Origin of the sequence: Actinomadura sp. SCN-SB (assembly GCF_043906805.1) — a bacterium.
GTDB lineage: Bacteria > Actinomycetota > Actinomycetes > Streptosporangiales > Streptosporangiaceae > Spirillospora.
This window is the reverse complement of record NZ_JBIMPP010000038.1, coordinates 1-55,632: the sequence shown is the minus strand read 5'-3', so window position 1 is coordinate 55,632 and position 55,632 is coordinate 1. Positions and strand designations below refer to the sequence as shown.

53 protein-coding genes and 1 pseudogene are annotated in these 55,632 nt (G+C 71.8%); 27 read left to right on the top strand and 27 right to left on the bottom strand.

All coding sequences use genetic code 11. The features are described from left to right. Window positions 1-17: 17 nt before the first annotated feature. The 4 genes from ACGWYJ_RS23480 to ACGWYJ_RS23465 all read left to right on the top strand — a co-directional run bounded on the left by ACGWYJ_RS23480 (window position 18) and on the right by ACGWYJ_RS23465 (window position 3,772). A complete protein-coding gene (locus tag ACGWYJ_RS23480) occupies window positions 18-869 on the top strand; it encodes a universal stress protein (RefSeq protein WP_395108432.1) in 852 nt (283 codons plus the stop codon). 93 nt (window positions 870-962) lie between these two features. After that, complete coding sequence (locus ACGWYJ_RS23475; protein ID WP_395108431.1) at window positions 963-1,817, top strand: universal stress protein; 855 nt, start codon at window positions 963-965, stop codon at window positions 1,815-1,817. Between the two features lie 188 nt (window positions 1,818-2,005). Further along, entirely contained in the window at window positions 2,006-2,488 is a 483-nt protein-coding gene (locus tag ACGWYJ_RS23470) for a cation:proton antiporter regulatory subunit (protein ID WP_395108456.1), read from the top strand. Between the two features lie 9 nt (window positions 2,489-2,497). Further along, complete coding sequence (locus ACGWYJ_RS23465) at window positions 2,498-3,772, top strand: cation:proton antiporter (protein ID WP_395108429.1); 1,275 nt, start codon at window positions 2,498-2,500, stop codon at window positions 3,770-3,772. Between the two features lie 76 nt (window positions 3,773-3,848). On the opposite strand, the gene ACGWYJ_RS23460 is transcribed toward ACGWYJ_RS23465, so the two are convergent. From ACGWYJ_RS23460 to ACGWYJ_RS23445, 4 genes are all read right to left on the bottom strand, one after another. Continuing rightward, complete coding sequence (locus tag ACGWYJ_RS23460) at window positions 3,849-4,286, bottom strand: DUF6199 family natural product biosynthesis protein (RefSeq protein ID WP_395108428.1); 438 nt, start codon at window positions 4,284-4,286, stop codon at window positions 3,849-3,851. A 49-nt stretch (window positions 4,287-4,335) separates the two neighbouring features. After that, complete coding sequence (locus tag ACGWYJ_RS23455) at window positions 4,336-5,622, bottom strand: SLC13 family permease (RefSeq protein WP_395108426.1); 1,287 nt, start codon at window positions 5,620-5,622, stop codon at window positions 4,336-4,338. A 49-nt stretch (window positions 5,623-5,671) separates the two neighbouring features. Then, window positions 5,672-6,130, bottom strand: a complete 459-nt coding sequence (locus ACGWYJ_RS23450; protein ID WP_395108425.1) for a CBS domain-containing protein — start codon at window positions 6,128-6,130, stop codon at window positions 5,672-5,674. Window positions 6,131-6,405: 275 nt separating this feature from the next. Then, entirely contained in the window at window positions 6,406-6,711 is a 306-nt protein-coding gene (locus ACGWYJ_RS23445) for a hypothetical protein (protein WP_395108423.1), read from the bottom strand. A gap of 306 nt (window positions 6,712-7,017) precedes the next feature. Between ACGWYJ_RS23445 and ACGWYJ_RS23440 the strand changes: the two genes are divergently transcribed. Both ACGWYJ_RS23440 and ACGWYJ_RS23435 read left to right on the top strand, forming a co-directional pair. Next, the gene (locus tag ACGWYJ_RS23440) at window positions 7,018-7,971 is read left to right on the top strand and encodes a HAMP domain-containing sensor histidine kinase (protein WP_395108421.1); all 954 of its coding nucleotides are present in this window, start codon (window positions 7,018-7,020) and stop codon (window positions 7,969-7,971) included. Further along, entirely contained in the window at window positions 7,968-8,642 is a 675-nt protein-coding gene (locus ACGWYJ_RS23435) for a response regulator (protein ID WP_395108420.1), read from the top strand. Before ACGWYJ_RS23440 ends, ACGWYJ_RS23435 begins: the two co-directional genes overlap by 4 nt. 16 nt (window positions 8,643-8,658) lie before the next feature. Here the strand turns inward: ACGWYJ_RS23435 and ACGWYJ_RS23430 are convergent, their stop codons facing one another. After that, window positions 8,659-9,156, bottom strand: a complete 498-nt coding sequence (locus tag ACGWYJ_RS23430; protein ID WP_395108418.1) for a cation:proton antiporter regulatory subunit — start codon at window positions 9,154-9,156, stop codon at window positions 8,659-8,661. Between the two features lie 175 nt (window positions 9,157-9,331). Between ACGWYJ_RS23430 and ACGWYJ_RS23425 the strand changes: the two genes are divergently transcribed. Continuing rightward, entirely contained in the window at window positions 9,332-10,036 is a 705-nt protein-coding gene (locus tag ACGWYJ_RS23425) for a class I SAM-dependent methyltransferase (RefSeq protein ID WP_395108417.1), read from the top strand. A 91-nt stretch (window positions 10,037-10,127) separates the two neighbouring features. Here the strand turns inward: ACGWYJ_RS23425 and ACGWYJ_RS23420 are convergent, their stop codons facing one another. The 5 genes from ACGWYJ_RS23420 to ACGWYJ_RS23400 form a co-directional block, all read right to left on the bottom strand. After that, window positions 10,128-10,868 carry a hypothetical protein gene (locus ACGWYJ_RS23420; RefSeq protein ID WP_395108416.1) on the bottom strand — a complete coding sequence of 247 codons (741 nt, stop codon included), beginning with the start codon at window positions 10,866-10,868 and terminating at the stop codon, window positions 10,128-10,130. 115 nt (window positions 10,869-10,983) lie between these two features. Beyond that, window positions 10,984-11,997 (bottom strand): SRPBCC family protein, encoded by a 1,014-nt coding sequence (locus ACGWYJ_RS23415; RefSeq protein ID WP_395108415.1) that lies wholly within the window; start codon window positions 11,995-11,997, stop codon window positions 10,984-10,986. Between the two features lie 214 nt (window positions 11,998-12,211). After that, window positions 12,212-13,396: a fumarylacetoacetase gene (fahA, locus tag ACGWYJ_RS23410; protein WP_395108414.1), complete on the bottom strand. Its 1,185-nt coding sequence runs from the start codon at window positions 13,394-13,396 to the stop codon at window positions 12,212-12,214. Next, a complete protein-coding gene (locus ACGWYJ_RS23405; protein WP_395108412.1) occupies window positions 13,393-14,271 on the bottom strand; it encodes a hypothetical protein in 879 nt (292 codons plus the stop codon). The genes fahA and ACGWYJ_RS23405 overlap by 4 nt, the downstream gene beginning before the upstream one ends. 136 nt (window positions 14,272-14,407) lie before the next feature. Next, entirely contained in the window at window positions 14,408-15,478 is a 1,071-nt protein-coding gene (locus ACGWYJ_RS23400) for a hypothetical protein (RefSeq protein WP_395108411.1), read from the bottom strand. Between the two features lie 375 nt (window positions 15,479-15,853). Here ACGWYJ_RS23400 and ACGWYJ_RS23395 point away from each other — a divergent pair, with 375 nt between their 5' ends. Continuing rightward, window positions 15,854-16,792, top strand: coding sequence for a glycoside hydrolase family 16 protein (locus ACGWYJ_RS23395; RefSeq protein WP_395108410.1), 939 nt, complete (start codon window positions 15,854-15,856; stop codon window positions 16,790-16,792). A gap of 11 nt (window positions 16,793-16,803) precedes the next feature. Here the strand turns inward: ACGWYJ_RS23395 and ACGWYJ_RS23390 are convergent, their stop codons facing one another. Together ACGWYJ_RS23390 and ACGWYJ_RS23385 are read right to left on the bottom strand one after the other, a co-directional pair. Next, window positions 16,804-17,106 (bottom strand): DUF1905 domain-containing protein, encoded by a 303-nt coding sequence (locus ACGWYJ_RS23390; protein WP_395108409.1) that lies wholly within the window; start codon window positions 17,104-17,106, stop codon window positions 16,804-16,806. Between the two features lie 48 nt (window positions 17,107-17,154). Continuing rightward, entirely contained in the window at window positions 17,155-17,820 is a 666-nt protein-coding gene (locus ACGWYJ_RS23385) for a helix-turn-helix domain-containing protein (protein ID WP_395108408.1), read from the bottom strand. A 311-nt stretch (window positions 17,821-18,131) separates the two neighbouring features. Between ACGWYJ_RS23385 and ACGWYJ_RS23380 the strand changes: the two are divergent. Together ACGWYJ_RS23380 and ACGWYJ_RS23375 are read left to right on the top strand one after the other, a co-directional pair. Continuing rightward, window positions 18,132-18,749, top strand: a pseudogene (locus ACGWYJ_RS23380) (DNA alkylation repair protein); the annotation flags it as partial. A 155-nt stretch (window positions 18,750-18,904) separates the two neighbouring features. Further along, window positions 18,905-19,480, top strand: coding sequence for a peptidoglycan-binding protein (locus ACGWYJ_RS23375; RefSeq protein ID WP_395108407.1), 576 nt, complete (start codon window positions 18,905-18,907; stop codon window positions 19,478-19,480). 82 nt (window positions 19,481-19,562) lie between these two features. Here ACGWYJ_RS23375 and ACGWYJ_RS23370 read toward each other — a convergent pair whose 3' ends face one another. Beyond that, window positions 19,563-20,501, bottom strand: a complete 939-nt coding sequence (locus ACGWYJ_RS23370) for an EamA family transporter (protein WP_395108405.1) — start codon at window positions 20,499-20,501, stop codon at window positions 19,563-19,565. Window positions 20,502-20,580: 79 nt separating this feature from the next. Between ACGWYJ_RS23370 and ACGWYJ_RS23365 the strand changes: the two genes are divergently transcribed. The 3 genes from ACGWYJ_RS23365 (at window position 20,581) to ACGWYJ_RS23355 (ending at window position 23,744) form a co-directional block, all read left to right on the top strand. Beyond that, window positions 20,581-21,465: a LysR substrate-binding domain-containing protein gene (locus ACGWYJ_RS23365; RefSeq protein ID WP_395108403.1), complete on the top strand. Its 885-nt coding sequence runs from the start codon at window positions 20,581-20,583 to the stop codon at window positions 21,463-21,465. 173 nt (window positions 21,466-21,638) lie between these two features. Then, window positions 21,639-22,616, top strand: coding sequence for a ribose-phosphate diphosphokinase (locus ACGWYJ_RS23360; RefSeq protein ID WP_395108402.1), 978 nt, complete (start codon window positions 21,639-21,641; stop codon window positions 22,614-22,616). A 48-nt stretch (window positions 22,617-22,664) separates the two neighbouring features. Beyond that, window positions 22,665-23,744 (top strand): type III polyketide synthase, encoded by a 1,080-nt coding sequence (locus ACGWYJ_RS23355; protein ID WP_395108401.1) that lies wholly within the window; start codon window positions 22,665-22,667, stop codon window positions 23,742-23,744. A gap of 21 nt (window positions 23,745-23,765) precedes the next feature. Here the strand turns inward: ACGWYJ_RS23355 and ACGWYJ_RS23350 are convergent, their stop codons facing one another. After that, the gene (locus ACGWYJ_RS23350) at window positions 23,766-24,338 is read right to left on the bottom strand and encodes a hemerythrin domain-containing protein (protein WP_395108400.1); all 573 of its coding nucleotides are present in this window, start codon (window positions 24,336-24,338) and stop codon (window positions 23,766-23,768) included. Window positions 24,339-24,536: 198 nt separating this feature from the next. Here ACGWYJ_RS23350 and ACGWYJ_RS23345 point away from each other — a divergent pair, with 198 nt between their 5' ends. Together ACGWYJ_RS23345 and ACGWYJ_RS23340 are read left to right on the top strand one after the other, a co-directional pair. Beyond that, window positions 24,537-25,748 (top strand): hypothetical protein, encoded by a 1,212-nt coding sequence (locus ACGWYJ_RS23345; RefSeq protein ID WP_395108399.1) that lies wholly within the window; start codon window positions 24,537-24,539, stop codon window positions 25,746-25,748. Then, complete coding sequence (locus ACGWYJ_RS23340; RefSeq protein WP_395108454.1) at window positions 25,745-26,191, top strand: archease; 447 nt, start codon at window positions 25,745-25,747, stop codon at window positions 26,189-26,191. The genes ACGWYJ_RS23345 and ACGWYJ_RS23340 overlap by 4 nt, the downstream gene beginning before the upstream one ends. Window positions 26,192-26,213: 22 nt before the next feature. Here the strand turns inward: ACGWYJ_RS23340 and ACGWYJ_RS23335 are convergent, their stop codons facing one another. Next, on the bottom strand, window positions 26,214-27,626 hold the full coding sequence (locus tag ACGWYJ_RS23335) for an RtcB family protein (protein ID WP_395108397.1): 1,413 nt from the start codon (window positions 27,624-27,626) through the stop codon (window positions 26,214-26,216). Window positions 27,627-27,742: 116 nt separating this feature from the next. On the opposite strand from ACGWYJ_RS23335, the gene ACGWYJ_RS23330 reads away from it, so the two are divergent. Further along, the gene (locus tag ACGWYJ_RS23330) at window positions 27,743-28,408 is read left to right on the top strand and encodes a dienelactone hydrolase family protein (RefSeq protein ID WP_285700400.1); all 666 of its coding nucleotides are present in this window, start codon (window positions 27,743-27,745) and stop codon (window positions 28,406-28,408) included. A gap of 19 nt (window positions 28,409-28,427) precedes the next feature. Here ACGWYJ_RS23330 and ACGWYJ_RS23325 read toward each other — a convergent pair whose 3' ends face one another. The 6 genes from ACGWYJ_RS23325 to ACGWYJ_RS23300 all read right to left on the bottom strand — a co-directional run bounded on the left by ACGWYJ_RS23325 (window position 28,428) and on the right by ACGWYJ_RS23300 (window position 35,209). Continuing rightward, window positions 28,428-29,252, bottom strand: coding sequence for an SAM-dependent methyltransferase (locus tag ACGWYJ_RS23325; protein ID WP_395108396.1), 825 nt, complete (start codon window positions 29,250-29,252; stop codon window positions 28,428-28,430). Between the two features lie 310 nt (window positions 29,253-29,562). After that, window positions 29,563-30,456 (bottom strand): MBL fold metallo-hydrolase, encoded by an 894-nt coding sequence (locus ACGWYJ_RS23320; protein ID WP_395108394.1) that lies wholly within the window; start codon window positions 30,454-30,456, stop codon window positions 29,563-29,565. Between the two features lie 9 nt (window positions 30,457-30,465). Continuing rightward, window positions 30,466-31,617 carry an acyl-CoA dehydrogenase family protein gene (locus ACGWYJ_RS23315; RefSeq protein ID WP_395108392.1) on the bottom strand — a complete coding sequence of 384 codons (1,152 nt, stop codon included), beginning with the start codon at window positions 31,615-31,617 and terminating at the stop codon, window positions 30,466-30,468. Further along, a complete protein-coding gene (locus ACGWYJ_RS23310; protein ID WP_395108390.1) occupies window positions 31,614-33,686 on the bottom strand; it encodes an acetate--CoA ligase family protein in 2,073 nt (690 codons plus the stop codon). The genes ACGWYJ_RS23315 and ACGWYJ_RS23310 overlap by 4 nt, the downstream gene beginning before the upstream one ends. 4 nt (window positions 33,687-33,690) lie before the next feature. Beyond that, a complete protein-coding gene (locus ACGWYJ_RS23305; protein WP_395108389.1) occupies window positions 33,691-34,449 on the bottom strand; it encodes an enoyl-CoA hydratase/isomerase family protein in 759 nt (252 codons plus the stop codon). 169 nt (window positions 34,450-34,618) lie between these two features. Further along, a complete protein-coding gene (locus ACGWYJ_RS23300; RefSeq protein ID WP_395108388.1) occupies window positions 34,619-35,209 on the bottom strand; it encodes a TetR/AcrR family transcriptional regulator in 591 nt (196 codons plus the stop codon). Between the two features lie 106 nt (window positions 35,210-35,315). Here ACGWYJ_RS23300 and ACGWYJ_RS23295 point away from each other — a divergent pair, with 106 nt between their 5' ends. From ACGWYJ_RS23295 to ACGWYJ_RS23270, 6 genes are read left to right on the top strand one after another with little or no spacing between them, the layout of a single operon-like run. Then, a complete protein-coding gene (locus ACGWYJ_RS23295) occupies window positions 35,316-36,608 on the top strand; it encodes an ABC transporter substrate-binding protein (RefSeq protein ID WP_395108386.1) in 1,293 nt (430 codons plus the stop codon). A 4-nt stretch (window positions 36,609-36,612) separates the two neighbouring features. Continuing rightward, window positions 36,613-39,300, top strand: a complete 2,688-nt coding sequence (locus tag ACGWYJ_RS23290; protein ID WP_395108385.1) for an ATP-binding cassette domain-containing protein — start codon at window positions 36,613-36,615, stop codon at window positions 39,298-39,300. Continuing rightward, a complete protein-coding gene (locus tag ACGWYJ_RS23285; protein WP_395108384.1) occupies window positions 39,297-40,079 on the top strand; it encodes an ABC transporter ATP-binding protein in 783 nt (260 codons plus the stop codon). The genes ACGWYJ_RS23290 and ACGWYJ_RS23285 overlap by 4 nt, the downstream gene beginning before the upstream one ends. A gap of 52 nt (window positions 40,080-40,131) precedes the next feature. Beyond that, window positions 40,132-41,181: a phosphotransferase family protein gene (locus ACGWYJ_RS23280; RefSeq protein WP_395108383.1), complete on the top strand. Its 1,050-nt coding sequence runs from the start codon at window positions 40,132-40,134 to the stop codon at window positions 41,179-41,181. Window positions 41,182-41,228: 47 nt separating this feature from the next. Beyond that, window positions 41,229-41,639, top strand: a complete 411-nt coding sequence (locus tag ACGWYJ_RS23275; protein WP_395108382.1) for a metal-sulfur cluster assembly factor — start codon at window positions 41,229-41,231, stop codon at window positions 41,637-41,639. After that, window positions 41,636-42,637, top strand: coding sequence for an amidohydrolase family protein (locus ACGWYJ_RS23270; RefSeq protein WP_395108380.1), 1,002 nt, complete (start codon window positions 41,636-41,638; stop codon window positions 42,635-42,637). The genes ACGWYJ_RS23275 and ACGWYJ_RS23270 overlap by 4 nt, the downstream gene beginning before the upstream one ends. Here ACGWYJ_RS23270 and ACGWYJ_RS23265 read toward each other — a convergent pair. Beyond that, window positions 42,634-44,133, bottom strand: coding sequence for a methionine--tRNA ligase (locus ACGWYJ_RS23265; RefSeq protein ID WP_395108378.1), 1,500 nt, complete (start codon window positions 44,131-44,133; stop codon window positions 42,634-42,636). The two genes, ACGWYJ_RS23270 and ACGWYJ_RS23265, sit on opposite strands and share 4 nt — an antisense overlap. A 220-nt stretch (window positions 44,134-44,353) precedes the next feature. Here ACGWYJ_RS23265 and ACGWYJ_RS23260 point away from each other — a divergent pair, with 220 nt between their 5' ends. After that, a complete protein-coding gene (locus tag ACGWYJ_RS23260; protein ID WP_395108377.1) occupies window positions 44,354-44,665 on the top strand; it encodes a YchJ family protein in 312 nt (103 codons plus the stop codon). Here ACGWYJ_RS23260 and ACGWYJ_RS23255 read toward each other — a convergent pair. The 3 genes from ACGWYJ_RS23255 to ACGWYJ_RS23245 all read right to left on the bottom strand — a co-directional run bounded on the left by ACGWYJ_RS23255 (window position 44,650) and on the right by ACGWYJ_RS23245 (window position 48,400). Next, window positions 44,650-45,585: an SRPBCC family protein gene (locus ACGWYJ_RS23255; RefSeq protein ID WP_395108376.1), complete on the bottom strand. Its 936-nt coding sequence runs from the start codon at window positions 45,583-45,585 to the stop codon at window positions 44,650-44,652. The genes ACGWYJ_RS23260 and ACGWYJ_RS23255 overlap by 16 nt on opposite strands. After that, entirely contained in the window at window positions 45,582-46,391 is an 810-nt protein-coding gene (locus ACGWYJ_RS23250; protein ID WP_395108375.1) for an SRPBCC family protein, read from the bottom strand. The genes ACGWYJ_RS23255 and ACGWYJ_RS23250 overlap by 4 nt, the downstream gene beginning before the upstream one ends. A 122-nt stretch (window positions 46,392-46,513) precedes the next feature. Continuing rightward, window positions 46,514-48,400: an ABC transporter ATP-binding protein gene (locus ACGWYJ_RS23245; RefSeq protein ID WP_395108374.1), complete on the bottom strand. Its 1,887-nt coding sequence runs from the start codon at window positions 48,398-48,400 to the stop codon at window positions 46,514-46,516. A 162-nt stretch (window positions 48,401-48,562) separates the two neighbouring features. Between ACGWYJ_RS23245 and ACGWYJ_RS23240 the strand changes: the two genes are divergently transcribed. Further along, window positions 48,563-49,726 (top strand): aminotransferase class V-fold PLP-dependent enzyme, encoded by a 1,164-nt coding sequence (locus ACGWYJ_RS23240; RefSeq protein ID WP_395108373.1) that lies wholly within the window; start codon window positions 48,563-48,565, stop codon window positions 49,724-49,726. Window positions 49,727-49,761: 35 nt separating this feature from the next. Here the strand turns inward: ACGWYJ_RS23240 and ACGWYJ_RS23235 are convergent, their stop codons facing one another. Further along, a complete protein-coding gene (locus ACGWYJ_RS23235; protein WP_395108372.1) occupies window positions 49,762-50,181 on the bottom strand; it encodes a CBS domain-containing protein in 420 nt (139 codons plus the stop codon). 263 nt (window positions 50,182-50,444) lie between these two features. Between ACGWYJ_RS23235 and ACGWYJ_RS23230 the strand changes: the two genes are divergently transcribed. From ACGWYJ_RS23230 to ACGWYJ_RS23220, 3 genes are all read left to right on the top strand, one after another. After that, window positions 50,445-52,838 (top strand): D-alanyl-D-alanine carboxypeptidase family protein, encoded by a 2,394-nt coding sequence (locus tag ACGWYJ_RS23230; protein WP_395108370.1) that lies wholly within the window; start codon window positions 50,445-50,447, stop codon window positions 52,836-52,838. Window positions 52,839-53,139: 301 nt separating this feature from the next. Further along, the gene (locus ACGWYJ_RS23225; RefSeq protein ID WP_395108368.1) at window positions 53,140-53,694 is read left to right on the top strand and encodes a hypothetical protein; all 555 of its coding nucleotides are present in this window, start codon (window positions 53,140-53,142) and stop codon (window positions 53,692-53,694) included. A gap of 151 nt (window positions 53,695-53,845) precedes the next feature. Next, complete coding sequence (locus ACGWYJ_RS23220) at window positions 53,846-54,748, top strand: ATP-binding cassette domain-containing protein (RefSeq protein WP_395108366.1); 903 nt, start codon at window positions 53,846-53,848, stop codon at window positions 54,746-54,748. Window positions 54,749-54,766: 18 nt separating this feature from the next. Here ACGWYJ_RS23220 and ACGWYJ_RS23215 read toward each other — a convergent pair whose 3' ends face one another. Continuing rightward, entirely contained in the window at window positions 54,767-55,396 is a 630-nt protein-coding gene (locus ACGWYJ_RS23215; protein WP_395108365.1) for a LysE family translocator, read from the bottom strand. Between the last annotated feature and the right edge of the window lie 236 nt (window positions 55,397-55,632).

Here is a 55,632-nt window from a genome sequence, read left to right as displayed (position 1 = left end):
CGAGGCGAGGGGGAGCGATGGCGAGCGGGTCGCTTGTGGTCGTGGGTTTCGACGGGTCCCCCGAGAGCGAGAACGCGATCCACTGGGCGGTGCGGGAGGCGGAGTTACGGCGTTGCACGCTGTGCGTCGTCCACGCCTGGCGGTGGCCCTATCCGGCCGACTACGTCGATGAAGAGGGCGCCGCGATCGTGCGGCGCACGGGTGAGAACCTGCTGGACCGCGGGGTGGAACTGGCGCGACGGCAGGCGCCGGACGTGCGGGTGGTCAAATGGCTGATGGACGGGCCCGCCCACGCGGCGCTGACACGTGAGGCCCAGGGCGCGGAGATGATCGTGGTCGGCTCGCATCACGTGGGCGAGCTGCCGGTCGGGTCCACGGCGCTGCGGCTCCCGGCGCGGGCGGATCGTCCCGTGGTGGTGGTCCGCACCACCGCGCCCCGGTTCGAGCAGATCGTGGTGGGAGTGGACGGGTCGGCCGCGGCCGACGCGGCGCTGGAGTTCGGGTTCGAGGAGGCGGACCTGCGCGGCTGGAAACTGCGCGCGGTCTACGGGTGCTGGGAACCGGCCGAGGCCCCCGAGCACGATCTCGCCCTGTTCGGCAACGAGGACAGGCTGCGGGAGGTGGCCGACGGGCGGCTGAAGCGCGCGGTGGAGCCCTGGCAGGCGCGTTACCCGGACGTGGACGCGTCCACCTTCCTGCGGCTGGGATCGCCGCGTGAGGCGATGTTCGAGGCGGCCGAGAGCGCGGATCTGGTGGTCGTCGGCAACCGCGGCACGGGTGGTCTGGAGCCGTTGTGGCTGGGAGCGACCAGCGGCGCGCTGTTGCAGCACGCCCCGTGCACGGTCGCGATCGTGCAGGCGCGGCGATAACCGGGGCCGACCCTGGGCAGAGGACGAGTGACGTTGGGCAGGTTCGCGGCGGCGTGAGGCGCCGTCGAAGAACCCGCCTCGGGGGGAGGAACCATGGCGCCGCAGACGAGCGTGGTCGTCGGCTATGACGGGACGGACGAGAGCGATCACGCCCTGCGCTGGGCGGTGGAGGAGGCCCGGATGCGGCAGCGCGACCTGGTCATCTGCCACTCCTGGCGCTGGCCCTATCCGATCAGTCATGTCGACCTCGATCTGGAGGAGACGGTGAAGCGGATGGGGCAGCACGTCCTGGAACGGGGAGTGAGCCGGGCACGGGACCTCACGCGGTCGGTGCGCATCCGGCCGAAGCTGATGGACGGTCCCGCCTATGCCGCTCTGCTGCACGAGTCCTACGACGCCGAAGTGCTGGTCGTCGGCTCCCACGAGCAGGAGGAACTCGCGATCGGGTCCACCGCCCTGCAACTGCCCGCCCGCGCCCAGCAACCCGTCATGGTCGTCCGCCGGTCCGACCACCACGAGCGCGTGGTCGTGGGCGTCGACGGGTCGGCGGGCGGTGACGCGGCGCTGGCGTTCGGCTTCCAGGAGGCGGCGCTGCGGGGGTGGCGGCTGAAGGCGGTCTACGGATGCTGGGAGCCGGGTGCCGTGGCCGGGACCGATCTGGCGCTGTTCGCCGACCGGGACGAACTGATGCGGTCGTGCGGCGCCCTGCTGGAACGCGTGGTCTCGCCGTGGCGGACCAAGTACCCGCGGGTACAGGCGGACACCTCGCTCGTCATGGAGGGGCCGCGTACCGCGCTGCTGGAGGCGGCCAAGCAGGCGGACCTCGTCGTGGTGGGTGATCGGGGCACGGGCTCCGTGGGCCCGCTGCTGCTCGGCTCGACCAGCACGGCGATGCTGCAACACGCGCCCTGCACCGTGGCCGTCGCGCACGCGATCACCGGCGGCTGACCCCGCCCAGCGTGCGCGGCTGAGTCGTGTGATGTCGCTGACGACTAGATTGTTCTGAAATCATGACCTGTGTACCGGATGCCCGTTGAGTCGGGAACGGTGGGACGCGATGCCCGGGCTCGCATCGCGTGCGGGTGGTGGTGCCGCGCCTCGTCAGGGCGCCGGCGCTGGACGACACAGGAGTGATCATGGACGTCGAGCGGACATCGTTGCCGGGGATCGGGCTGCGGCATGTGTTCACCACCAGGCGGGGCCGTCAGCTGGGTGTGGTCTCGCACCACACCGGCCGCAGAGACCTGGTGATCTACGACAAGGAGGACCCCGACACGTGCGTGGTATCAGTGGCGCTGAGCGATGAGGAGGCCAACGCGCTGGCCGAGCTGCTGGGCACAGGACGGGTGGTGGAACGGCTGAGCGAGCTGCACCGGCAGGTCGAAGGACTGGTCACCGATCAGATCCCCATCGCCCCCGGCTCCCCCTACGCCGGGCGCACGCTGGGGGACACCCAGACCCGGACGCGCACCGGCGCCTCGATCGTGGCGGTGGTCCGCGACGGGCAGGTGATCGCGAGCCCGCGTCCCGACTTCGTGTTCTCCGCCGACGACGTGGTGGTGGCGGTCGGCACCGACGAGGGCACGGCGGCCGTTGCCGACATCCTGGCCGGCGGGTGAGGCGGCCCTATGCATAGTGCGATACAACTGATCGAGCTCGGTGCGATCATCCTGGCGCTGGGACTGCTGGGCGCGGTGGCCAACCGGTTCTCCATCTCGGCGATCCCGCTGTACCTGATCGCGGGACTGGCGTTCGGATCCGGCGGGGTCCTGCCGCTGGGCGCCAGTGAGGAGTTCGTCGCCATCGGCGCCGAGGTCGGCGTCATCCTCCTGCTGTTCACCCTGGGCCTGGAATACACCGCCGGCGAACTGGTCGGCACGTTAAGGACCTCGGCGCCGTCGGGCCTGGCCGACCTGGTGCTCAACGCCGCGCCGGGCGTGATCGCCGCGTTCCTCCTCGGGTGGGGTCCGGTCGCGGCCGTGGCGATGGGCGGCGTCACCTACGTCACCTCGTCGGGCATCACCGCCAAGGTGATGGGCGACCTGGGCTGGCTGGGAAACCGCGAGACACCCGCCGTGCTGTCGATCCTGGTCTTCGAGGACCTGGCGATGGCCGCCTACCTGCCCATCCTGACCGCGCTGCTGGCCGGGGCCTCCCTCGCCGCCGGCGCCACCACGCTGGGGATCGCCGCCGCCACCATCGCGGTGATCCTGCTGATCGCCCTGCGGCACGGCGCGCTGGTCGAACGGTTCGTCGCCAGCCCCAGCGACGAGGTGCTGCTGCTGAAGGTGCTGGGACTGGTCGTGCTGGTCGCGGGGCTGGCGCAGCAGCTCCAGGTGTCGGCGGCGGTGGGGGCGTTCCTGGTCGGCATCGCCCTGTCCGGCCCCCTGGCGCACACCGCGCAGGAGCTGCTGTCCCCGCTGCGGGACCTGTTCGCGGCGGTGTTCTTCGTCTTCTTCGGCCTGCACACCGACCCCGGCGACCTGCCCCCCGTCCTGGGCGCCGCCGCGCTGCTGGCCGTGGCCGGGACCGCCACCAAGCTCGCCTCGGGCTGGATAGCCGCGCGGCGCGTCGGCGTGGGCACGACCGGCCGGATGCGCGCCGGGGCGGCGCTGGTCCCCCGGGGCGAGTTCAACATCGTCATCGCCGGCCTGGCGGTGGCCGCCGGGATCAACCCGCAGATCGGCCCGCTGGCCGCCGCCTACGTCCTGATCCTGGCCGTCGCCGGGCCGCTGCTGGCCCGCGCCGCCGTACCGGTGGCCCGGGTCCTGCAGAGGCGCGGCAAGCGCAGTGATCAGGCGGCGGACCAGGCTCAGACCGACGGCGACGCCGCGGCCGTGGACCCGCCCGACGAGGACGGCGTCCACGGCCACACGCTCCGTCACGCCGAGGAGATCCCCTAGCGCGGCGTTCCCGGCTCGGCGCCGGATGGGACACCGGCTCGGCCGCCACGCGGCCGAGCCGGTGTCACGCCGGGATCTAGACCTCGCAGTAGCCCTTCGAGCCGTTCGCCGGCACGCTCGCGAACGGCTCGCCGTCATCCGTGATCGTGAGCCCCCCGCTCGGACCGGGGCCGTCGCGGACCTCCAGGCCGAGCTCGCGCGCCCGCCGCTCGACCGCCGGCGCGCCGCCGGTCTCGGCGAGCTCCTCCAGCTCCGCCAGGACCCTCTCGCAACGGGCGACCGCGTAGTACCTCGGCCCTCCGTAGACGGCCAGCCCGACCAGGACGATCACGCCCAGGGCCCCGGAGACCCGGTACCACCAGACGACCAGGTCGGAGGGCTCGACCACGTCGGGGTTCTTGAACCGCCAGGACTTGAACAGGCCCCACATCCGGCGTGGGAAGAGCACGTTGAGCAGGCACAACGTCACCAGCACCACCAAGAGCGCGGTGAAGTACAGCACCTCGCCCCACATGTGCGCAAGCTACTCCATCGGCGGTCCGCCGTACATACGCGTCCACCGGCTACGTGAAGTACCGCAGCGTGACATAGGCCCAGGCCGCCAGGGTGGTGAGCGCCGTGGTGACGATGCCGTACCGGGTGAACTGCCAGAACGAGATCGGATGGCCCGTCCTGGCGGCGATGCCGATCGCCACCACGTTGGCGCTCGCGGCCACGGCCGTGCCGTTGCCGCTGAAGTCGGCGCCCAGCGCGAACGCCCACCACAGCGCCTCGCCGGTGCCGGAGTCGGGTGCCTGCGCGGCCAGTCCCTCGACGATGGGCGCCATGGTCGCGGTGTAGGGGATGTTGTCGAAGAACGCGCCCAGCACGGCCGATCCGAACAGCAGCCCGGTGGCCGCCATGTGGTAGTCGTCCCCGACCGTCTCCACGGCCCACTCGCCGATGTTCTCGATGACGCCGGTGTGGACGAGCCCGGAGACCATGACGAACAGTCCCGCGAAGAACACCAGCGTCGGCCATTCGACCTCGCCCATGACGTCGTGGACGTCGGAACGGGTCACCAGGATCATCACGCCGGCGCCGATCAACGCCACGATCGAGGGTTCCACGTGCAGCACCGAGTGCAGCCCGAAGCCGACGATGACCAGGCCGAGCACGATCAGGCAGCGTGCCAGCAGGCGGGGGTCGGTGATGGCGCGGCGTTCCTGGAGCGCCATGACCTCGTGCGCGTGCGGGGAGTCGTGGCCGAGCGCGTCGCGGAACATGACACGGGTCAGCAGCACGAACCCGATGAAGGTGAGCACGACGATCGGGGCCATGTGCGCCAGGAAGTCGTTGAACGACAGGCCCGCCCGGCTGCCGATGATGATGTTCGGCGGATCCCCGACCAGGGTGGCCGCCCCGCCGATGTTGGAGGCCAGCACCTCGGCGATCAGATAGGGCTGGGCCGGTATCCGCAGCCGGTCGCAGACCACCACCGTCACCGGCGCCACCAGCATGATCGTGGTGACGTTGTCGAGGAACGGCGACGCGATCGCGGTGATGGTCATCAGCATCACCATCAGCCGGTAGGGCCGGCCGCGGGACCTCTTGGCCGCCCAGATCGCCAGGAAGTCGAAGATCCCCGTCTGCTTGATGATCCCGACGATGATCATCATGCCGAGCAGCAGGAAGATGACGTTCCAGTCGATCCCCTCGTGCTCGGAGAAGAAGACCTCGGCGCCCGGGGCGAGGCCGAGCACCGTCATCACCCCGGCGGCGATCAGGACGACCTTGACCTTGTCGGCCCTCTCGGTGGCGATGAAGAAGAACGCCACGACGAACACGGCCAGCGCGGCGGCGGGGCTCACCGGCCCGCCCCCCGCCGCACGGCCGGTCCGGCGGCCGCCGGTCGTGGCCTCAGTCTCCGGGAGCGGCCAGTGCCAGGGCCGCCAGCAGCCGGTCCAGCAGGACCGCTCCGCTGAGGACGCCCGACCCGTTGATCACCGCCACCAGGGGGCTGCGCTGCCGGGCCATCAGCGCGGCCACCTCCAGCAGCGTGGCGTCGCCCCGCACGGTCACCGGCCGTCCCGTGGGCCTGGCCAGGCAGTCGCCGACCGTCATGGCGCCCGGTCCCCGCCAGAAGGCGTCGGCGTGCTCCTCGTCCACCGCCCGGGCCAGCGCCGGATCCTGCTGATAGGCGTTCGGCACCGCCAGCCGCAGCACCTGCGTTCCCGGCAGCACCACCCGGGGGCGCCGCCGCTCGTCCACCACGATCAGGCCCGGCAGCCGCGCGAGCGCCATCACCCGCACCGCCTCGGCGACCGGGTCGTCCGTCGTCACGGTCGGGACCTGGACCGCGATATCGCGTGCTTGCATGACGTCCCTTCGGGTTCGCGGCGCGGAATCCGGCGTCCATCACGGTCCGTGACGCTCGATGCCGGGCGGCCCTTGACGTTCCGTGCCGAACGGGTAAGGCGATCTCGTGCGTACCATGACAGCTCCTTCTTGACGTGGTCCCGTCAAGTCTTCGATCGGGAAGACCTGCCTCACCATCGGGAGCAGCACCCATGTGCACCGGGGGCCACCATGTAGCCGCAGCTCAGGCGCCTATGTACGGGAGGGTCCGGCCCGGGGCCGACCGGGCGGGCGCGTCACCCGCGCCGTTCGAGTTCGGCCAGGCGGCGTTCCAGCTCGGCGAGCCGGTCGGTGATCGGCTGGTCATGCAGCAACTGGGCGAGCTGGTCGGCCTCGTCGGCGTCCAGGACGATGCTCCGTCCCGGACTGTCCGGATCGATCGCCTCACCGGGCCCGGCGCCACCGCCGTCCGGAGGCAGGTCGTAGATGAACAGGACGCGTTCACCGTGCGCATGGAGCAGCACGCCCAGCCGCTGCCCGTGGCGGGTCCGCAGGTGGTGGAGCGTGCCGGCGCCGGGTACGGTCACCGGGTTGATCTGCATGGGTCGCCTCCGCTGGTGTCGTCGTGTCATCGAAGTGCGCCACGGCCCCCGCGCTTGGAGACCCCCGCCTCAAGCCTGATCCCGTTTCCCGCCGGGCCACCATCGGTGCCGACACCCATTCGCGCAGGTGGCGGACCCCACACCGCCGCCCACCACGTGGGTGGCGCGTCCCCTGGATGGGTGGCGGGACCGATGGACGCGGGCGACCCCGCGCGACCAGGCTGGCCTCGACGATCCGATCCCGGCGGGACGAAAAGCGCAGGTCGGACGGCATAGTGGAGACTGAGGCGATCTGGAGGTGATGCGGTGCCCCTGTTCTGGCGGATCTTCCTGCTCAACGCCGTGGTGCTCATCACGGCGACCGCGCTGCTGCTGGGGCCCGTCAGCGTGTCCACGCCCGTCCTGCTCACCGAGGCCGCCGTCCTGACCGTCGGCCTGGTCGCCATGCTGGTCGCCAACGCCGTCCTGCTCCGCGTCGCGCTGGCGCCGCTGCGGCGGCTGACCGGCACCATGACCACGATCGACCTGCTCCAGCCCCGGGAACGTCCCGCCGCGGCCGGGCAGGGCGAGATCGCGGAACTGATCGACACCTTCAACACCATGCTCGGACGCCTCGAACACGAACGCGCCACCAGCGCCGCCCGAGCCCTGTCCGCGCAGGAGGCCGAACGTCACCGCATCGCGCAGGAACTCCACGACGAGGTCGGCCAGACCCTGACGGCCGTCCTGCTGGACCTCAAACGGGTCGCCGACCACGCGCCGCCCGACATCGGCGACGAGCTCCACCAGGTCCAGGAGACCACCCGCGGCAGCCTGGAGGAGATCCGCCGCATCGCCCGCCGGCTGCGTCCCGGCGTTCTGGAGGAACTCGGCCTGACCAGTGCCCTCAAGGCCCTGACCACGGAGTTCCGCGCCCCCGGGCTCGCCGTCCGCCACCACGTCGACGACGACCTGCCGCCGCTGGACCGGGAGACCGAACTGGTCATCTACCGCGTGGCGCAGGAAGGACTGACCAACACCGCCCGCCACGCCGGCGCCCGGCACGCCGACCTCACGCTCCGCCGGACCCCGGCCGGAGTAGAGCTGCGCGTCCGCGACGATGGCCGCGGCATGGCGGATAGCCCCGAGGGCGCCGGTGTCCGGGGCATGCGGGAACGCGCCCTGCTCATCGGCGCCGACCTCGACCTCGGGCCCGCGCCCGGCGGCGGCACCCAAGTCCGCCTGACCGTTCCGACCCACCGAGGGAGCCGCCGCCCATGACCCAGCCGCCCACCACTCAGGCGACCACCACCCGCATCCTGCTCGCCGACGACCACGCCCTGGTCCGCCGGGGAGTCCGCCTCATCCTCGACAACGAGATCGGGCTGACCGTCGTCGCCGAGGCCAGCGACGGCGCCGAGGCCATCGCCCAGGCCCGCGCCCACGATCCCGACCTGGCCATCCTCGACATCGCCATGCCGCGCCTGACCGGCCTCCAGGCGGCCCGCGAGATCTCCGCCGCCCTGCCGCGGACGCGCATCCTCATCCTGACCATGTACGACAACGAGCAGTACTTCTTCGAGGCGCTCAAGGCCGGCGCCTCGGGGTACGTCCTGAAGTCCGTCGCCGACCGCGACCTGGTCGAAGCCTGCCACGCCGCCATGCGCGGCGAACCCTTCCTCTACCCCGGCGCGATCAACGCCCTCATCCGCAACTACCTGGACCGCGCCCGCGACGACCCGTCCATCCCGGAACGGCCCATCACCGACCGGGAAGAGGAGATCCTCAAACTCGTCGCCGAAGGCCACACCTCGCAGCAGATCGCCGACATCCTCGTCATCAGCGTCAAGACGGTGGAGCGCCACCGCGCCAACCTGCTGCAGAAACTCGGCCTCAAGGACAGGCTCGAACTCACCCGGTACGCCATCCGCGTCGGGCTGATCGAGCCGTGACCGCGGCCCCCGCCGGTCACCCGTTGGCGAGGATGCCGGCGACCGCCGCGGTGCCCTCGCCGGTGCCGACCACCACCACGACGTCATGGGCCTCGAACACGAAGTCCGGGCCGGGGCTGGCGATCACCTTGCCGCGCCGCACCACGGCCACGATCGAGGCGCCGGTGCGCGTACGCGCCCGCGTGTCGCCCAGCGGCCGCCCCACGTAGGGCGACCCGGCGGACACCGGGATCTTCTCGGTCACCAGGTCCTCGACCTGGCGGCGCTCGTCGTTCAACCGTTCCACCACGTGGACGGTCTCCAGCAGCTCGGCCAGCCCGTTGGCCTCCTCGCCGGTCAGCTCCACCGACACCACGCGCTTGCCGGGATCCTCCTTGCCGTAGATCACCAGATCGTGACGGCCGGTGCGATGGGAGATCACCCCCAATCGGCGGCCCTGCTTGGTGGTGAACTCATGACGCAGCCCGATCCCCGGCAACGATGTCCGCTCGACGTCCATGACCTCTCCGCTCACTTCGCCATGCCGGGAAACCTCGTCGTCCCCCGCTCAGGTGCCATGTCGCCCCCTGCCGGCCACCGGGGCGTCATGATCCCAGAACGGCACCGCCGTCCGCCAACCAGATACCCGTTTCGCCGGGCCACCGGCGAAACGGGGTTGACCACCGGCCCGGTGATGGGATCGTGAACCCGTGGCTCCTCCCCATCGAACCGGCCACCGCGACCACGCCGCGCCCGCCACCCGGCCACCCCCGTCCGCGGCCGGCCCGCCGGACCCGTTCGACCGGTGGGCCGCCACCTATGACACCAGCCTGCTCCAGTGTCTGCTCTACCAGCCGGTGCACCAAGCCGTACTGCGACACGCCCACCGGCACGCTCCCGACCCCGCCCGGATCCTGGACATCGGCTGCGGCACCGGGCGCCTCCTGCACGCCGCCGCCCATACGTATTCGCACGCGGCCATGATCGGGACGGACCCCTCCCCCTCGATGATCCGCAACGCCGCGGCCGGACCCACCGGCGGCACCACCGCCAGGATCCGCTTCGTCCGCGCCCGCGCCGAGGCCCTGCCCTTCGGCGACGCCACCTTCGACCTGGTACTGAGCACCCTGTCCCTCCGGCACTGGCACGATCGGTGGCGAGGGCTCGCCGAGATCGGCCGCGTCATCGCCGGAAGCGGCGTCGTCATCCTCGCCGACGTGCTCCAGCCGCGGCGCCGGTCCGACCCGGGACGCTGGCTGCCCTGGGCCTCGTCCCTGCCCGCCGGGGTCCACCGCGCCATCACCACCGCCGGGCTGAGCCCGGACCACGTCGAGACGGTCCCGCTCACCATCCCGATGACCACGACCACCCTGATCGTCGCCCGGCCCGCGCCCTCAGCCCTGCCGCGCTCCTGACGACCCCGCCGTCTCAGCGAACCGGGGACGCGACGCTCTCTTCGCGCCGCCGGCGGGCGGTGGGCGGCTTGAACCGGCGACCCGTCTCGGGTCAGACGAGATGGCGGGCCGGCGGGAACATCCGGAGAAGGGCCCGGCCGAGGTCGCGTACCGACTCCTCGGTCTGATTGAGGGCGTCCTGCATCGGCGAGGTCTCGGGCCGCTCCTGGCCGGCCGCCTCTTCGCCCTCGTCCTGCTTCTCCGCGGATTCCGGGGGCCGGCCGGTTTCCTCTTCGCCCTTCTCCTCGGCGCCCTTCTTCTCCTCCTCAGGGGCGCCCTTCTCCTCAGCGCCCTTCTCTTCAGGGGTGCCCTTCTCCTCACGGTGGCCTGTGTCCTCACAGGCGGCCTCGCCCTGATCCCGGGGAGGATTGGTGGAGACCCCGCTGAGGTTCTCCGACGCCTCATCGGTGCCCTTGCCCGCGGCCTGGGTGATGCCCTTGGTGGCCTCGCCGAGTTCGCCCGCGGCCTCGCCGAGATGCCGGACGATCTCCGGATTGCGGTCGAGCGTCGTCAGGGTCCGGTCGATGACGAAGGCCACGTTGTCGAGGCGGATCCGCAGTTGCGCCTGGGCCTCGACGCCCCTGATCTCCAGCTTGGTCTTTCCCATGCGCGCGTCCGCCCCGGCGTTCACCTTGACGAGGCCGACGACCTCGGCGATGAGCGCGACATACGCCCGGAGGTCGTCCACGTCGAGACAGAGCTGGTCCACCTTGAGCGAGGGAACGTCGAGATAGGCGTCCGGCTCCCCCTCGGCACCGGCACGCTGGTCCGGCGGTACGAGCTTGCCGGACACGCCTTCCTTCTCGCCTGATTCGTCGCGCTCTCGTCCAGGCTTCGGCTCGCTTGAGGTGTTGCCGTCCATCGCTGCTCCCGGGCTCGCTCCTCGGATGGTGGGCGCCGGTCGGATGTCACGCGGCGGCGCCCTCGGGCTTCTCCTCCTTCTCGCCCTCGGGCTTCTCCTCTCCCTGGGCCTTCTCCTCGCCCTCGGCCTCGCCCTTCTCGCGGTCTTCGCCGCCGTCGCCCTCGGAGCGCTCCCGCTCCTCCTTGAGGGCGTCCTCGTGGGTCTTGACGACCTTGCCGTCGCGTATCTCGCCGCGCCATCCCTGCGTCTCGCCCTGTTCCAGGAGCGTGTGCGTCATCATGTGGCGCTTGATGTGCTTGAAGTCCAGGCGCAGGCGGCGTCCCTGAGCCCGCCACAGGTTGGCCGTCTTCTCCAGGAAGCCGTCCGGGTGGTACTCGGCGACCAGCAGAACCCGCGTCAAGGTGGGCGCCAGCTCATGAAAGGTCACGGCCCCGTCGACCCAGCCCTTGGAGCCCTCGGACTTCCAGACGATCCGCTCGTCGGGGACCTGTTCGATGATGGTGGAGTCCCAGCTGCGCTCGGACAGGAAGATCTTGGCCCGCCAGCTGATCTTCTCGTCGGACTCCTGCTCGACGCTCTCCACCTTGCTGGTGAAGTCCGGGTAGTCGGCGAACTGGGTCCACTGGTCGTAGGTGGTCCGCCGCGGCAGTCCCACGTCGAACTCCTCGATGATGGTGACCACCTTGGGCTCGTCCTCGCCACCGCCACCGCCGCCGCCCTGGCCGTCCCCTTCGCCGTCGCCCTTGCCCATCACCCCCTTCACCTTCTCCTTGGCACCGGTCATGCCCGCGCTCAGGCCCGCCTTGGCCGGGGACTCCCCCTGGGCCAGCTTCTTGACGCCGGTGGCCGCCATCTTCGCGCCGGACCCGGCGCCATCGCCGGTGACCTCGTTCAGCCGCTGGGTGAGCCCTTTGATCGTGCCGTTGGCCCTCTTCAGCGCCTGCACCATCAGCGCCTGCACGAGCTCCTTCCCCGCCTGCTTGAGCTCGTCCACAGGCAGTTCCCGGATCGCGCCACCGCCGCGGTTTCCCTCGTCAGAGCCTGCTTCCGTCATCGTCATCACTTCGCTTCTTGGGATGGTGCCGCACTCATCGGGTGCGGGACGTGCGCGTGCTTGCCGAGTGGTCTCGGACGTCCGTGGCAAGGTGATCCTGAGGCCACGCACGGTAGTGGCATATCCGTAAAAGCCCATACGAAACAGCCGGAATGTCACCACCGGGAAGAAAACAGAGATCTACCGACGATGGCGCGTTCTTGGGCGAGGCCGGGGGTACTCAGACGGTGGCGGCTCGGGCGGGCAGGACGCGTCCGCGGACCTCGCCGAAGCCGAGCCTGCCGCCGTCGGTGGCCGGGGCGGTGGCGGTGATGGCCACCTCGTCGTGGTCCTGGAGGAAGGTGCGCCGCTCGCCCTTGACCGTGATCGGATTCCTGCCGCCCTCGGTCAGCTCGATGAACGCGCCCCGCTGGTGCCTTTCGGGTCCGGAAACGGTACCCGAGGCGTAGAGGTCGCCGGTACGGGCGCGGGCGCCGTTCACCGTCATATGCGCCAGCATCTGCGCGGGAGACCAGTACATCGTCCGGTACGGCGGTCGCGAGACCACTTCGCCGTTCCACTCCACGGCCAGATCGATGTCCAGGCCCCACGGCTCGTCCTCGCGCAGGTACGGGAGTGGCTCGGGGTCCTGGCCGGGCAGCGGCACCCGCGCGGCCTCCAATGCCGCGAGCGGGACCACCCACGGGGAGACGGAGGTGGCGAAGCTCTTGCCCAGGTTCGGGCCGAGCGGCACGTACTCCCAAGCCTGGATGTCCCGGGCGGACCAGTCGTTGACCAGCACGGCGCCGAACACGTGATCCGGGAACGCGGAAGTCGGCACCTGCCCGCCGAGCGGCGAGCCGACCCCGACGACGAAGCCGAGCTCGGCCTCGATGTCCAGGCGCTCGCTCTCCCCGAAGGCGGGGGCGCTCTGATCGGGCGCCTTCCGCTGCCCGCAGGGGCGGACGACGCCGGTCCCCGACACCACCACGGTGCCGGCACGGCCGTGGTAGCCGACCGGCAGGTGCTTCCAGTTCGGCATCAGCGGCTCGCCATCGGGACGGAACAGCCTGCCCAGGTTGGTCGCGTGATGCTCGGAGGCGTAGAAGTCGACGTAGTCGGCCACGTCCACCGGAAGGTGCAGGGTCACATCTGAGACCGGATGCACGGCATCGGATCGGACATCACCCGCGACCAGTTCCGTGACCTGGCGCCGTACCTGCTCCCAGCGCGACCGTCCCTGCGACATGAAGGCGTTGAGCGTGGGCAGAGCGAACACGGGATCACCCAACGCGACCGCCAGGTCCACCACCGAATCGGCGACGCGCACGCCGACCCGGGGTGAGGTGCCTGGAGTGGAGAAGACCCCATAGGGCAGGTTGGCGAGCCCGAACAGGGAGCCTTCTGGAATGTCGATCCTGGTCACGCGGTCGCCCCTTCTCCGTGCGCGATACTCCCGGGCGCGATGCTCGCGGGGACGAGGCCCATGTCCACCAGCTCGGCCAAAGGCTCGGTGATGCTACAGGTGCCGAAGGACACGAACATCCCGCGAACGGCCTCCGCCCGGTCCTCGCCAAGCCCGCGCACAGTTTCGGCGACGGTGTCCTTGTCGCGCTCGGCGAGCAGGCCCACCAGGTCCGCCTCCGCCGCGCCGTCGAGAGCGGCGGCGGTGGCGACAAGCAGGTTGAGGAACCCGTGCTGCTCGAATCCCGTCCGGGCGTCGGTGTTGCGGACCGCGTGGTGCAGGCCCGCCGTCGCCTTGAACGGCACGTGCGCTTGGGCGACCGCCACGATCGCGGCGGCCAGTTCTCGCTCGTCCGGGTACAGCTCGGCCTTCACCCCCCCGGTACGGAACTTGGCCCTGTGCCCGCTCGCCTTCAGCTCGGCGATGACCTCGCCACGGCGCTCGTCCCGCGGCACCTCCACGTACACCGTGGTCGCGGGCGCGGCGGCGCACGCGCGATCCAGTGCGGTGACGAACTCCGGCACCTCCATCCCGGCGGGAACGGCCACCTCCACGGCGGCCAGCTCGACCGGCAGCCTCCGCGCCGACTCGGCCGCCGACGCCATCTGCCCCGGCCCGTGCGGAGCCGTCACCGCCAGTTCCAGCCGATGCGGGACGGTCAGCAGCGGGCCCAGTTCGGCGAGCGCGGGCTCGGCGATCACGAGCGGGCCCACCAGGTCGCCGTACGGGCCGGCGCGATGGGCCGCATGCGCCGGGACGGCCTCGGCGAGCGGAGCCAGCCCAGGCGGGAACACCGCCGCGTCATCGCACAACCTCCGGGCGAAGACCGGCACCATGGTTGTGACCTCCTACCGCGACCGAGCCCATGCGTAGCCGGGGCCCTCACAAGCCGGGCCAGTAGTGAAACCCTAAACCACCTGGCTGATTTCACTCATCGCAGTTCTTCTGAAGCGCCGTTGATCGGCTCGGTGGTCACTTCTCGCAGTCGCCCGTCGTCCAGGGCCAGTTGGCGACCGGGGTGTCGTGCGTCAGGGCGCAGATGACGATGTCGCCCTTCCCGCCATATCGCGCCTTGATCTCGTCGCGCATCGCCGCCCACTGGCGGCGGGTGTCCCTGATCGCCCACAGGACGGCGCGTTCCTGGTTGTCGGCGATCCGCCCGCGGGCGCTGGTCCCGTCCCTGGTGACCGCGCCGGTGACCGGGTCGATCTCGGCGACGTCCTTGTTGAGCTCCTCGTCGTGGCGGATCCGCCCGGCGCACTCGTCCGACGGGTAGCAGCCGGTGGCGAGCCGTTCCGGGACGTCGGACGGCGACGCGAGCGGCAGCCGGAAGCTCATCAGCGGGAACACCCCGTTCCTGTGCATGCCGGGCGGGTTGGCCACACCGGTCGGCCGCCCGGGATCGGCGGAGTCGACCCAGTTGGAGTGCGAGTAGAAGTCCTGGACGCCGTGCAGCGCGCGCCCGAACAGGTCCACGAAACGGCACTTGGCACGGGTCCTGTCACCGGGCGCGCCGTAGTCGGCGCAGGCGGACCGCGTGTCCCAGTGGGACAGTGTGCCGTCGTCGTCGAAGACCGTCCCGGCCTGGCGGGCGGCGCTGTGGAAGCGGTCGCGCAGGTGCCGCAGGCAGGCGATCAGTTGGTCGGACGCCTGTGCGCGGGTGCGCGCGTACGGCCTCCCGCCGTTGTCCTCGGCACGGATGTAGTCGGCGTTGTCGCAGTGGGCGTTCGGGTTGGACAGTTCGCCGCCGTAGAACCACGAGTCCGGTGCGTTGACCCCGCCGAGGTAGCCGCGGTAGCCCGCCAGCACGTCGATCGAGTCCTCCTCGAAGCAGGTGCCGTCGGACGGCTTGTCCTCCGGGCACGCCAGCGCCGCCCGCGTGATCTTCTCGTGCTCCCCGTGCCCCTGCGAGAACCAGTAGTACGTGGCGAACGCCTCCGCCTCCGGCGCCCGGACGATCTGGGCGCCGACGGCGAGCCCGAGCAGCGCGGCCAGCGCCGCCGGGACGGCCGGCCCGCGTCGGATCCGATGTCCCCGTAGCACGTCATGCCCCTTCCGTTCGCCGGGGCACACGGAATGACACTCCATGCGGCACACCCCCGAAGCCGAAACCTCGCGGCGACCCGCCGATGACGGTGTTATCTCCGGGTTCGCCTCGACACCGGATGAGCGTAGGACGCGCGTCGCTATTCTCGCGCGGTCGTGGCCGCAATGGTGAAATCGCTGATCGTCACCGAGGTCTTCCGCCAAGGCCAGGTGTCGCCCCAGCAAGATCATCTATTGGCTTCTCAGATCCCCTTCAGAAAAGGGAAACCGGTCTACTTGACAGCGGCCTTCCCATGGGTGAGATTGACCGGCACCTGTCGGTGCCGACCCACCGGATACCCACTCCCGCTCCCCCAGTGGAAGGCCCCCGCCATGGCACACGCACGCTCCTGGAAACTCCGCCTCCCTGCGCTCGCCGGGCTCCTCGCGCTCGTCCTCACCGCCGCGCCCGCGCCGGCGTCCGCTTCGGTGCCGCCTCCTCCGCCAGGCTGGAGCCTGGTGTGGAGCGACGACTTCGACGGCCCCGCCGGGTCCCCGCCCTCGTCCGGGAACTGGCTGATCAGCACCGGGCACGGTTACCCGGGAGGGCCGCCCGACTGGGGCACCGGCGAGATCCAGCGGTACACCGCCGACCCCGCGAACGTCGCCCTGGACGGCTCCGGCAACCTGCGGATCACGCCGATCAGGAGCGCGTCCGGAGAATGGACCTCGTCCCGGATCGAGACGGTGCGCACCGACTTCAAGCCCGCCGAGGGCCGGATGCTGCGCATCGAAGGGCGCCTCCGGATGCCGGACGTCGGCGGCGCGCAGGCCCTCGGCTACTGGCCCGCGTTCTGGGCGCTCGGTTCCCCGTACCGGGGGAACCACCAGAACTGGCCGGCGGTCGGCGAGTTCGACATCATGGAGAACGTCAACGGGATCGACTCGGTCTGGGGCGTCCTGCACTGCGGCACCAACCCCGGCGGCCCGTGCAACGAGAGCAACGGGCTCGGCAACAGCCGCGCCTGCCCCGGCTCACCCTGCCAGGCGGGCATGCACGCCTACACCTTCGAGTGGGACCGCAGCGTCTCCCCCGAGCAGTTGCGCTGGTACGTGGACGGCGAGCAGTACCACAGCGTGTCCGAGAGCCGGCTGGACGCGACGACGTGGGCCAACATGACCGGCCACGGCGGCTACTTCCTGCTGCTGAACGTGGCGATGGGCGGCGCGTTCCCGAACGGCGTCGCCGGGCGGGGCACCCCGACCCCCGACACCGTCTCAGGCCGCCCCATGGTCGTCGACTACGTTGCCGTCTGGCAGAGCGGCACCTGACCGGCACCCACTCAATCGTCGAGGAGCTCGACGGTCACGGTCGCGGTGTCCCCCGCTTCGAGGCCCTCCTTCGTGCGGACGGCGCGCTTGATGGGCAGCACGTAGGCGCCGCGCGCGGCGTCCGGGAAGATCGAGGTCGTCCACGTGCTGCCGCCGATCGTGACCCGTACCCGCAGCGAACCGAACCCGCGGCGCCGCCCGCCGGTCAGGTCTCGGATCTCCTCCGACGCGTCGGCGGGCAGGGTGACGAAGGTCCAGGTGCCGGCACGCCTGGCATCCCAGATCCACAGCTCGGCATCGAAAACGATCAGCACACGCCCAGCATCACACGGGCCACCGACAGGACCGCCCGGACGCCGCCTCTAGACGGCCGCCTCCGGACGGCGCGGCGCCCTCCCGGCCAGGCGGCCGGGAGGGTGCGACGGCCATGGCGGTTGGAGGCCCAGCGCGGCGGCGATGCGGTTCGCCACGGGCGTCCGGGGATCGACGCCTCCGGCCTCGCACCGTGCGATGACCTCGCCGGTGGTGTCGGCGGCCGTGGCCAGCCCCTCGACGCTCAGCCCGCCGCGCAGGCGGCTGCGCCGAACCCGCTGCCCGAAGCCGACCGCCAGCGCGGTGTCGGCGTAGAACGCGGCTGCGCCCGGTTCGCGCATCCTCCTGTCGCGGAGGCTCGCCCACGACTCGTGTCGCTCCGGCTCGTGCGGTGCGCACGCCTCCAATGCCCTGCGGGCCCGTTCCCGTTCGCAGGACTCGGGAAGCCTGGCCGTTCGCCACACGGTCAGCACCACCGTGCGGCTCGGGGCCGTACACCAGTACGTCAGCCCGACGGGCACGAACCCGAGGTAGAACTGCACCACCTGCAAGCGCCGCACCCGTCCGGACAATCGCCGTGTGAACGGCGGGACCTCCAGCGCACCGTAGACGCCCAGCAGCCCCAGGAAGAACGCCGCCACGGCGAAGTCCGCGGTGTAGAGCTGCTCCAGCCAATCCGCGGCCTCAAGCTCCAACTCGACGACGCGCCGATACATAAGCCGCACAATAGACCTAAGTCAACATAACGTCATGGCACCGTCACGGTAAGTCGTCCATACCTGGACAGCGTGTAGCCCCCGACGCGAGGGTCAGCTCCCACCCCGGCGGCGAGGCCGCGGGCGCCGATGAATTTTCGCGGCGCTCCGGGTCGGTATGGGTGGAAGTCGGCAGGGGTGGAAGGGGTGGTGGCCCGTGGCTGGACGCAATGGGCCCGCTGAGATGAGCGCCGAGGCGTTCGTGGAGGCGTTGAAGGAGCAGGCGCCGAAGGAACGCACGCAGGTGGACGTGGAGAGGAACCGGCGCTTTCTTCCGTACCGGCAACGACTTCCTGGGCGTGCGAATGGGCCAGGTCTTCGCGCTGGCCAAGGAGTACGCCGCGCTGCCGCCCGGCGAGATCGACAAGCTGCTCGACAGCACGATCCACGAGGTGCGGGTCGGCGCCGTGAGCATCATGGGTCACCAGGCGGTGGCCAAGCGGACGTCCGCGGACCGGCGACGGGAGCTGTACGAGCTGTACCTGCGCCGCATCGACCGGATCGACACCTGGGACCTGGTGGACGTCAGCGCGCACAAGGTCATCGGCGGCCATCTGATGGACGGGCCGCGCGACGTCCTGTACACCCTGGCCCGCTCGCCGAAGTGGTGGGAGCGCCGGGTGGCGATGTTCTCCACGCTGTGGTTCATCCGGAAAGGCCAGGTGGACGACGCCTTCGCGCTCGCCGAGCTCCTCGTCGCCGATGACCACGACCTCGTGCACAAGGTCGTCGGAGGCGTGCTGCGCGAGGCGGGCAAGAAGGACCCCGGGCGGCTGACCGGTTTCCTCGACCGGCACGCGGCCACGATGCCGCGCGTCATGCTGCGGACCGCGATCGAACGCCTCGGCCCCGAGACCCGCAAACATTACCTGTCACTCAAAGACGCCTAGCGGCCTAGTAAATCGGTAAACCTCCCAACAAGATCGGATGTCGGCGCGTCCCGAGGTCAATTTTCGGTAGATTATCAAGGCATTCCCATGAACTCTCCGAGGTGAGAGGGCGTCCCCTTTCTGAGTACGCAGGGCAACTCGGAAAAGGAGGATGCATGAAGATCGCACTGCGCCTTGCCGCGATTCTGGTCGCGGCCGTGCTGGGCGCCGGGACGATGGGAGCCGCGCACGCGGACGGCCCCAGGACCGACCGGCGGGTCGTGTCGGCCATCGAGGCCCAGCCGTGGGTCGTGCTCCAGCAGGGCGACACCGGCTACCGGGTCACGTCGGCCCGGTGCTTCCTGACCCAGTTCGGCTTCTTCGACGACTGCGGCACCGATGCCGACGCCTTCGACGCGGAGCCGGCCGCCGCCGTCGGCAGGTACCAGGACGCCCGGGACCTTCCGAAGACGGGGAGGATCGACGCGGAGACCTGGCTCGCGATGCGCTACGACCACGGTGTCGCCGGTCCGGGAGACCGCCGTTCCCACCTGGTCAGGGGCCTTCAGCACGCGCTGAACATCCTGGGCGACGCCATCCCGGTGGACGGGATCTACGGCAGCCGCACCACGACGGCCGTCAGGAACTTCCAGACGCGCAAGTCCATCGACAGTGACGGCCTGGTGGGGCCCATCACCTTCCGCGCCATGTTCGCCGAGGGCGCCGAGGCCGCCCGCACGTCCGGCCTGTAGACCGCTTCAGGGACGTCGTCTCCTGTGAGCGGCCCCGAACGTCCCCTCCCGGTCGCCCCTCCGGCCGGGAGGCCCCGCGAACTTATGGCCGTCGCACGTTCAACGAGGGGTTGAACTGGCCCGCGACCAGGGCGGACAGCGCCAGGACGAATCCGGCGACCTGGAGGGGCGTGAAGACCTCGCCCAGCAGCACCATGCCCACAAGCGCGGCGACCAGCGGGGACAGCAGGCCGAGGAGCGCGGTCGCGGTGACCGGCAGGCGCCCGATGCCCCGGAACCAGAGCACGTAGGCGACCAGGCCCCCGATGGTGGCGAGCCAGAGATAGCCCGCGACGGCCGGTGCGCCGATCTGGGCGGGCACGCCCTCGAAGAGCAGCACCAGAGGGAGAAGGAACAACCCGCCGCTGGAGAGCAGCCAGGCGGTGAGCGTCAGCGGGCCCACCCCCGCCGGTCGTCCCCAGCGTTTGGTGAGCGTCACGCCGGTCGCCATGGCGGCGGCTCCGCCGAGCCCCGCGAGGACGCCCGTCGCGTCGAGTCCCGCGCCGGGACCGATCACGACGAGGCCGACCCCGACGACTCCGGCCGTCCCCCATGCGAACCGCCAGGACGAGGGCGGCTCCCGCAGCACGGCGACGGCCAGCCCCGCCACGATCAGCGGCTGTGCCGCGCCCAGGGTCGCCGCGACACCGCCGGGCAGCCGCTCGGCCGCGAGGAAGAGCAGCGGGAAGAACGCGCCGATGTTGAGGACGCCGAGCACCGGGGCCTTCCACCACCAGTCGCCGCGTGGCAGCGTCCGGGAGAGCGCGACGGCGAGCAGGCCGAGGGGCAGCGCGCGCATCAGCGACGCGAAGAGCGGATGGCCTGGAGGCAGCAGTTCGGTGGTCACCGAGTAGGTGGTGCCCCACGCCGTCGGGGCCAGGGCGGTCACGGCGACGAGCGCGGCGTGGCGGCCGGGACGGCCTCGGCCGTTCCCGCCCACGGGCCGCGCCCGCCGCTGGGCGGGTGCCGTGATGGTGGTCATGCACGGAAGTCTCGGCCGCTCCCGACCATCTGTCCAACATATGGTTCTTATCGCATCCATCGGTTTCTAAGATGAATAGATGGATCTTCAGCAGTTGCGGTACGTCGTCGCGGTGGCGGAGACCCGCAACTTCACCCGTGCCGCCGAGCGGTGTTTCATCGCGCAGTCCGCGCTGAGCCAGCGGGTCGCGAACCTCGAACGCGAGCTCGGCGTGAAGCTGTTCGCGCGCACCAGCCGCCGGGTCGAGATCACCCCCGCCGGGGAGGCGTTCCTCCCGTCGGCGCGGCAGGCGCTCGAAGCGGCGGAGCGCGCCGTGGCCGAGGCCGCCGCCGCGGTGGGCCTGGTACGAGGCAGGCTCGCGGTCGGCGTCATCCCCACCGTCGCGGCCATCGACATGCCCGCCGTGCTCCAGCATTTCCGCGCACGGCATCCCGAGGTGCGGATCAGCCTGCGCGTGGGCGGCAGCGACCGGCTCACCGCGCAGGTGGCGTCCGGCGAGCTGGACGTCGCGGCGCTCGGGCTGCCGGAGGGCGACCGGCCCCGGGGCGTGCGGGTGCGGCGGCTCGCCGTCGACCGGCTCGTCGCCGTCGTCCCGGCCACGCATCCGCTGGCGGGCGAGGCCGGGGTCGGTCTCCGGCGGCTCGCCGAGGAGACCTTCGTGGACTTCCCGGCCCACTCCCCCGGCCGCGCCCAGAGCGACCGTGCCTTCGCGGCGGCCGGCCTCGTGCGCGACGTCGCCTTCGAGGTCACGGCGCCGGACCTGCTCGTCCGGATCGTGCGCCAGGGGCTGGCGATCGCGCTGCTGCCCTCGGCCATCACCGGGAACTACCCGGGCCTGGCGACGGTCCCGGTCATCGACGGGCCCTCCCGGGTCGAGTACCTGGTCTGGAGCGCGTTCAACCCCAGCCCCGCGACCCAGGCGTTCCTCCGGTCGCTGGACGAGGTCGCCAAGCGCGCGGACTAGCTCGGCGGCCGAGCCCGGCACCATGCCGCGGGACCGGCGACGGGGCCGCGCGGTGTTATGGGCGGTCACCCGGGTAGGAGGCTGCGTGACGTGATCGCAGACCAGCGCCGAGCAGACCATCGTTCAAGGGAGGGCAATGGCCGGCCCGAACGGACGCCGAGCGGAGCATCCGGATGACTGGGATCAAGGCGACCGGTGAGCGGAAGCTGATGCTGTTCTCCGGCCGCGGGCATCGGGAACTCGCCGAGGACGTGGCCGGGCGGCTCGGCACCGGGGTGACCCCGGCGGAGCTGAAGGACTTCGCCAACGGCGAGATCTACGCGCGGTACGAGGAGTCGGTCCGCGGCTGCGACGCGTTCGTGCTCCAGGCCCACACCGCGCCGATCAACCACCGGATCATGGAACAGCTGATCATGGTGGACGCGCTGAAACGCGCGTCGGCCGAGCGGATCACGGTGGTGGCGCCGTTCTTCGGGTACGCGCGGCAGGACAAGAAGCACCGGGGCCGGGAGCCGGTGTCGGCCCGGCTGATGGCCGACCTGTTCACGGCGGCGGGGGCCGACAGGCTCATGGTCGTCGATCTGCACACCGCCCAGATCCAGGGGTTCTTCGACGGCCCGGTGGACCATCTGCACGCGATGCCGCTGCTGGCCGACCATGTCGCGCGGCTGGTCGGGTCGTCCGAGCTGACGATCGTGGCGCCGGACGCGGGACGGGTGCGCGTGGCCGAGCGGTGGACCGACCGGGCCGGCTGCGCGCTGGCGATCATCCACAAGCGCCGGGATCCGTCCCGTCCCAGCGAGATCAGCGTGCAGGACGTGGTCGGCGAGATCGCCGGGCGCACCTGCGTCATCGTCGACGACATGATCGACACGGGCGGCACCATCGTGCGGGCGGCCGAGGCGCTCGCGGCCCGCGGCGCCGCCGAGATCATCGCCGCGGCGACGCACGGGGTGTTCTCCGGGGACGCCGCCGAGCGGCTGGCCGCGTCCGCCGTCTCCCGTCTGATCATCACCGACACGCTGCCGCTCCCCCCGGGCTTCCACTTCGACGACCTCACCGTGCTGTCGATCTCGCCGCTGGTCGCCCGCGCCATCCGGGAGGTCTTCACCGACGGGTCGGTGACCACGCTCTTCGAAGGCGAGAGCTGACACGGGCCGGACGACCAGTAATCGAGCGCGGGAACTCGGGGGGAATGCATGCGTGTGGCAGCCGTAGAGACCGTCCTACCGGAACATCACTACGACCAGCACCAGATCACCGAGGCGGTCGCGGCGTGGGCGGAGGCCGACGAGCGCCTGCTGCGGCGCTTCCACGAGGCCGCGCGGGTGTCGGGTCGGAACCTGGCCCTGCCGATCGAGGAGTACGAGAAGCTCAAGGGCTTCACCGCCGCCAACGACCTCTACATCGGCACCGCGCTGCGGCTGGGAGAGCAGGCCGTCCGCGGCGCGCTGGAGGCGTCCGGGATCGCGCCCGGACAGGTCGACCAGCTGGTCTTCTGCTCGTCCACCGGGGTGGCCACTCCCTCGCTGGACGCCGCCCTGGCACAGCGGGTCGGGCTGCGCGAGGACGTCAAGCGGGTGCCGATCTTCGGGCTGGGCTGCGCCGCCGGGGCCGCCGGGCTGTCCCGCCTGCACGACTACCTGCGCGCCTGGCCGGACCAGGTGGCGGTGCTGGTCTGCGTGGAGCTGTGCTCGCTGACCGTCCAGCAGGACGACCACTCGGTGGCGAACCTGGTGGCCAGCGGCCTGTTCGGGGACGGCGCGGCGGCCGCGGTGGCGATCGGCGGGCGGCGCGAGGAGGCGGAGGCGGCCGGGCGGGGCGGGTCGGCCGAGGCCCGCCGGGGTCCACGGGTGGTGGCGACCCGCAGCAGGCTCTATCCCGAGACCGAACGGCTGATGGGCTGGGACGTCGGCGAGCACGGCTTCCGGATCGTGCTGGCGGCCGACCTGGTCGACCAGGTCGAGGCGTGCCTGGCCGACGACGTCTCCTCCTTCCTGGGCGAGCACGGGCTGTCGCCGGACCAGGTGTCCTCCTGGGTGTGCCATCCCGGCGGGCCGAAGGTCATCGAGAAGATCGCGGAGGTGCTCGCGCTCGACGACGGCGAGCTGGACCTGACCTGGGACTCGCTGCAGCGGATCGGCAACCTCTCCTCGGTGTCGGTGCTGAACGTGCTCCAGGAGACGATCGCGCGGCGGCGCCCGCCGGCGGACGAGCCCGGCCTGCTGATGGCCCTGGGCCCCGGCTTCTCGGCCGAACTCGTCCTGCTGCGCTGGTGAGACCCCGGTCGCCGGCCGGGGCTAACCGCCGTCGCGGGCCGCGCGGATGAAGTCGCGGACGCGGTCGGCCATCGCCACCGCCGGTCCGGCGAGAAGGTTCTTGGTGGCGCTCTCCGTCCCCGGATGCGGGCGGGTCGGCGCGATGGACTCGGCCGCCCGCACCGCCGCCGCCATACCGCGGCGCTGGGCGTCGGTGAACTCATCCCCGAGCCGGTCGAACTCGTAGCGCTCCTCCGCGCGGGCGTGCGTCAGGACCTCGATGCGGAGCCGGTCCAGCTTGTCCAGGAAGGCCGGGTCGGCGGTGTCCATGCCGTCCAGCTCGGCCAGCATCTCCTTGGCCCGGCGCTCCTCCTCCAGCCGGTCGTTCACGATGCCCTCGCCGCCGGGCAGGGCGCGCCGCGCCGTGGGGTGCACGATCTCCTCCTCGGCGGTCTCGTGGACGGCCAGCAGCCGGACCAGGTCCTGGAAGGCGTCCTCGCGGGCCTGCCCGGACGAGCGGAGCGTCAGGTCGAACAGGTCCCGGATGCGGCCGTGCTGCTCACGCAGCAGCCCGACGATGTCGTCGGTCTGCGGGACCGCGGGTGTCGTGGTCATCGGTGCTCCCTTGCACGTTGATCGGCCGGTGGATGGTGCGTGCCCCGTACCCGCGGAAGGGGCGCCCCCGTCCGGCGGCCCTGCAAACACTCCGCAAAGCGCGGCGGCGGGCGCGTGAGGAAGGACGAGCCGGGGGTACGGGCGCGCATGCATCGGCCTCCGGACGGCACACCGTCCCGGCGAAGAAAGGTGAATCCGTTGGCGTTCAACCCGCTCGAACACCGGGGCATCCCGCTCGACCGGCAGATCCGCAACTGGAGCGAGCTCAACGTGGCGCCCGTCGACCCGGACCGGGCCGACCCGTACACCAAGTGCCGCATCATCACGATGAACGGCATCGAGGTGGAGGCGATCATGTTCAGCCACCACTTCAACCGGATCTGCCCGGACCCGGAGGTCAAGCGGCAACTCGCCGAGGTGCGCTACATCGAGCAACAGCAGCAGAAGGCGGTCAACTGGCTGCTGCCCGGCCAAGCCTCGGTCCTGGAGACCACCATCGCCTACGAGCAGGTCGCGGTGGACCTCACCGGCTGGGTCGCGCGCATGGAACCCGACCCGTACCTCAGGCAGGCGTACGAGTTCGGGGTGCTGGAGGACTTCGACCACCTGTACCGGTACGCCAACCTGTACGAGATGATCGAGCACCGCAAGGCCGAGAAGGTCATCGGCGACCTGACCGAGATGATCCCCGGGCGGCCCACCGCCCGGCACCACCGCGACCCGGCCGACAACGTTCGCGACCCCTACGACCGGAACACCACGGAGCCGATCTCCAAGCTGCACGCGCTGACCATCATGTCGGCCGAGCAGCAGACGATGAACTTCTACATGAACGTCGGCCCGATGTACATGGAGCCGATCGCGCGCCAGCTCTACCAGGAGATCGGGCTGGTGGAGGAGGAGCACGTCACCCACTACGAGTCCCTGGTGGACCCGGGCGAGACCTGGTGGGAGCGGCTGGTCAACCACGAGTACAACGAGTGCTACCTGTACCACTCGTTCATGGAGACCGAGACCGACCCGGGCGTGAAGGGGATCTGGGAGCTGCACCTGAACATGGAGCTGGAGCACCTGCGGATCGCCTGCGACCTGATGCGCCGCCACGACGGCCGCGACCCGGAGAGCGTGCTGGCGGACGAGCTGCCCGCCCCGGTCACCTTCGAGCCGAACAAGGAGTTCGTGCGGAACCTGCTGGCCACCCAGATCGACCTGACCACCCTGGGCGCCGGGTACGTCCACGAGGCGCACGAGCGGTTCGAGAGGATGCAGCGGGAGATCAACGGGGACGGCAGGCCGCCGAGCGAGCGCGTGATCGACCAGCACCGGCAGATGTACGGCGCCGAGTACCGGCTGTCCACCGAGGGCGAGCACCCGGTCGCCGAGCTGCGCGAGACGGGGAGCCGCCGCTGAGCCCCGCCGGTCGCGGTGGTCAGGGCGGCGAGGCCGGGCACCGCGCCGTCCCGCACACCGCGGACGTCCGCATCGAGGCATGGGGGCCGTCCAGGGAGTCCTGCGTCGCCGAAGCGGTGCGGGGCCTGGTGGAGTGCTTCGCCGACACCGCCGAGGTCCGCCCGCGACGCCGCGTGCCGCTGGACGTCCCGCCGGGGCCGGACGCGGACCTGCTCGTGACCGTCCTGGACGAGGTGATCTACCTGCTGGAGGTCGCGGGTGAGATCGTCCTGGAGGGCCGGTTCGAGCCGGCGCCGGACGGCGGGCTCACGGGCGGGCTGACGGTCGGCGACGCCGCGCAGGCCCGGCCGGTCGGCGCGGTGCCCAAGGCGGTGTCGCTGCACGACCTGCGCTTCGGCCGGAACGACGGCGGCTGGTCCTGCGCGGTCACCATCGACGTCTGACGAGCCGGGACAGGCGCGCCCGTCAGCCCTTGACGACGCCGACCGGGGCCAGGCGCGCGACCTTGCGGCACAGGCCCGCGCCCTCGCTGGCCTCGACGACCGCGGACACGTCCTTGTACGCCGCCGGGCCCTCCTCGGCCAGGCCGCGCCATGACGACGGCCGCACCGCGATGCCGTCGGCCTCCATCGTCGCCCGCAGCTGCTTGCCGCTGACCCCGCGGGCGGCCTTGTGGCGGCTCTGGACGCGCCCGGCGCCATGGCAGGTCGAGGCGAACGCGGGCGCGCCCGGCACGCCGACCAGGACGTACGACGAGGTGCCCATCGTCCCGGGGATCAGCACCGGCTGCCCCACCGTGCCGAGATCGGCGGGCAGGTCGGGGTGGCCCGGCGGGAGCGCCCGCGTGGCGCCCTTGCGGTGGACGCACAGCCGCCGCCGCTCCCCGTCGACCTGATGCTCCTCCAGCTTGGCGAGGTTGTGCGAGACGTCGTACACCAGGTCGAGCCGCGCACCGGCGATCCGCTTGAACACCTCCCGCGCCGCCTGGGCCAGGTACTGCCGGTTCGCGCGGCCGTAGTTCGCCGCCGCGGCCATGGCGCCCAGGTAGGCGCGGCCCTCGTCGGACTCGACGGGGGCGCAGGCGAGCTGCCGATCGGGCACCTGGATGCCGTGCGCGGGCATCCGCCTCTCCATCGCCCGGACGTGGTCGGTGCAGATCTGGTGGCCGAGACCGCGCGACCCGCAGTGGATCATGACGCAGATCTGGTTCAGGCTCAGCCCGAACGCCTCGGCGACCGCCGGGTCGTACACCTCCGCGACCCGCTGGAGTTCGAGGAAGTGGTTGCCCGAGCCGAGGCTGCCGACCTGCTGGGCGCCCCGTTCCAGCGCCCGCCGGCCGACCTGGCCGGGGTCGGCGTCGGCGACCGCCCCGGAGTCCTCGCAGCGCAGCAGGTCGCGCTCGTCGCCCTCGCCCCGCTCCACCACGTACCGGGAGCCGCCGGTGAGGATGCCGGTCAGCTCCTCGCTGCCGGACAGCCGCCGTACGGCCCCACGTCCCATGCCGCGCGGGATGGCCGGGTCGAGCCCGTCCATGACCCGATCCAGCACCGATGCGAGGCCGGAGAAGTCCAGGTCGGCGGCCAGCAGCCGGACCCCGCACGAGATGTCGAAGCCGACGCCGCCGGGCGACACCACGCCGCCCTCCCGCGGATCGGTGGCGGCCACGCCCCCGATGGCGAAACCGTACCCCCAGTGGATGTCCGGCATGGCGTACGAGGCGCCGACCACCCCCGGCAGCGTCGCGACGTTGGCCACCTGGTCGAGGGCCTGACCCGCGGAGCGCAGCAGCTCCCGCGACGCGAACACCACACCGGGGACCCGCATCGCGCCGGACGGCTCGATCCTGAACCGGTACGGCGCCTCCTCGGCGATGTCCATATCGCGTGGCTACCCCCCGTCCCTCCATGCATGCACGCTCCTGATCGTCCGGTCGGGCACGTCTCCGCAGGTGGGACGCGCGGCATGGGCCATGGGTGGAGGGGTAGCCCCGAGGTATGAACATCGCCGACGTGACCATTGATCTCGAGGACGCCGCGCTGCCGGGCGATCTGGCCCTGCCCGACCAGCCGCTCGGCGTGGTGCTCTTCGCGCACGGCAGCGGCAGCTCCCGGCACAGCCCGCGGAACCGCGCCGTCGCGGAGGGGCTCAACCAGGCGAGGATCGGCACCCTCCTGATCGACCTGCTCACCGCGGAGGAGGAGGAGATCGACCGCGGGACGGGCGAGCTGCGCTTCGACATCGGCCTGCTGACCCGGCGGCTGGTCGGGGCGATCGACTGGCTGGTGGACGCGCCGCCGACGGCCGGGTTCCCGATCGGGCTGTTCGGCGCCAGCACCGGTGCGGCGGGCGCGCTGGCCGCCGCCGCCGAGCGTGCCGAGCACGTCGCCGCCGTGGTGTCGCGCGGCGGCCGTCCCGACCTGGCCGGGCCCGCGCTGGAACGGGTGAGCGCGCCGGTGCTGCTGATCGTCGGTGCCCGCGATCCCCAGGTGCTGAGGCTCAACGACGACGCGGCCGGGCGCATGCACAACGCCATGCACCGGCTGGAGGTGGTACCGGGGGCGTCGCACCTGTTCGAGGAGCCCGGCACGCTGGACGTGGTGACGGGCCTGGCGGTCCGCTGGTTCGAGCGTTATCTGACCCAGCGCGTCCCGGTGGCCTGAGGGCTCAGGGCCACAGGGCTCAGGGCTTGCGGGCGACGCCGCCCGCCACGTCCACGCGCGGGCCGGTGAACGGGGAGGGGTCGGGCCGCCAGTCGGGGACGTGCACCACCCCCGGAGGCACCAGGTCCAGGCCGCGGAAGAAGCCCTCGATCTTCTCGATCGGGCGGGGGTGGTAGGGGAGCGTGCCGCTCTCCTCGTAGAGCCGCTCGGCGTTCCTGACCCCCTCGCTGGTGTCGGTGAAGTCGTAGATCCCGAGGTGGCTGCCCGGCGCCAGGCGGTCCATGAGGCGCGGGATGATCGACAGGGCCTCGTCGTCGTCGATGTGGCCGAGGATGCCCATCAGCATGAGGGCGGTGGGCCGGTCGAAGTCGAGAGTGCGCCCGGCCTGCTCCAGGATCGTCTCGGGCTGATGCAGGTCGGCGTCGATGTAGACGGTGACGCCCTCGGCCGAGCCGGTCAGCAGGGCGCGGGCGTGCGCCAGCACCAGGGGGTCGTTGTCCACGTACACGATCTTGGCCTCGGGGGCGACGCGCTGCGCGATCTCGTGGGTGTTGTCGACCGTCGGCAGCCCGGTCCCGATGTCGAGGAACTGGCGTATTCCGGCCTCCCCCGCCAGGTACCGGACGACGCGGACGATGAAGTGCCGGGCGGCGCGGGCCGCGTCCGGCATCTCCGGGTAGACCCGCAACACCTGGTCGCCGGCCGCCCGGTCGACGGCGTAGTTGTCCTTGCCGCCCAGCCAGTAGTTCCAGATGCGGGCCGACTGCGGGACGCTGGTGTCGATGTCCTCCATCGGATCCTTCTCCGGCCTGTCCGATGGACGCGAAGACTCGTCGCTGCTCATGACAAACCTCCCACGCGCGAGGGGGACGGCAGGCCGGCCGCACCAGCATCCGTACCACCGCGGGCCCTGGCTGTACTGGTCAGAGAATGCTGGCGGTCCCGCTATTCCGATGGCACGCCCGCGGAACCCGAGGGGGTGACCCGGGGGCGGTCGATGGGCCGACCGATGGGCATCGTAGGCGACCGATCGCGGCCGTCGCGTTCCTTTGAGCCGGTTATCGGGCGTCCGCCCGGCCCAGGTCGGCGACACCATCACCGTCGCCGTCGAGGGGCCTGGGCGAGGTCACCAACACGGTGGTGGCCGACACCCCCTAGCCGGAGAGGACGAACCCGTACAACTCCCCCCGGCGGGTGATCCTGCCGCCTCTGGGGGCGTTGAAATGGGCCGGGAACACGCGCACGTCGGTGCCGGCGAAGCGTGCCAGGAAGGCGGTCCTGGTGGCCAGTGCCTCCGCTGGGTCGTGCTCGGAGACGATCCGCCAATGCGGGCGCGGGAACTGGTAGGCGGTGTGGAACAGGTCGCCGCTGAACACCGCCTCCTGCCCGCCCGAGGTGACGTGGAGTCCGCAGTGGCCGGGGGTGTGGCCGGTCAGCGGGACGATCCGCACGGTGTCGTCGATCGCGAAGCCCGGGTCGACGAAGCGGTGCCGTCCGGCCTTCACCACCGGCATGACGCTGTCGGCGAACGAGTCGTGCCCGTACTGCCCTGACGGCACCGTCGTCCAGTGCTCGTACTCGGACCGGACGAACAGGTACGTGGCGTTGGGGAAGGTCGGTTCCCACGCGTCGCCCGTCCACCGCGTGTTCCAGCCGACGTGGTCCTGGTGCAGGTGGGTGTTGAAGACGTAGTCCACGTCGGCCGGATCGACGCCCGCCGCGGCGAGCGCGGTGAGGTAGCCGGTGTCGAGCATGTGCGCGTACGGGTCCAGCCGGCGTTCCTTGCCGTTCCCCCAGCAGGTGTCGACGACGATCAGGCTGTGCGGGGTGCGCAGGACGTGGCTGCGGAAGACCATCAGCGGCGTCCCCTGCTCGTCGAACAGGGACGGCGGCAGGTCCTCGCGCAGCGTGCCGAGCGCGTCCTCCTCCCCGTCCAGGCCGACGAACGCCTGGGTCATCGGGAAGGCCATCGTGGTCTCCACGATGCCGATCACCGTCACGTCTCCGATGCCGCTCCGCTCGGCCGGTCCTTCGTCACGGTCGGTCATGATGCCTCCTCAGGCGCGGGGGAGCCCGATCTCCTTGGCGATGACGTTCCGCATGACCTCGGACGAGCCGGCGCCGATGGTGCCCAGCCGGGCGTTGCGGAAGTGCAGTTGCATGTCGCTGTCCATGGTGTAGCCGGTGCCGCCCATCACCTGCATGCCCGTGTACGCGGCGCGGTTGAACATCTCGGTGCAGAACAGCTTGGCGACCGACGCCTCGAACACGCAGCGCTCCCCCCGCGCGATCCTGTGCGCGACGTCGTGGGTGAGCAGCCGCCCGATGTAGATGTCGGCGGCCACGTCGGCGAGCTGGTGCGCGACCGCCTGGAAGGCGCCGATCGGCCTGCCGAACTGCTCGCGCGTCCGCGCGTGCTCCAGGGCCTGCTCCAAGGCGGCGGCACTGGCCCCGACGCTGATCGGCGCGCTGCTCAGCCGCTCGCGCTCCAGGTTGACCATCAGCAGCCGCCAGCCCTCGCCCTCCTCCCCCAGCAGGTTGGACGCGGGCACCCGCACGTCGTCGTAGAAGACCATGTTGGTGCCGTTGGCGCGGTCGCCCAGCGTCGGGATCGGCTCGATCGTGATCCCCGGGCTCTTCAGATCGACGACGAACAGGCTGATGCCCTCGTGCCTGCGCGCCCCGTCGGACGTGCGGGTCGCCAGGATCACGTAGTCGCTGTAGTGGGCGCCGGTCGAGAACTGCTTCTGGCCGTTGATGACGTAGGAGTCGCCGTCCCGCTCGGCGCGCAGCCTGATCGCGGCGGCGTCCGATCCGGCCTGCGGCTCCGACAGGCTGAAGCAGAACAGCAGCCGGCCGGACGCGATCCCCGGCAGGTAGCGCTTGCGCTGCTCCTCGGTCCCGTAGGTGAGCAGGCCCTGCCCGGCGTGGATGGGGCTGCGGTACACGAGGCTGGCGAAGGACTGCATGGCCCTCGCCAGTTCCTCCAGGACGATGGTGATCTCGACGATGTCGCCGCCGGCGCCGCCGTACTCCTCCGGGATCCCGATGCCGAGGAACCCGGCGTCGGCGAAGCGCCGGTAGACGTCGAGGGGCGGCCGCCCGCGCTCGTCGCATTCCCGCGCGAAGCCCGGCGGCAGTTCTCTCCGGGCGAAGTCGCGGACGGCGGCGCGCAGCGCCTCCTGCTCCTCGGTGTAGTGCACTCTCATCTCCCCTTGGTGGCCAGGACGTCGACGGCGATGGCGCCGCGGCCGCCGACGATCAGCGGGTTGATCTCCAGGGACGACGCCCGCGCGCCGGTCATCGCGGCACCGAGCCCGGCGAGGGACACCAGCACGTCGGCGACCGCGCCGACGTCGGCCTTCCCGGTGTTGCGGACGCCGTTCAGCAGGGCGGCACCGCGCATCCGGCCGATCGCCTCCAGGGCGTGGTCGCGGTCGAACGGCGGGGCGATCAGGACGGTGTCCCGGAGCACCTCGGTGTAGACGCCGCCCGTCCCGACCAGCACGTACGGTCCGGACTCGGGTTCGTGGCGCACGGCCGCGATCAGCTCGTGCCCGGCGGCGGCCATCTTCTGCACCACGACGGTCCCCGCGGGCGCCAGCTCGTCATGCGCGCGCTCCACGGCCTCGGGGCCGTCGAGTCCCAGGCGGACCAGCCCCTCGTCCGTGCGGTGCGCGACCTCGCCGACCTTGAGGGCGACCGGATACCCGAGCCTGCCGGCGACCTCGCGGGCGTGTGCCGCATCGGTGACGGGATGCTCGCGCGCCGCCGGTATCCCGTACAGCTCCAGGAGCCGCCACGCCGCGTCCCCCGGCATCCGCCCGCCGGGCGGCACGGCGGACCAGAGCGCGCGGGCCTCCTCGGCGGCGGCCGGGTCGTGCGGCACCGGCCGCGCCGGACGGGGCTCCGGGGCGGTCACCTTGGCCAGGGACGAGAACAGGGCCGGGGCGTTGTCGATGACCGGGATCCCGGCGCCCGCCAGGATGGGCTCCCGGTCGGCGGTCGTGCCGGTCGCCGTGTACGCGATGACGTCGGCGCCGGACGCGGCCACGGCCTCCAGGTCCCGCTTCATCCGGTCCTGGATCGCCTGCGGGCCATGCAGGACGCCGAACACCAGATGGTCCACGCCGGGGTCGTCCGCGACGGCCGCCAGCACCCGCCTGGTCAGCTCCACGTCCCCGACGACCTGGTCGGTCAGGTCGAGCGGGTTGCGCGGGGTGCTGCGCGCGAGCAGGCCCGACAGCCGGCCGGCGGTCGCGTCCGCGAGCGGCGGCACCTCGACACCGGCCCGTCTCGCCTCGTCCGCCAGGATCACCCCGACGCCGCCCGACCCGGACACGATCCCGACCCGTCCGCCGCCGCGGCGCGACCGTCCCCGCAGCAGCGCGGCGAGCGCCGCGATCTCCTCCACCGAGTCGGCGAGGACGATGCCGTGGCGCTCGCACACCGCGGCGAAGGCGTCGTAGGGCCCGGCGAGCACCCCGGTGTGCCCGGCCGCCGCGGCGCCGCCCTCGGCCGAACGCCCGGCCTTGAACACGATCACCGGCTTTCCGGCGGCGATCGCGGCGTCCGCCCCGGCGAGGAACCCGTCCCGGTCGGCGACGCCCTCGGCATAGACGACGATCACCTTGGTGCGCTCGTCGGCCGCGAGCAGCCGCAGGTAGTCGCCGACGCCGAGGACGACGGCGTTGCCGACCGCGATCGAGCAGGTCAGCCCGAGTCCCGCCGCGGTCAGCCGCAGCACCAGCGAGCTGATCAGCGCGCCGCTCTGCGAGACCAGGGCGATGTCGCCGGCCGGGAGGCGGTCGCTGAGCTGCGCGTACGGGGCGAGGCCGCAGACGATCCCGTCGGTGACGTTGACGATCCCGTTGGTGTTGGGCCCGCAGACCGCCATGGACGAGCGACCGGCGAACGCGCGGACCCGGTCGTCCAGTGTCGGCGGCGGCTCCCCCGCGGGTCCCGCCCCGTACACGACCGCCGCCGGGACGCCGCGTTCCTCCGCCGTCTCCAGGACGTCCATCACCGCCCCGGCCGGGACGACGACCAGCGCGAGATCGGGCGTCACGGGAAGTTCGCGCAGCGAGGGGTAGGCGCGCAGCCCGTCGATCTCCTCGTACCGCGGGTTCACGGGGTAGATGTCCACCGGCGACCGGTGCCGCAGCAGCCCGCGCAGCGGCCAGGAGCTGAGCTTGCCGGACGCGACGGGCGAGCAGCCCACGATCGCGACCGACGAGGGCCGCAGCAGGAGACGCATGTTGGCGTCGCGCCCGGTCACGGCGTCACCGTCCCGTCCATCGCGGTGGACGCCCCTCGGCGAACGCGCGCGGTCCCTCCCGCGCGTCCTCGCTGGCGAAGACGGGCGCGAACACCTCCTCGGCGACGGCCCGCAGCTCCTTGGCGGGCCCGTTGATGGCCGCCGCGACCATGGCCTTGGCCGCGCGGACGCTCAGCGGCGCGTTGCCCGCGATCACCCGCGCCATCGCGAGCGCGCCCTCCCGCAGTCCCTCGGCCGGGAAGACCCGGTTGACCAGGCCGATCTGGTGTGCCCGCTCCGCGTCGATGGGCTCGGCGGTGAGGAACAGCTCCATCGCGACGCGCGGCGGGATCATCGGCAGCAGCGGGGCGTTGCCGACCATCGTGCGTCCCCAGCGGGCCTCGGCGACGGCGAAGCGGGCGTGGTCGGCTGCCACGCACAGGTCGCACATCTGCGCCAGGACGAAGCCGCCCCCGTAGGCGACGCCGTTGACCGCGGCGATGACCGGTTTCGCGACGTGGATGTTGGTCCCGAGCACGGGGTAGTCGGGCATCTCCTCCCGGCCGCCGAGCGTGCGCAGCTCCCGCAGGTCGGCGCCGGCGCAGAAGGCGTCGCCCGCGCCGGTGAGGACCATGACCTTCGCGTCGTCGTCCGCGTCGAACCTGTGCAGCGCCTCCCACAGCCCGTCCAGGACGGCCCGGTTGAGGGCGTTGCGCGCGTGCGGGCGGTTGAGCGTGATGACGGCGACGCCGTCCTCGCGGGCGTAGGTGACGGCCAAGGACACTGGTGATCTCCCAACATCGCTTCATATGCCGCGAGGGTTCGGGGTTCGCGGCGTGCAATGCGTTGACCAGGACGGTAGGACGGTCGCCCAGAAAAAACAAGCTCTTGCTCGGTCACGGAGACTGAGGTACGGTCCTGGAAAATAAACCAATGACCATGGTAAATCTACGCTAGCCGTTGGAAGCCGGCCAGCGGCCCGCCGCGAACGCATCGGAGAACAGGCTCACCAGGTAGTCGAACGTCCCCTCCGCGCTCGGCGGAGCCGTGAAGGCGTGGTCCGCGGCCTGGATGAACCCGATCAGCGCGGAGGTGTACGCGCGGGCGGCGTGCCGCAGCGCGATCCCCTCCAGACCGAAGGAGGAGATGACGGCGTGAATGGCCCGCAGTCCTCCGTCCGCGGCGTCCTGGACCTCCTCCCAGCGGCACCACAGGTGCCAGCTCGTGGCAGCGCGGAACCGCCCCGGACGCTCGGCGGCGTAGGCGCGGTAGGCGTCGGCGATCGCCCGCATCCCGGCGGCGCCGCCGCGTCCCAGCACCGCGTCCCGCAGCCGCTCGCTGAGCTCGGCCAGCGCGGCGACCGTGACGCTCTTGCGCAGCCCCTCCAGTCCGTCCACGTGGTTGTAGAGGGACGAGGAGTGCAGGCCGAGCTCGGCCGCCACCGACGCCAGGGTGAGCCCGTCCATCCCGTCGCGGTCGGTGACGCGGCAGGCGGCCTCCAGCACCGCCGCGCGATCGGCTCGTGGCTTTCCCGTCCCGGCCATGGAACTCCTCGACACTCGCTCCGACTAGGCGTGGCCAACATACCAATGGCATTGGTAAAGCACCGTGCCTCCACCACCCCGTGCTGCGAACAACGGAGAACCCACCATGAAGAGAGCGGCCGTCCTCGCCACCTGCCTGACGCTGCCCCTGGCAAGCCTCGCGGCCTGTAGTGACGCGGGCAACCGCGCGTCCACGGGCCCGTCGGCCAAGCTTGACTGCGACCCCTCGCGCAACAGCGAGGGCGCGCGGGGCGTCACCAAGACCAGCGTGAAGGTCCGCGGTCTGCTCCTGAAGACCAGCCCCGCCGGGGTCAGCTTCGCCGGCAACGACATCGGCGCCAAGGCCCGGTTCGACCGCGCCAACCGCGAGGGCGGCGTCCACTGCCGGCTGATCGACTACGGCGGCGCCGAGGACGACGGCAACGACCCGGGACGCAACCTGGCGGGCGCCCGCAAGCTGACCACCCAGGACAAGGTGTTCGCCGTCGTGCCGGCCTACTCCACGACCTTCAGCGGCGCCGCGTACCTCGTGCAGAACAAGGTCCCGTTCATCGGGCACGCGGTGAGCCCGCCGTTCTGCGGCAACGCCTGGGGCATGGGCATGGGCGGCTGCTACACCGCGCCGCCCAACGGCATGACCCAGACCGCGTGGGAGCGGATGCTCGCCAAGGTCATCGGCGGCGCGGACGGCAAGACGGCCGCGGTGATCGCGCACGACAGCGTCGGCGGCAAGGCGGGCGTCGCCCCGATCCGGCAGGCGGCGATCGCCGCCGGGTTCCGCGTCGTGTACGCCGAGGCGCCGCTTCCGGCCACGTCCGTCCCGTCGGACTGGACGCCATGGGTGCGGCGGCTGATGACCGCGAACGGCGGCAAGCCCGTCGACGTGGTGTTCTCCGCCACGCAGACCCCGAACAACGCGGGCCTGTACGGCGCGCTGAAGGCCGCCGGGTTCAAGGGCGCCTTCACCAACGCGACCGACTACCAGGCCAAGCTGCTCAAGAACCCCGAGCTGGTGCGCGCCCTGGACGGCGCCTACGTCAACGTGCCGTTCGTCCCGTTCGAGTCGGGCTCCGCGGCGGCCAGGCAGCTCAGGGACGACGTGGCCAAGTCCTCGCCGGGCGCCGAACTCGACACCTCCGTGGGTCAGGGCTACTGGTCCGCCGACCTCTTCCTGCGCATCCTGCAGCAGACCGGGCCCGAGCTCACCCCCGAGACGTTCTCGGCCGCCGCCGACCGGCTCACCGGCAACAGTCCCGGCGTCGGCGCGCTGAACGGCAAGGCGATGCGCCTGGCCCCGACCGGGTGCAGCGCGCTCGTCCAGATCAAGGACGGCGCGTACCGTGTCGCCAGCGAGCTGACCTGCCACCCGAACGTCCCGGTGACCCCGGCGGGGAACTGACCCGATGCCGGAGCTGATCGGCTACATCCTCAGCGGGCTGGTGTCCGGCGCCCTGTACGCGCTGCTCGCGTCGGGTCTCGTGCTGGCCTACTCCGCCTCAGGGGTCTTCAACTTCGGTCACGGCGCGGTCGCGTTCCTCGGCGCCTTCGTCCTGTTCCAGCTCGTGGCCAGCCTGCACTGGCCGGTGTGGCTGTCGGCGGTGACCGTGGTCGCCACGGTCGGCGTCCTGCTGGGCTGGGCGCTGGCCCGGCTGATGTTCCACCGCCTGGCCGAGGCCGACGAGACCGGGCGGGTCGTGGGCACCATCAGCCTGCTGATCGCCCTGCCCGCGCTGGGCCTGTGGGGCGTCGAACGGCTGGTGGTCGACCTGGGACTCGACCTGGAGTCCGGGCACGACGTGGCCCGCGCCCCCGGGCTCGGCCCCTCCCCCACCCGGCACTGGACGCTGATGGACGGTGTCGTCATCGACTCCAACCAGGTCGTGATCCTGGTCCTGGCCGCGGTGACCGCGATGGCGCTGTGGCTCGTCCTGCACGGCACCCGGCTGGGCCTGTCGATGCGCGCCACCGTGGACCGCCGCGAGCTGGCGTCCCTGCGCGGCGTCGACACCGACCGGACCACCACCACCGCCTGGATGCTGAGCGGCACCATCGCGGCGGTCGCGGGCATGGCGGCGGCGCCGGTCCTCGGGCTCAGCGCCCGCGACTTCATCATGATCACGATGGTGTCGGCGACGGCGGCGATCCTGGGCGGGCTGCGCTCGATCCCGCTGGCGTTCGGCTGCGGGCTCGCCCTCGGCGTCGTGCAGAACCTCGTCGCCGGGTACGCGACCTTCGCCCGGGACGTGCTGGGGTTCCGCACGGCCGTCCCGTTCTTCCTGCTGTTCGCGCTGCTGTTCGTCATCAAGCCGGCGGGACGGGTCGCGGGGACCCGTGCCGAGGACGCTCCGCCGCCCGACCCGCTGGCGCACCTGGCCGGCTGGCGCCGCGCCCTGCCGTGGGCCGTGGCCGCCGCCCTGCTCGCCGCCTACATCGCCCTCGCCGCCGGCGACTACGCCGCCGGCCTGATCGTCCAGGGCCTGGCCATGGCGATCGTCTTCATGTCGTTCACGATCGTCACCGGCATCGGCGGCATGGCCAACCTGGCGACGGCGGCGTTCGTGTCGGTGGCCGGCTGCACGGCGGGCCTTCTCCTGCACCACGGCTGGCCCCTGGCGCTCGCGCTGCTCGCCGCGGTCGCGGTGGCCACGGCGACGGGACTGCTGGTCGCGCTGCCCGCGCTGCGGCTCGGCGGGCTGGTCCTCGCGCTGGCGACGCTGGCGCTCGCGCTGATCGGCGACTACCTGGTCTTCCAGATCGAGGCGGTCGGCAACCTGCCCGAGGGCTGGACGATCCCGCGTCCCGCGCTCGGCCCGGTCGACCTGGCCGACGACCGTGTCTTCGCGCTGTGCCTGCTCGCCCTGGTCTGCGCGCTGGTGTGGATGATCCGCAACCTGCCGCGGTCGCGGACCGGACGGGCCGCGCTGGCGGTCAGGTCGGCCCCGGCCGCCGCCGTGATGACCGGCGTCTCGCTCGTCCGGGTCAAGCTGTCGCTGTTCGCGCTCGGCGCCGCCGTCGCCGGGCTGGGCGGCGTGCTGCTGGCGATGTACAACCAGCAGGTCATCGCCACCGACTTCACCGCCGTCGCCGGGTTCACCTGGTTCGCGATCGTCGTGGTCATGGGCGTGCGCAGCCCGGGGGCCGCGGTCCTGGCGGGCCTGTTCTTCGCCGTCTTCCCGGCCGTGCTCGGCGAGTACGTGAGCGAGTCGCCGCACCTGGCCGCCCTGCTCTTCGGCCTCGGCGGCATCGGCCTGGCCCGCAATCCGGACGGGGCGATGCACATGATGGCCGGCCTGCGGTCACGGCTACGACGCAAGTCACGGAGCGGGCCGCGGTCTTCCGCTCGGGTCGCGGACCGTCCCGCGTCGCCCTCCCCTGACGACCTCGCCCTGCTGGACGTGCGGGGCCTGGTGGCGGGATACGGCTCAGGACAGGTCCTGCACGGCATCGACCTGCGCGTGGAGGAGGGCCGCTGCATCACCCTGCTGGGACCCAACGGAGCCGGCAAGTCCACCCTCTGCCGCTGCCTGGCCGGCACGCTGCCGTCCTCCGGAGGGCGCACGTTCCTGGACGGCCAGGACGTCACCGGCTGGAGCGTCCCCCGCCGCACCCGCGCGGGCCTGCTGCTCGTGCCCGAGGGACGTGGCGTGTTCCCGGGCCTGACCACCGACGAGAACCTGCGGGTCCGGCTGCCGGACGCGGCCGACCGCGACCGCGTCTACGACCGCTTCGCCCGGCTGGCGCAGCGCCGCGCCCAGTCCGCCGGGGTGCTGTCGGGCGGCGAGCAGCAGATCCTCGCGCTCGCGCCGCTGCTCGTCCGCCCGCCCCGGGTCCTGCTCGCCGACGAGCCGTCGCTCGGGCTGGCCCCGCTGATCGTGGAGGAGATCCTGGAGTTGTTCGGCGAGCTCAAGGAGCGAGGGACGGCCATCCTGCTCACCGCCGAGAAGCCCGGGGAGGCGCTGCGGGTCGCCGACACCGTCGCCGTCCTGCGCGGCGGGACGATCCTCTGGTCGGGCCCGTCCGCCGAGGCCGACCCCGGCCGTCTCGCGGACGCCTATCTCGGCCTGGCCGGGGCGAAGGAGGCCGGGCGATGACCGATGCCCTCGCCGTGGAGGACGTCCACGTGCGGTTCGGCGGCGTGCACGCGCTGCGCGGAGTCTCCCTCCAGGTCGCGGAGGGGGAGGTCCACGGGCTGATCGGGCCCAACGGGGCGGGCAAGAGCGTCCTGTTCGACGTGATCTGCGGGCTGCGCCGTCCCGCCTCCGGACGGGTGCTGATCGGTGGCACGGACGTGACCGGCGAGGCCGCCCTGCGGCGCGCCCGCCGAGGGCTGCGGCGCACGTTCCAGGTTCCGCAGGTCTTCGCGCCGCTCACCGTGATGGAGAACCTGCTCGTCCCGCAGGAGTGCCGGGACTCCGGCCTGGCCGCCGACCTGCTGGACCTCCCCCGCTCGCGGCGCAGGGAGAGGGAACGCCGGGAGCGCGCCGAGGAGGTGCTGCGCCGGTGCGGCCTGGAGGACGTCCGCGAGCAGTACGCGGGCTCGCTGCCGATCGGGCCCGCGCGGTCCCTGGAGATCGCCCGCGCGCTGACCGTCGAGTCCCGCCTGCTCCTGCTGGACGAGCCGTGCTCGGGCATGGACCAGGCGAGCACCGACGTCGTGGTCCGCACGATCGAGGGGCTGGCGGGCTCGGCCACGAGCGTGCTGCTCGTCGAGCACGACGTCTCGTTCGTGATGCGCCTGTGCGACCGCGTCACCGTCCTCGACATGGGCAGGACCCTGGCCGCCGGAACCCCCGCGGAGATCGCCGCGGATCCACGGGTCCGCGCCGCCTATCTGGGACGGCCCGCGGCGCAGGGTCCTCCCGCGCCCTGATGATCGCAACGTCCGCTTCTCGGGGGTCGCGCGGCGCAGTACGGTCGCTGGCATGGCCGCCTCCCCCGAACCCCCGGGCATCGACGTCGAACGCGTCGGACGCTGGCTGGCGTCCCACGTGGACGGGCTCACCGGGCCGGTCTCCTTCGCGCTGGTCTCCGGTGGCCGGTCCAACCTGACCTACCGCGTCACCGACGCGGCGGGCGCGACGTACGCGCTGCGCCGTCCCCCGCTGGGAGGGGTGCTGGAGACCGCGCACGACATGGGCCGCGAGTGGCGGTTCATCGCGGCGCTCGCCGGGACGGGCGTCCCGGTGGCGCCGCCGCTGGCGTACTGCGAGGACACCTCGGTCACGGGCGCCCCGTTCTCCGTGATGGGGTTCGTGGACGGGCTCGTCCTCGCCGACCCCGCGTCCGCGCTGCGGCTGGAGCCCCCGGCGCGCGGTCGGGCCGCGAGGAACCTCGTCGAGGTGCTGGTCGCGCTGCACGCCGTCGACCCGTACAAGGCCGGGCTCGGCGATTTCGCGCGCCGCACCGGGTACGCCGAGCGGCAACTGCGGCGCTGGCGGCACCAGGCGCACCAGTCGGGCGCCGCCGAACTGGCGTTGCTCGACGAGGTGCACGACCTGCTGGCGGCCCGCATCCCGGCGCAGGCCAACGGCATCGTCCACGGTGACTACCGCCCGGGGAACCTGGCGTTCGGCCCGGACGGCACGGTGCGCGCCGTGTTCGACTGGGAACTGGCGACCTCGGGCGATCCGCTGGCCGACCTCGGCTACCTGGTGGCGTCCTGGCAGGAGCCGGACGACGGCGACGGCCCGTCCCCGCCGGGTCCCACCACCGTGCCCGGGTTCGGGACGCGCGAGCAGGTCGTCGCCCGCTACGCGCGGCTGTCCGGACGTGACGTGTCGGACGTCCCGTACTGGGTGGCGTTCGCGCGGTGGCGGTCGGCGTGCATCGGCGTCGGTGTCCGCGCCCGCTATCTGGCCGGTCACATGGCCGACGACGGCTATCGCGAGGAGGCCGAGGCCCGTGCCGACCTGGGCGTCCGCCTGGCCGAGGCGGCACGGGACGCGCTGGGCGGCGTCATTTCAGATGGTTGAAATCTCGACGTCTTTCTCGGGGACCGAACGCGGTTCATGATGGCGGCATGGCCGATGTGCCCTCAGAAGTGCCGGTGTGGGCGGCGAACGCCCTAGGTGACGTCTATGACCCCTGCTGTCGTGAAAAAGGGATCTCCGTCCTGGACATGGGGCTGGTGCGCTCCGCCCGCCTCGACGGCGGGCGGGCCCGGATCGAGCTGCTGCTCACCACCGGGTGGTGCCCGTTCGCGAGCGCGCTGCTGACCGAGATACGTGACCGGGTCGCGGCACAGCCGGGCGTGACCGACGCCGAGGTCGAGGTGGTCTGGGACGAGGCGTGGACCACCGGCCGTCTCTCGCCCAAGGCCGCGTCCGCCCTGCGCTTCCTCCCGTCCCCCGCCGAGATCGGCGACCGGGACGCCTACCTCGACGCGCACCGGCCCCGCACCGTCCAGGCCCGGAAGGAGCCCCCGCCATGATCGACGACGCGTTCGTGTTCGACGGTGTCGCCCACGTGTTCAACTTCGAGAAGAAGAACGCGTTCGGCACGCCCGGGGAGATGTTCTCCAACCACCTCTACGCCTTCCACAACGCGCTCACCCCCGACGACAAGCCCAAGCTGCCGCCGGAGGAGTTCCTGCGCGAGTGGACGGTGCCCGACATCCACCGGATGGTCTACGAGGAGTCCGACACGGACATGCTCGTGGCCATGCCGCTGCCGCTCACCGACCTCTACCACGACGGGCTGTCCCCCTGGGAGCGGTGCGCGGACCTCGCCGCCCGCGACCCCGACCGCACCATCTTCTGGGGCTCGGTCAACCCGCTCGAAGGCCGCCGCGCCCTCGACCTCATGGAACGGCAGGTCGGCGAGTTCGGCGCGCGCGCGTTCAAGTTCTACAACGTCCGCTACGACTACGGGTCCCCGTACCCCTGGCGGATGGACGACCCGCAGGTGGCGTTCCCGATCTTCGAGAAGGCCCAGCAGCTCGGCGTGAACCTCATCGGCGTCCACAAGGGCGTGCCGCTCGGCCCGCAGCCCATCGAGCACACCCAGACCTGGGACATGGACGGGGCCGCGGCCAACTTCCCCGACCTGAACTTCGTCATCTTCCATGTCGGCCTGCCGTTCCTCGACGAGACCTGCTGGCAGCTCATCCGCTACCCGAACCTGTACGCCTCGCTGGCCGCCACCATCAACTTCGTGGTGCGCGCCCCGCGGATGTTCGCCGAGATCCTGGGCAAGCTGCTGTTCTGGTGCGGCGAGGACAAGATCGTGTACGGCTCGGAGGCGCCGATCTTCCATCCGCAGTGGGCGCTGAGGGCGTTCATGGACTTCCAGATCCCCCAGGACCTGTGCGACGGCTACGGCTACCCGCAGCTGACCGATCAGGCCAAGCGGAAGATCCTCGGCGAGAACCTGCTGCGCCTGCACGGCATGGACGTGGAGGAGACCAAGGCCCGCCTCGGCCGCCGCTAACCCCTCGCGGCGCCGAGGCGGCGGAACGGCGGCGCGGGCGCGGGCAGCCGTCCGTCCACGGCCGAGCACTGGCGGGCGATGCGGGCGGCCGCGTCCGGGAGGAAGGGCTCCAGCAGCCCGCCGACCTCCCGGCACGCCCCGATGAGCGCGACCAGCACGGCGTCCAGGCGGTCCCGCGACCCCGTCTTGGCGATCTCCCAGGGGCGGACGCGGTCGATGAAGCGGTTGGCCTCGTCGACCACGTCCCGCACCGCGCCGGTCGCCCGCCGGAAGTCCACGTCCTCCAGGGCATCGGCGACCAGGCCGGGCGCCCGCCGGATCGCCTCGTCCAGCCCTTCAGCGGTCGCCGCCTCGGCCTCGGGCACCACGCCGTCGCGGTAACGGTGGATCAGCGTGACGACCCGGTGGACGAGGTTCCCCGCGCCGTTGGCCAGCTCGTCGTCGGCGCGGTCGACGAGGCGTTCCGGCGTGAAGTCGGCGTCCCCCACCCGGGGCACCTCACGCAGCAGCCACCAGCGGACCGCGTCCGTGCCGTACCGCTCGACCAGCCCTGCCGGATCGAGCGTCACGCCACCGGACTTGCTCAGCTTCCGGCGTCCCACCGTGAGGTAGTCGTGCACCAGGATGTCGGTCGGCAGCGGCTCCCCGGCCGACAGCAGCATCGCCGGCCAGTAGACGGCGTGGAACCGGAGAACCCCCTTGCCGAGCAGGTGGACGCGCCGGTCGGCGCCGGTCCACCAGCGCTCGTAATCGTCGCCGCCGGTGCCGTATCCGAGGGCGTTCACGTAGTTGGTCAGCGCCTCCCACCACACATAGATGACCTGGGTGGGGTCGTCGGGAACGGGAATGCCCCAGCCCCGCGCCCGTTCGGACGAGCGGGACACCGAGAAGTCCTCCAGCCCGCCCGCGATGAAGGACAGCACCTCGTTGCGCCGGCCGGCGGGTTCGATGCGCACCGCCCCCGACTCGACCAGCTCGTACAGCCGGCCGGCATAACGCGACAGGCGGAAGAACCAGTTCTCCTCCGAGATCCGCTGCGGCACGGTGCCATGCTCGGGACAGCGGCCGTCGGCGAGCTCGGCATCCGCGTAGAACTGCTCGCATTGGACGCAATACAGCCCCTCGTACTGCTTGCGGTACAGATCTCCCGCGTCGGCGCAGGCCCGCCAGAACCGCTCGGCCCCGGCCCGGTGGCGCGGGTCGCGGCTGGTACGGATGACGTCGTCCACCGACAGCGACAGCGGCCCCGCCAGGCCGAGGAACGCGGCGGCGTTGGCGTCCACGAATTCCTGGACGCCGACGCCCGCGGCCTCCGCCGCCAGCACGTTCTTCAGCGCGTTCTCATCGGTGCCGGTCTGGAACCTGACGCGGTCGCCGATCCGCCGATGGTGCCGGGCGAGCACGTCCGCCTGCACGAGCTCCAGCGCGAAACCCAGATGGGGACGCGCGTTCACGTAAGGGATCGTGGTGGTGATGTAGATGTGCGGCGCGGTCATGGAAACCTCCAGTACGCCCCTGGGGCCTTCGACCGCGCAAATGAATCGAGGCCCCGGTGCAGGGCCTCGGAAAGGAAACGTCCGTGCAGCGTCAGCGGCCCCGCGAAGGGGCCATCATCGTGCACGCGAACGAGTTCATACCCTCATGTTAACCGCCGCGCGCCGCCGCCGGCGACCACCGCGTGGTGATCGCCGGCGCTTCGTCCTCCAGACTGGTGCCATGCCCAAACGCTCGTCCCGGCCGTGCCCGTGCGGCCTTCCCGCCACTTACCAGGACTGCTGCGGACGCCTGCACCGCGGCGAGGCCCGCGCCAAGACCGCCGAAGAGCTGATGCGCTCCCGCTTCAGCGCCTTCGCCGTCCGGGACGCCGCGTACCTGCTGGCCACCTGGCACCCCGCCACCCGCCCGCCCCGTGTCGACCTCGACCCGGGCCTCAGCTGGCAGCGGTTGGACATCGTCCACACCACGGAGGGCAGTCCCTTCCACACCGAGGGAACGGTCGAGTTCCGCGCCCATTACCTTCGGTACTGAGGCTCCTCCGCCTTCTCCTCTTCGGCGACGGCCTCGTCGTGGGTCTTGACCACTTCGCTGTCCCGGATCTCGCCCCGCCAGCCCAGGACCTCGTCGGGATGGAGGAGGGACTGGGTCATGACGTGGCGGCGGAAGTGCTTCAGCTCCAGGCGGACGCGGCGCCCTTGGGCACGCCACAGGTTGCCGGTGCGCTCGAAGAGGCCCTGCGGGTGGTATTCGAGCACGACCAGGACGCGGGTGAGGTTCGGGGCGATCTTGTGGAAGCTGACCGCGCCGTCGACATGGCCCTTGGCGCCGGTGGAGCGCCAGATGATGTGGCGGTCCGGGACCTGTTCGAGGATCGTGGACTCCCACTGGCGGCTGGACCAGAAGACCTTGGCCTTCCAGTTGAGCTTCTCGTCGGCGGCCTGGTCGACGCTGACGACCTTCTTCATGAAGGACGGGTAGTCCTGGAAGAGCGTCCACTGGTCGTACACGAGGCGGCGGGGCGCGCCGATGTCGATGTGCTCCTCGATGTTGGTGACCTTGACCTTCGTGGCGCCGCCGCCCTTGGAGCCGAGCGCCTCCTTGACGCGGCCGAGCAGGCCCTTGGGGGACTCCTCCCCGCGCTCGCCGGTGTCCCGGTCGTCCCGCGACCCGGCCTCCGCCGGGCGGCCCTTGTCCTTGTCCTTGTTCTGGCCCTCGTCCCGGCCGTCGTCCTGGCGGTGGGTGGTGAGCCGCTGGGCCGCCCGGCCCGCCGCCACCGCGGCGCCCGCGCCCAGCAGGACGCCTCCGGCGGTGCCCGCGGCGCGCACGCCGGGGAGGCGGGACTTCGAGCGGCGGCCTGGGAAGCGGTTCATCGTGGACGGCCTCCCGCGGCGCCCGCCGGGGAGCCTCCTGGCCAGCCTGCCGGTGGGGAGTGCGCCGGTTCCGAGCTTCATGATGCGTTCCTCCGTTTCGTCCCGTCGCCTGCGCCGAGGACGCGTCCCTCGCGGATCTCGCCTCGCCAGCCGTCCCTCTGGTCGAGAAGCGAGCGCGTCATCACATGGCGGCGGAAGTGCTTGAGTTCGAGGCGGGCTCGGCGGCCGGGGGCGCGCCACAGGTTGCCGGCGCGTTCCATGAGCCCGCGGGGGCGGTATTCGATGACCAGCAGCACGCGCGTGAGGTCGGGGGTGAGCTCGTGGAAGCTGACCGTGCCGTCCACGCGGCCGCCGGAGCGCCACACGATGTGCCGGTCCGGGAGCTGCTCGACGATCGTGGACGGCCAGGTGCGGGTCGACCAGAAGACCCTGGCCTTCCAGTCGAGCGCGCCGTCCGCGGTCTGGTCGACGGCGACGACCTTCTTCATGAAGGACGGGAAGTCCTCGAACAGCGTCCACTGGTCGTAGACCAGGCGGCGGGGCGCGCCGACGTCGATCTGCTCGACGATGGTCGTGGGGCGTCCCTTTCCGCCGCGTCCGCGGAAGATCCCGGCGAGGGTCTCCTTCAGTGCCGTCCAGCCCGCGCTCAGCAGCGCCCGGACGGGTGACCGGCCTTCGCTGAGGGCGCGGACACCCGTGAGGGCGGCCTTGGTGAGCGGCCCGCCCCGTTCGGCTCTGTTCACCAATGACCGCAGTGCGCGGTCGAGTTTCGCCTCGTAGTGATCGACGAGCCTTTGAGCCGGACGCAGCCGCCGCGACACCGTGCGCAACGACCGTCCGGCCAGGTAGCCGGTGGCCCCGATGGCCACTCCTGTCCGGAAGGTCATCCGTCCTTCACCTCGCCGTCCGCTGGGGTCCTGCGCGGATTACCCCTACAAACGCGGACAAAACAAAACGCGAGTCAAGGACGATCTGGTCGCGCCATGCACAGCGGCCGTTACACGGACGGTCAGCGGATGGGTTCCAGTTCGGACGGCTGCTGGTCGAACTGCGTGCGGTACAGCTCGGTGTAGCGGCCACCGGCCGCGAGGAGGACGTCGTGGGTGCCGCGCTCGACGATGCGGCCGTCCTCCACGACCAGGATGTGGTCGGCGGCGCGGATGGTGGAGAGCCGGTGGGCGATCACCACGGCGGTGCGGCCCTCCAGCGCCTCGGTCAGCGCCTCCTGCACGGCGGCCTCGGACGTGGAGTCGAGGTGCGCGGTCGCCTCGTCCAGGATCACCACGCGGGGCCGCGCCAGCAGCAGCCGGGCGATGGTGAGACGCTGGCGCTCGCCGCCGGACAGGCGGTAGCCGCGCTCGCCGACGATGGTGTCGAGACCGTCGGGGAGCGCCTCGATCAGGTCATTGAGGCGGGCGCGCCGCAGGACGTCCCACAGCTCGTCGTCGGTGGCCTCCGGGCGGGCCAGCAGCAGGTTGTCGCGGATCGACTCGTGGAACAGGTGGCCGTCCTGGGTGACCATGCCCAGGGTCGCGCGGATCGAGGCGAAGCTCAGGTCGCGGACGTCGACGCCCGCCAGGCGCACCGTCCCGGAGTCGGCGTCGTAGAGGCGGGGCAGCAGCTGCGCGATGGTGGACTTGCCCGCCCCGGACGAGCCGACCAGCGCGACCATCTCGCCGGGCTCGGCGCGGAACGAGATGTCGTGCAGGACCTCGACGCCGCCCCGCGTGTCGAGGGTGGCGACCTCTTCGAGCGAGGCCAGCGACACCTTGTCGGCGGACGGGTAGGAGAAACGGACCTTGTCGAACTCCACCGACACCGGCCCGTCCGGGATCGGGACGGGCCTGGCGGGCTCGGCCACCAGGGGCTTGAGGTCGAGCACCTCGAACACCCGCTCGAAGCTGACCAGCGCGCTCATCACCTCGACGCGGGCGCTGGCCAGCGCGGTCAGCGGCGCGTACAGCCGGGTCAGGAGGAGGGCGAGCGCGACCACCGCGCCGGCGTCGAGCTGGCCGCGCAGCGAGAAGAACCCGCCCAGGCCGTAGACCAGGGCGAGGGCCAGCGCGGACACCATGGTCAGCGCGGTGATGAAGACATGCTGCACCATCGCGGTGCGCACGCCGATGTCGCGGACGCGGCGGGCCCGCGCGGCGAACTCGGCGGACTCGCGGTCGGGACGGCCGAACAGCTTGATCAGCGTGGCGCCCGGAGCGGAGAACCGCTCGGTCATCTGGGTGCTCATCGCGGCGTCGTGGCGGGCGGCCTCGCGTTCCAGCCGGGCCAGGCGGGAGCCCATGCGGCGGGCCGGCAGCACGAAGACGGGCAGCAGGACCAGCGCCAGCAGGGTGATCTGCCAGGAGATCCGCACCATGACGGCGAACGTGAGCAGCACCGTCACCAGGTTGCTGACCACCCCGGACAGGGTGTCGCTGAACGCGCGCTGCGCCCCGATCACGTCGTTGTTGAGCCTGCTGACCAGCGCGCCGGTGCGGGTGCGGGTGAAGAAGGCGACCGGCATCCGCTGGACGTGGTCGAACACGGCGGTGCGCAGGTCGAGGATCAGCCCCTCGCCGATGCCGGCCGACAGCCACCGGTTGACCAGCCCCAGCCCTCCCTCGGCCAGCGCCAGCCCGGCGATGAGCACGGCCAGCCACACCACCGTGCCGGTGTCGGACCCGTCGACGATGGCGCTCACCACCCGTCCCGCCAGGACGGGCGTCGCCACCGCGAGCACCGCCAGCACCACGCTCGACACCAGGAAGAGGGCCAGCAGACGGCGGTGCGGGCGCGCGAACCGGGCGATGCGCCTCAGCGTGGCCTTGGAGAAGGGCCTGCGGTCGTCCTTGGCGTTCATGGCGTGGTGCAGCGACATCCACGCCGTGACCTCCATGTCCATGCTGCTCGGACCGCCTTCCGGGATCGTGGGCGCCGCCGCCCGGCACGGCGGCCGCTCACCAGGAGCATGCGACCTCAAGTTTGGTCGAGGTCAACCTCTCCACGGTCCCGGCTAGAGTCCCATCCGGGTACGACAACCCGGCGCCCGGCAGGAGGTACGGACGTGGACATCGGCAGGCTGCGCGCGGAGACACCCGGCTGTGAACAGGTCGTCCACCTCAACAACGCGGGGGCGGCGCTCCCGCCGAAGCAGGTCATCGACGCGGTCGCCGAGCATCTCGGCCTGGAGGCGACGATCGGCGGGTACGAGGCGTCCGACCAGGCCGAACCCGCGCGGGAACGCTTCTACGACGCCGTGGCCGGCCTGATCGGCGCGGAACGGGACGAGATCGCCTACGTGGAGAACGCCACCCGCGCCTGGGACATGGCGTTCTACTCGATCCCGTTCGCGCCCGGTGACCGCATCCTCACCACGACGAGCGAGTACCCCAGCAACGCGATCCCGTACATGCAGATGGCGCGGCGGCGCGGGGTCGAGGTCGATGTCGTCCCCGACGACGAGCACGGGCAGATCTCCCTGGACGCGCTCCAGGCCGAGCTGGACAAGGGCGGCGTCCGGCTGGTCTCCCTCAACCACGTGCCGACGCACAACGGCCTGGTCAACCCGGCGGAGGAGGTCGGGCGGCTGTGCAGGGACGCGAACGTCCTGTACCTCCTGGACGCCTGCCAGTCGATCGGCCAGATCCGGGTGGACGTCGGCGAGATCGGCTGCGACATGCTGTCCGCCACCGGCCGCAAGTTCCTGCGCGGCCCGCGCGGAACGGGGTTCCTGTACGTCCGGCGGTCCATCCTGCGCACTCTGGAACCGCCGTTCCTCGACCTGCATTCGGCGTCCTGGACCGCGCCGGACACGTACGAGATACGGGACGACGCGCGCCGCTTCGAGAACTGGGAACGTTACGTCGCCGGGCAGATCGGTTTGGGCGTGGCCGCCGAGGTCGCGGCCGAGATGGGCCTGCCCGCGATCGAGGAACGGGTGACCGGCCTGGCCACCCGGCTACGGGAGGCCCTCGCGGAACGTCCGGGCGTCACCGTCCTGGACCGCGGTGAACGGCGGTCGGGCATCGTGACGTTCACCGTGGAAGGGCACGACGCGCGAGAACTGAAGCTGTCCTGGCGCGAGCAGGGCATCAACGTCAGCGTCACCGATGGCGCCACCCAGCACTACGACTCCAAGACCGCGCCCGCCGCCATCCGGGCGTCGGCGCACTACTACAACACCGAGGAGGAGATCGACCGCCTGGTGGCGGCCGTTCCCGTCCCGTGATCCGGCCCTTGGTGCGTCCCCGGCCGGACGGTGCCTCAGGTGTTGGGCCTGGCGGCGCTGATCTGGGCCAGCGCGGAAGAGGCGTCCCGCTCTATGGCGAGGTCGCCCAGGGAGATGATCCCCACGGCCTGACCGTCGTCCACGACCGGCAGCCGCCGCACCGCCCGCTCCCGCATGCGCTTCACGGCGGTGTCGAGCGAGTCGTCCGGGCGGACCGTCTCCGGCTCGTCGCTGACCATGGAGGAGACCTTGATCTGGGTGGGATCGCCGCCCGCCGCGAGACCGCGCACCACCAGGTCGCGGTCCGTCACCAGCCCGTGGAGCCGCTCGGAGTCGGCCACCAGCACGGCGCCGATGTCCTCGTCGCGCATCGCCCGCGCGACGGTGACGATGTCGAGGTCAGGGGAGACCGCGGTCGGCGACCCGGTCATGATGTCACGCACCTTCGTGGCCATCGGCCTCTTCTCCTTGCGGGTCGAGTTCACGCCAGCCCCGGGGACACCCACGCCCTACCCGGCAGATCCGGGCTCACTCACGGACAAGAGCGGTGGCGTCCGACGGCGTTCGGTTACGGCCATGCCGGGTAGGGCCGCCTTCGGGGCCCGTACCTGCTCGTGCGAACTTTCCCGTTAAACTACGCATCCTTCGGAGGTATACGGGGAGTTGCCGGCGAGACCGCTCCCACCCGCCCGTTCACACGAGCCCAGGAGGTCGCGCCGTGACGGATTCGGCGCCCACGCAGGATCCAGTGGAGCCCCCGGGACGCATCGACGACCACGATGAGACCACGGGGACCGCGACGACCGCGGAGGAAGCCTCCGAGGCCGTCGACGACGCTTCTGACGAGGCCGCCGACACCGAAGAGACCACCGACGAGGCGACGGAAGAGGCCGCCGAGGACGAGGCTCCGGCCACGGAGCCGGCGTCCTCCGAAGGCTCCGACGACTCGGACGACCCTGGTGGCTCCCAGGACTCCGATGATTCCGAGGACTCCGAAGGCTCGGAGGGTTCCAAGGGCTCGGAGGGTTCCGAGGAAGCCGAGGACTCCGAAGTTCCGGCATCCGTCAAGGTGACCCTGAACAACACCGGGCAGTGGGCGACCCCCGCGCCATCGTCGGCGCCGACCGTCCCGGAGATCGATCCGAAGGTCGCCCCGACGCCCCCGGCGGTCACGGTGCCGGAGATCGACGTGGCCGCGTTGAGGCCCGAACCCTCCCCGTCCGACGAGGAACCGGACGACGGCGCAGCCGAACGGGGCGATGGCGAAGAGGCATCCGCGCCCACGTCCCCGCCCCCGGCTCCGTCCCCCTCTCCACCTCCGGCTGAACAGGAGCCAGGGGCTTATAAGCCTCGCCATGCCTACCGAGGCCCCGTCCAGCCACCCGCGCCTCCGCCCGCGCCCATGCCTCCGCCCGCGGCGGCTCCCCCGACCCGGGTCGAGCCCCCGACACAGCCGCAGCCTCGGCCTCAGCCACAACCGTTGCCGCAGCGGCGACCTCAGCAGCAGCCGACACCCCAACAGCAACCAACACCACCTCCGCAACAACCAACACCGCAGCAGCGGCCTCCGGCGCAGCGGCAGGCGCACGCCCAGCCCCGGCCTGAGGTCCAGCCACGGCCTCAGCCACAACCGCAGTCCTGGGCCCAGGCGCAGCCGCAGGCTCCCGCACCTCCGCAGGCCAATCCGCCGCGGGTCAATCCGCAACCGCAGCAGCAGTACGCGGCGCCGCCCGAATATGGCGCGGCGCCCGCCCAGCCCCAATACCCGCGGCCGCAACAACCTCAGAATGCCGGTGCCGCGCCGCCGTATTACGGGCCGCCCGTCCACGACGAATACGGCAGTGAAGGCGGGGAGGGAAGAGAACAGGAATTCCAAGCGGCCTACGAAGCCGCGACCGGCGAGGAGAAGCAGCGTAAGAAGAAGGGCCGGTTCGCGCTCTACGCGGCCATCATGGTGCTGGTCCTTGTCGCGGGAACGGCGGTAGGGCAGCTCGTCCGGCCGCTACCCGAGCCGACGATGCGGCTCACGCTGGCGAAAACCAGCCACACTTTCCCGGGGACGCCGCCGGCACTTCCGATACCCATGCAGGGGCAGACGGCCCTGTACGTGGAAGGCGTCGGGAGCATGGCGTCGTCCGGCGGCTCGGCGCCCACACCGACGGCGAGTGTCGCGAAGGTGATGACGGCCTATGTCTTCCTTCGGAGCCACCCCTTGGCACCGGGCCAGGCCGGACCCACCTACACCGTGTCCCCGCAGGCGGCCGCGCAGATTCCCGCGCGCAAGCAGCGCGGCGAGTCGATTCTCGATGTCAAGGCGGGAATGCGGCTGACCGAGCGTAAGGCGCTCGAAGCCCTGATGATCATCTCGGCGAACGACGTGGCGCATGAGCTGGCCCGCTGGGACGCGGGCGACCCGCAGGCGTTCATCCGGAAGATGAACGAGACCGCGCGTGAACTGGGGATGACCCGCACCACCTACACCGATCCGAGCGGCTACCACGCGGGCACCGTGAGCACGGCGGCCGACCAGGTGAAGCTGCTGCGCGCCGCCATGAAGATCCCGGCCTTCCGGGAGATCGTGGCCAAGCGCATGTACGTCCCGGACGACGGCGGCGCGCCGCGGATGGGCGGCAACGTGCTGCTCGGCCAGTACGGGGTGATGGGCGGCAAGACCGGCTTCACCGACGCGGCGGGGGGCAATTTCGTGTTCGCGGCGCGCGCCCGGGCCGGCGGGTCGAACGTGACGTTCCTGGGCGCGGTGATGGGGCAGCGGTCGACCAGCGCGATGGGCGCGCTTGAGGCCACCCGTGCCCTGCTGGCCGCGGCCGGGAATTACCTGACCACGGTCACGCTCGCGCCCAGCGGCGCCCAAGTGGGACAGGTCCTCGACGGACTGGGCGGTCGTACTCCGGTGAACGCGGGTTCTCCCATTACCCTTGTCGGCTGGCCGGGCCTGACCGTACGGATCGGAATCGAAGGCAATGTGCCGCACACGGGCGCGCAAGGGACGCGCATCGGGACGGTAAAGGCCGGCACATCCAGCTTCCCGCTCGTCCTCGGACGGGAATTGAAGGAGCCTTCTCTCTACAAGCGCCTCACACGCCTCGGCTGACGCCCGGCCCCTTTATCCACCGCGGTGATGGGCCCGCCGGGAGTGGATCTTTGAGATTCTTTTTCGGTTACTCCGAGCCTACTCCGAGGCACCTCCGGGCATTGCAGCCTCTGACCGCGCCGGACGATGATTCCGCAGGTCATCGGCCGCAGCGCGGGAACGGGGAGCCGACGCGGGAACGCGCCGGCCGGTGAGCGTTTCGGGGGGACGGACTGTGAGTGACCCGCGCCAGGTGACGGGCGTCCGCGGCCCGATGGCGTCGAGGAGACCCCGGGATTCGCTCCGCCGCCTCCCGCCCCTCATGACCACGACGCGGACGCTGGTGAGCATGCTCGTCCTGGTCGCGGGGCTCTTCTACGTGGCGGCGGCGGTCAAGGGCGTGGGCTGGCTGCTGGAACCTCCGCCCGATGTGGTGACGACGGCGAACGCGCAGGGCACGGGCACGCCACCCACGGAGTTCCCCGGTTCCTCGGGGTCCCAGGCCGTGAGCGAGGCGGCGCAGATCCTGTTCAGGCCGCTGGCCGTCACCGGCGCGTCGCTGGCCGGGCTCCTGCTGGTATGGGCGGGCTGCCGCGGCCTGCGGTCCCGCCGTGATCAGCGGCGCTGGCGGACGTCGCAGTTCGCCGCGCTGGGCGGGCTGGCGACGGGGGTGTTCGGCTTCGCGCTCGGTTTCGCCGCCGCCGGTTCCTCGCACGCGGCCTACGTCGACGCGTCCTGGATCGGGCTGGAGCCGAGCCGGCCGAGCGCCGCGCTGGCCCTCCTGATCGGCGCGATGGCCCTGCTCGTCCCCGCCGGCGTCCAGGGCCACCGCCCGGCGGACAGGCGCGCCCAGCCGACGCCCGGCGCGCGGCCCTGAGACCCGCCCGGGCCGGCCCGCGCGGCGGGTGTTTCCGCAGGTCGTCTTTGTCATAGATCTCCGCGGCGGTTACACGACGAAACAGAACATTCGTGCAAGCTGGCCATAGCTCTGATTCCGCACGTAGCCAGCCATGCAATCGGGGGACTGCATGACGACGATGCCGCGCATCACCCACCCGGCCGGGACGCGCAAACGGACCTTCCGGCAGCGCGCCGACAATCGCCTGGTGGCCGCGTACACCACCGGGCTCACCAAGACCTACGACCCCGGCGGCGACCCGGCCCTCGACAACGTGAACGTGGCCTTCCGGGCGGGCGAGCTGTGCGCTCTGATGGGACCCTCCGGCTCCGGCAAGAGCACACTGCTGGCCTGCCTGGCCGGTCACGAGCCCCCGAGCGTGGGACGGGTCTACGTGGGACGCGGCGACGCCCGGCCGTGGATGCCGCAGCAGGTACGGCAGATCTGCCGGGACGAGGTTGGGTTCGCGCTCTCCCACTCGCGGCCCTTCCTCGACCGCACGGTGATGGAGAACCTGGAATGGGCGGGCGCCCTGGCGGGCCTTCCTGTGGGGTCCCGCGCCGAACAGATCGAGCACGTGGCCGGGACGATGGGCCTACGGGAGCACCTGAGCACCCTCGTGGGAGACCTGCCGGACGGCCTGCGCCACCTCACCATGTGCGGTGCCGCGCTCCTGCCGGATCCGAGCGTGCTGCTCGTGGACGAGAGCGAGTCCGGTGAGGCCATGACCGCCGCCACGTTCGAGGTGCTGCGGCGCTGCGCGGGCGAGCTCGGCACCACCGTCGTCGCCGTGACCGATCGGCCCGACGCCGCGGCGCTCGCCGACCGGGTCATGTTCCTGGCGGCGGGACGTGTCGCGGGCATCATCACCCGGCCCGCCGAGGACGTGGTGTGCGAGCTGCGCCAGGCTTTCGCCGCCCAGCACGGCCGGCGCCGCGTCGCCGGCGGCGCCACCCCCGAACCGGCACCGGAACCCGGACCGGCGCCCGTGGACTCCCCGATCTCCGAAACGCCCCGTCCGGCCCAGACCTGACCCCGCCGTCCAGGGAGATCAGAGGCGCCGCGAGCCGGGGCCCGTGAGCGCGGCGGCGGCCCCGAGGCCCAGGTAGATCGCGCCGGTCGCGTACCGCCGGCGGCGCCGGAACACCGGCCGTTCTCGCAATCGGCTTCCGATCGCGCCGCCCGCCACCGCGTACAGCACATCGCTGACGAGCCCGATCAGGCCGGTCACCAGGCCCATGACCACGATCTGCACGGGGACGGCACCGGCCTCCTGGTCCACGAACTGCGGCAGGAACGCCAGGAAGAACAGCACGACCTTGGGGTTGAACAGGTTGATCAGCAGCCCGTCGAGGTAGACGCGGCCCAGCGGCTTGAACGTCGGCACCGGGTCGTCCCGATCGGCGCGGTCCCGCCAGGTGCGGACCGCCAGGTAGATCAGGTACGCGGCGCCCGCGTACCGGAGGGCGCCGAACGCGGCGGCCGAGGCCGCCACCAGCGCCGACAGCCCGGCCGCCGCGGCGGCGACATGCACCAGCGTGCCGGTCTCCACCCCCATGGCGGAGGCGAGCCCGGCACGCCGCCCGTCCGCGGCGGCGCGGGCGGCGATGTAGAGATGGTTCGGACCGGGGATCGCGATCAGGGCGGTGGCGGCCAGCAGGAACGGCAGCGGATGGGTCATGGTCCGAACGGTATGAGGCGGCCCGTCCCCTGGCACAGGTCCAATCGACCCTCGGGGAACGGGTCCATCGCCGCCCGAAACGACAGAGGGCGCCCCGCCACCGGTGGTGGTGGCGGGGCGCCCTGTGGGTTGATCGTGTTGTGTGGTTGTTGTCGGGGTTCCCTGGGTCTTACTTGCGGTATTCGGGGTAGCCGTAGCCGACGATGGTGGACTTGTCACGGTCGCGCTTTTGGACG

Bases quoted from the DNA above. Each gene is read 5' to 3' on its own strand.
- ACGWYJ_RS23480 (WP_395108432.1), top strand. From the start codon at position 18: ATGGCGAGCGGGTCGCTTGTGGTCGTGGGTTTCGACGGGTCCCCCGAG.
- ACGWYJ_RS23475 (WP_395108431.1), top strand. From the start codon at position 963: ATGGCGCCGCAGACGAGCGTGGTCGTCGGCTATGACGGGACGGACGAG.
- ACGWYJ_RS23470 (WP_395108456.1), top strand. From the start codon at position 2,006: ATGGACGTCGAGCGGACATCGTTGCCGGGGATCGGGCTGCGGCATGTG.
- ACGWYJ_RS23465 (WP_395108429.1), top strand. From the start codon at position 2,498: ATGCATAGTGCGATACAACTGATCGAGCTCGGTGCGATCATCCTGGCG.
- ACGWYJ_RS23460 (WP_395108428.1), bottom strand. From the start codon at position 4,286: ATGTGGGGCGAGGTGCTGTACTTCACCGCGCTCTTGGTGGTGCTGGTG.
- ACGWYJ_RS23450 (WP_395108425.1), bottom strand. From the start codon at position 6,130: ATGCAAGCACGCGATATCGCGGTCCAGGTCCCGACCGTGACGACGGAC.
- ACGWYJ_RS23445 (WP_395108423.1), bottom strand. From the start codon at position 6,711: ATGCAGATCAACCCGGTGACCGTACCCGGCGCCGGCACGCTCCACCAC.
- ACGWYJ_RS23435 (WP_395108420.1), top strand. From the start codon at position 7,968: ATGACCCAGCCGCCCACCACTCAGGCGACCACCACCCGCATCCTGCTC.
- ACGWYJ_RS23415 (WP_395108415.1), bottom strand. From the start codon at position 11,997: ATGACGATGACGGAAGCAGGCTCTGACGAGGGAAACCGCGGCGGTGGC.
- ACGWYJ_RS23405 (WP_395108412.1), bottom strand. From the start codon at position 14,271: ATGGTGCCGGTCTTCGCCCGGAGGTTGTGCGATGACGCGGCGGTGTTC.
- ACGWYJ_RS23395 (WP_395108410.1), top strand. From the start codon at position 15,854: ATGGCACACGCACGCTCCTGGAAACTCCGCCTCCCTGCGCTCGCCGGG.
- ACGWYJ_RS23385 (WP_395108408.1), bottom strand. From the start codon at position 17,820: ATGTATCGGCGCGTCGTCGAGTTGGAGCTTGAGGCCGCGGATTGGCTG.
- ACGWYJ_RS23375 (WP_395108407.1), top strand. From the start codon at position 18,905: ATGAAGATCGCACTGCGCCTTGCCGCGATTCTGGTCGCGGCCGTGCTG.
- ACGWYJ_RS23370 (WP_395108405.1), bottom strand. From the start codon at position 20,501: ATGACCACCATCACGGCACCCGCCCAGCGGCGGGCGCGGCCCGTGGGC.
- ACGWYJ_RS23365 (WP_395108403.1), top strand. From the start codon at position 20,581: ATGGATCTTCAGCAGTTGCGGTACGTCGTCGCGGTGGCGGAGACCCGC.
- ACGWYJ_RS23360 (WP_395108402.1), top strand. From the start codon at position 21,639: ATGACTGGGATCAAGGCGACCGGTGAGCGGAAGCTGATGCTGTTCTCC.
- ACGWYJ_RS23355 (WP_395108401.1), top strand. From the start codon at position 22,665: ATGCGTGTGGCAGCCGTAGAGACCGTCCTACCGGAACATCACTACGAC.
- ACGWYJ_RS23350 (WP_395108400.1), bottom strand. From the start codon at position 24,338: ATGACCACGACACCCGCGGTCCCGCAGACCGACGACATCGTCGGGCTG.
- ACGWYJ_RS23335 (WP_395108397.1), bottom strand. From the start codon at position 27,626: ATGGACATCGCCGAGGAGGCGCCGTACCGGTTCAGGATCGAGCCGTCC.
- ACGWYJ_RS23330 (WP_285700400.1), top strand. From the start codon at position 27,743: ATGAACATCGCCGACGTGACCATTGATCTCGAGGACGCCGCGCTGCCG.
- ACGWYJ_RS23325 (WP_395108396.1), bottom strand. From the start codon at position 29,252: ATGAGCAGCGACGAGTCTTCGCGTCCATCGGACAGGCCGGAGAAGGAT.
- ACGWYJ_RS23320 (WP_395108394.1), bottom strand. From the start codon at position 30,456: ATGACCGACCGTGACGAAGGACCGGCCGAGCGGAGCGGCATCGGAGAC.
- ACGWYJ_RS23315 (WP_395108392.1), bottom strand. From the start codon at position 31,617: ATGAGAGTGCACTACACCGAGGAGCAGGAGGCGCTGCGCGCCGCCGTC.
- ACGWYJ_RS23300 (WP_395108388.1), bottom strand. From the start codon at position 35,209: ATGGCCGGGACGGGAAAGCCACGAGCCGATCGCGCGGCGGTGCTGGAG.
- ACGWYJ_RS23295 (WP_395108386.1), top strand. From the start codon at position 35,316: ATGAAGAGAGCGGCCGTCCTCGCCACCTGCCTGACGCTGCCCCTGGCA.
- ACGWYJ_RS23290 (WP_395108385.1), top strand. From the start codon at position 36,613: ATGCCGGAGCTGATCGGCTACATCCTCAGCGGGCTGGTGTCCGGCGCC.
- ACGWYJ_RS23285 (WP_395108384.1), top strand. From the start codon at position 39,297: ATGACCGATGCCCTCGCCGTGGAGGACGTCCACGTGCGGTTCGGCGGC.
- ACGWYJ_RS23280 (WP_395108383.1), top strand. From the start codon at position 40,132: ATGGCCGCCTCCCCCGAACCCCCGGGCATCGACGTCGAACGCGTCGGA.
- ACGWYJ_RS23275 (WP_395108382.1), top strand. From the start codon at position 41,229: ATGGCCGATGTGCCCTCAGAAGTGCCGGTGTGGGCGGCGAACGCCCTA.
- ACGWYJ_RS23270 (WP_395108380.1), top strand. From the start codon at position 41,636: ATGATCGACGACGCGTTCGTGTTCGACGGTGTCGCCCACGTGTTCAAC.
- ACGWYJ_RS23265 (WP_395108378.1), bottom strand. From the start codon at position 44,133: ATGACCGCGCCGCACATCTACATCACCACCACGATCCCTTACGTGAAC.
- ACGWYJ_RS23260 (WP_395108377.1), top strand. From the start codon at position 44,354: ATGCCCAAACGCTCGTCCCGGCCGTGCCCGTGCGGCCTTCCCGCCACT.
- ACGWYJ_RS23255 (WP_395108376.1), bottom strand. From the start codon at position 45,585: ATGAAGCTCGGAACCGGCGCACTCCCCACCGGCAGGCTGGCCAGGAGG.
- ACGWYJ_RS23250 (WP_395108375.1), bottom strand. From the start codon at position 46,391: ATGACCTTCCGGACAGGAGTGGCCATCGGGGCCACCGGCTACCTGGCC.
- ACGWYJ_RS23245 (WP_395108374.1), bottom strand. From the start codon at position 48,400: ATGGACATGGAGGTCACGGCGTGGATGTCGCTGCACCACGCCATGAAC.
- ACGWYJ_RS23235 (WP_395108372.1), bottom strand. From the start codon at position 50,181: ATGGCCACGAAGGTGCGTGACATCATGACCGGGTCGCCGACCGCGGTC.
- ACGWYJ_RS23225 (WP_395108368.1), top strand. From the start codon at position 53,140: ATGACCACGACGCGGACGCTGGTGAGCATGCTCGTCCTGGTCGCGGGG.
- ACGWYJ_RS23220 (WP_395108366.1), top strand. From the start codon at position 53,846: ATGACGACGATGCCGCGCATCACCCACCCGGCCGGGACGCGCAAACGG.
- ACGWYJ_RS23215 (WP_395108365.1), bottom strand. From the start codon at position 55,396: ATGACCCATCCGCTGCCGTTCCTGCTGGCCGCCACCGCCCTGATCGCG.